The organism is Devosia sp. Soil_C_22, from assembly GCF_057657195.1.
Genome location: NZ_JBDGIY010000002.1, coordinates 616127 through 657444 on the forward strand (window position 1 = coordinate 616127; position 41318 = coordinate 657444).

General features: G+C 64.8%; 36 protein-coding genes (1 of these 36 cut by a window edge). 19 read left to right on the top strand and 17 right to left on the bottom strand.

Annotated features, from left to right (window positions below; all coding sequences use genetic code 11):
• Positions 1–1321 carry the 3' portion of a primosomal protein N' gene (locus tag AC3A6I_RS20070; RefSeq protein ID WP_487545640.1) on the top strand. 848 nt of this gene lie to the left of the window's left edge, so 1321 of the gene's 2169 nt are visible here — the last part of the coding sequence; its start codon lies off the left edge, out of view; it ends in the stop codon at positions 1319–1321.
• On the opposite strand, the gene AC3A6I_RS20075 is transcribed toward AC3A6I_RS20070, so the two are convergent.
• Entirely contained in the window at positions 1318–1632 is a 315-nt protein-coding gene (locus AC3A6I_RS20075; protein ID WP_487545641.1) for a hypothetical protein, read from the bottom strand. The genes AC3A6I_RS20070 and AC3A6I_RS20075 overlap by 4 nt on opposite strands.
• A 400-nt stretch (positions 1633–2032) precedes the next feature.
• Here AC3A6I_RS20075 and AC3A6I_RS20080 point away from each other — a divergent pair, with 400 nt between their 5' ends.
• The 7 genes from AC3A6I_RS20080 to AC3A6I_RS20110 all read left to right on the top strand — a co-directional run bounded on the left by AC3A6I_RS20080 (position 2033) and on the right by AC3A6I_RS20110 (position 11492).
• Positions 2033–2593 (top strand): F0F1 ATP synthase subunit delta, encoded by a 561-nt coding sequence (locus tag AC3A6I_RS20080; RefSeq protein WP_487545642.1) that lies wholly within the window; start codon positions 2033–2035, stop codon positions 2591–2593.
• Complete coding sequence (gene atpA / locus AC3A6I_RS20085; RefSeq protein ID WP_487545643.1) at positions 2593–4125, top strand: F0F1 ATP synthase subunit alpha; 1533 nt, start codon at positions 2593–2595, stop codon at positions 4123–4125. The genes AC3A6I_RS20080 and atpA overlap by 1 nt, the downstream gene beginning before the upstream one ends.
• A 70-nt stretch (positions 4126–4195) precedes the next feature.
• Positions 4196–5074 (top strand): F0F1 ATP synthase subunit gamma, encoded by an 879-nt coding sequence (locus tag AC3A6I_RS20090; protein ID WP_487545644.1) that lies wholly within the window; start codon positions 4196–4198, stop codon positions 5072–5074.
• 18 nt (positions 5075–5092) lie between these two features.
• On the top strand, positions 5093–6637 hold the full coding sequence (gene atpD / locus AC3A6I_RS20095; RefSeq protein WP_487545645.1) for a F0F1 ATP synthase subunit beta: 1545 nt from the start codon (positions 5093–5095) through the stop codon (positions 6635–6637).
• 99 nt (positions 6638–6736) lie between these two features.
• The gene (locus AC3A6I_RS20100; protein ID WP_487545646.1) at positions 6737–7156 is read left to right on the top strand and encodes a F0F1 ATP synthase subunit epsilon; all 420 of its coding nucleotides are present in this window, start codon (positions 6737–6739) and stop codon (positions 7154–7156) included.
• Positions 7157–7467: 311 nt separating this feature from the next.
• Positions 7468–9477, top strand: coding sequence for a methyl-accepting chemotaxis protein (locus AC3A6I_RS20105; RefSeq protein ID WP_487545647.1), 2010 nt, complete (start codon positions 7468–7470; stop codon positions 9475–9477).
• Between the two features lie 209 nt (positions 9478–9686).
• On the top strand, positions 9687–11492 hold the full coding sequence (locus AC3A6I_RS20110) for a methyl-accepting chemotaxis protein (protein WP_487545648.1): 1806 nt from the start codon (positions 9687–9689) through the stop codon (positions 11490–11492).
• Positions 11493–11534: 42 nt separating this feature from the next.
• On the opposite strand, the gene AC3A6I_RS20115 is transcribed toward AC3A6I_RS20110, so the two are convergent.
• The 10 genes from AC3A6I_RS20115 to AC3A6I_RS20160 all read right to left on the bottom strand — a co-directional run bounded on the left by AC3A6I_RS20115 (position 11535) and on the right by AC3A6I_RS20160 (position 21607).
• Entirely contained in the window at positions 11535–12221 is a 687-nt protein-coding gene (locus tag AC3A6I_RS20115) for an aspartate/glutamate racemase family protein (protein ID WP_487545649.1), read from the bottom strand.
• Between the two features lie 145 nt (positions 12222–12366).
• A complete protein-coding gene (locus AC3A6I_RS20120; RefSeq protein ID WP_487545650.1) occupies positions 12367–14028 on the bottom strand; it encodes an ABC transporter ATP-binding protein in 1662 nt (553 codons plus the stop codon).
• Positions 14021–14893 (bottom strand): ABC transporter permease, encoded by an 873-nt coding sequence (locus AC3A6I_RS20125; protein WP_487545651.1) that lies wholly within the window; start codon positions 14891–14893, stop codon positions 14021–14023. The genes AC3A6I_RS20120 and AC3A6I_RS20125 overlap by 8 nt, the downstream gene beginning before the upstream one ends.
• An 8-nt stretch (positions 14894–14901) precedes the next feature.
• On the bottom strand, positions 14902–15819 hold the full coding sequence (locus AC3A6I_RS20130; RefSeq protein ID WP_487545652.1) for an ABC transporter permease: 918 nt from the start codon (positions 15817–15819) through the stop codon (positions 14902–14904).
• A 60-nt stretch (positions 15820–15879) separates the two neighbouring features.
• Positions 15880–17385 (bottom strand): ABC transporter substrate-binding protein, encoded by a 1506-nt coding sequence (locus AC3A6I_RS20135; protein ID WP_487545653.1) that lies wholly within the window; start codon positions 17383–17385, stop codon positions 15880–15882.
• Between the two features lie 55 nt (positions 17386–17440).
• Positions 17441–17854 carry a Rieske (2Fe-2S) protein gene (locus AC3A6I_RS20140; protein WP_487545654.1) on the bottom strand — a complete coding sequence of 138 codons (414 nt, stop codon included), beginning with the start codon at positions 17852–17854 and terminating at the stop codon, positions 17441–17443.
• Positions 17855–18961, bottom strand: coding sequence for an amidohydrolase family protein (locus tag AC3A6I_RS20145; protein WP_487545655.1), 1107 nt, complete (start codon positions 18959–18961; stop codon positions 17855–17857).
• 5 nt (positions 18962–18966) lie between these two features.
• Entirely contained in the window at positions 18967–20025 is a 1059-nt protein-coding gene (locus tag AC3A6I_RS20150; protein ID WP_487545656.1) for an amidohydrolase family protein, read from the bottom strand.
• Positions 20022–21284 carry an NAD(P)/FAD-dependent oxidoreductase gene (locus AC3A6I_RS20155; RefSeq protein ID WP_487545657.1) on the bottom strand — a complete coding sequence of 421 codons (1263 nt, stop codon included), beginning with the start codon at positions 21282–21284 and terminating at the stop codon, positions 20022–20024. Before AC3A6I_RS20155 ends, AC3A6I_RS20150 begins: the two co-directional genes overlap by 4 nt.
• Entirely contained in the window at positions 21284–21607 is a 324-nt protein-coding gene (locus tag AC3A6I_RS20160) for a 2Fe-2S iron-sulfur cluster-binding protein (protein WP_487545658.1), read from the bottom strand. The genes AC3A6I_RS20155 and AC3A6I_RS20160 overlap by 1 nt, the downstream gene beginning before the upstream one ends.
• Positions 21608–21870: 263 nt before the next feature.
• On the opposite strand from AC3A6I_RS20160, the gene AC3A6I_RS20165 reads away from it, so the two are divergent.
• The 8 genes from AC3A6I_RS20165 (at position 21871) to AC3A6I_RS20200 (ending at position 31338) form a co-directional block, all read left to right on the top strand.
• Positions 21871–22671 (top strand): IclR family transcriptional regulator, encoded by an 801-nt coding sequence (locus AC3A6I_RS20165; RefSeq protein ID WP_487545659.1) that lies wholly within the window; start codon positions 21871–21873, stop codon positions 22669–22671.
• 126 nt (positions 22672–22797) lie between these two features.
• Entirely contained in the window at positions 22798–23589 is a 792-nt protein-coding gene (locus AC3A6I_RS20170) for an IclR family transcriptional regulator (RefSeq protein WP_487545660.1), read from the top strand.
• A gap of 931 nt (positions 23590–24520) precedes the next feature.
• Positions 24521–24943, top strand: a complete 423-nt coding sequence (locus tag AC3A6I_RS20175) for a Rid family hydrolase (RefSeq protein ID WP_487545661.1) — start codon at positions 24521–24523, stop codon at positions 24941–24943.
• 22 nt (positions 24944–24965) lie between these two features.
• Complete coding sequence (locus tag AC3A6I_RS20180; protein ID WP_487545662.1) at positions 24966–26135, top strand: NAD(P)/FAD-dependent oxidoreductase; 1170 nt, start codon at positions 24966–24968, stop codon at positions 26133–26135.
• Positions 26136–26175: 40 nt separating this feature from the next.
• Positions 26176–27726 (top strand): ABC transporter substrate-binding protein, encoded by a 1551-nt coding sequence (locus tag AC3A6I_RS20185; protein WP_487545663.1) that lies wholly within the window; start codon positions 26176–26178, stop codon positions 27724–27726.
• Positions 27726–28667, top strand: coding sequence for an ABC transporter permease (locus tag AC3A6I_RS20190; RefSeq protein WP_487545664.1), 942 nt, complete (start codon positions 27726–27728; stop codon positions 28665–28667). The genes AC3A6I_RS20185 and AC3A6I_RS20190 overlap by 1 nt, the downstream gene beginning before the upstream one ends.
• The gene (locus AC3A6I_RS20195) at positions 28664–29566 is read left to right on the top strand and encodes an ABC transporter permease (protein WP_487545665.1); all 903 of its coding nucleotides are present in this window, start codon (positions 28664–28666) and stop codon (positions 29564–29566) included. The genes AC3A6I_RS20190 and AC3A6I_RS20195 overlap by 4 nt, the downstream gene beginning before the upstream one ends.
• Positions 29563–31338 (top strand): ABC transporter ATP-binding protein, encoded by a 1776-nt coding sequence (locus tag AC3A6I_RS20200; RefSeq protein ID WP_487545666.1) that lies wholly within the window; start codon positions 29563–29565, stop codon positions 31336–31338. The genes AC3A6I_RS20195 and AC3A6I_RS20200 overlap by 4 nt, the downstream gene beginning before the upstream one ends.
• Before the next feature lie 62 nt (positions 31339–31400).
• Here the strand turns inward: AC3A6I_RS20200 and AC3A6I_RS20205 are convergent, their stop codons facing one another.
• Positions 31401–32567 carry an NAD(P)/FAD-dependent oxidoreductase gene (locus AC3A6I_RS20205; protein WP_487545667.1) on the bottom strand — a complete coding sequence of 389 codons (1167 nt, stop codon included), beginning with the start codon at positions 32565–32567 and terminating at the stop codon, positions 31401–31403.
• A 102-nt stretch (positions 32568–32669) separates the two neighbouring features.
• On the opposite strand from AC3A6I_RS20205, the gene AC3A6I_RS20210 reads away from it, so the two are divergent.
• On the top strand, positions 32670–33422 hold the full coding sequence (locus tag AC3A6I_RS20210; protein ID WP_487545668.1) for an IclR family transcriptional regulator: 753 nt from the start codon (positions 32670–32672) through the stop codon (positions 33420–33422).
• Positions 33423–33500: 78 nt separating this feature from the next.
• On the opposite strand, the gene AC3A6I_RS20215 is transcribed toward AC3A6I_RS20210, so the two are convergent.
• The 4 genes from AC3A6I_RS20215 to AC3A6I_RS20230 form a co-directional block, all read right to left on the bottom strand.
• Entirely contained in the window at positions 33501–34379 is an 879-nt protein-coding gene (locus AC3A6I_RS20215) for a carbohydrate ABC transporter permease (RefSeq protein WP_487545669.1), read from the bottom strand.
• Positions 34379–35287, bottom strand: coding sequence for a carbohydrate ABC transporter permease (locus tag AC3A6I_RS20220; protein WP_487545670.1), 909 nt, complete (start codon positions 35285–35287; stop codon positions 34379–34381). Before AC3A6I_RS20220 ends, AC3A6I_RS20215 begins: the two co-directional genes overlap by 1 nt.
• A gap of 14 nt (positions 35288–35301) precedes the next feature.
• Entirely contained in the window at positions 35302–36579 is a 1278-nt protein-coding gene (locus AC3A6I_RS20225; RefSeq protein WP_487545671.1) for an ABC transporter substrate-binding protein, read from the bottom strand.
• 104 nt (positions 36580–36683) lie between these two features.
• Complete coding sequence (locus tag AC3A6I_RS20230; protein WP_487545672.1) at positions 36684–37901, bottom strand: AGE family epimerase/isomerase; 1218 nt, start codon at positions 37899–37901, stop codon at positions 36684–36686.
• 363 nt (positions 37902–38264) lie between these two features.
• Between AC3A6I_RS20230 and AC3A6I_RS20235 the strand changes: the two genes are divergently transcribed.
• A complete protein-coding gene (locus tag AC3A6I_RS20235; protein ID WP_487545673.1) occupies positions 38265–38969 on the top strand; it encodes a FadR/GntR family transcriptional regulator in 705 nt (234 codons plus the stop codon).
• A gap of 30 nt (positions 38970–38999) precedes the next feature.
• Here AC3A6I_RS20235 and AC3A6I_RS20240 read toward each other — a convergent pair whose 3' ends face one another.
• Positions 39000–39998, bottom strand: a complete 999-nt coding sequence (locus AC3A6I_RS20240; RefSeq protein WP_487545674.1) for an aldo/keto reductase — start codon at positions 39996–39998, stop codon at positions 39000–39002.
• A gap of 190 nt (positions 39999–40188) precedes the next feature.
• Here AC3A6I_RS20240 and AC3A6I_RS20245 point away from each other — a divergent pair, with 190 nt between their 5' ends.
• Positions 40189–41091, top strand: coding sequence for an NAD-dependent epimerase/dehydratase family protein (locus AC3A6I_RS20245; RefSeq protein WP_487545675.1), 903 nt, complete (start codon positions 40189–40191; stop codon positions 41089–41091).
• Positions 41092–41318 lie beyond the last annotated feature (227 nt).

The following is a 41318-nucleotide window of genomic DNA, read 5'->3' on the forward strand; positions in this document are numbered from 1 at the left end:
CGGGGTGCTGAACGGCGATGTGCGCGTGGTGCTGGGGGCGCGCTCGGCGCTGTTCCTGCCGTTCCGCGAGCTGGGGCTGATCGTGCTCGACGAGGAGCATGACGGGGCGTTCAAGCAATCGGACGGGGTGAATTACCACGCGCGCGACATGGCGGTGGTGCGAGCGAAATTCGCCGAGGCGCGGGTGATCCTGTCGTCGGCGACGCCGTCGGTGGAAAGCCGGAACAATGCCAATACCGGGCGCTACAAGCATATCGTCCTGACCTCGCGCTATTCCGAGATGGCGATGCCCGACATCACGGCACTCGACATGCGCGAGGACCCGCCCGAGAAGGGGCAGTGGATCGCGCCGCAACTGGCGCGCGAGGTGTTCGCCACCATCGACCGGGGCGAGCAGGCGCTGCTGTTTCTCAACCGGCGGGGCTATGCGCCGCTGACGCTGTGCAAGGCGTGCGGGCACCAGTACCAGTGCCCGGATTGCTCTGCCTGGCTGGTGGAGCATCGCTTCCGCGGCGTGCTGATGTGCCACCATTGCGGCCACGAAATGCGCACGCCGAAGGTGTGCACCGAATGCGGTGTCGACGATTCGCTGACCCCGATCGGGCCCGGGATCGAGCGTGTCGCCGAAGAGGCGGCTGAACGGTTCCCGGGCGTGCGGACGGCCGTGCTGTCGTCCGACATGGGCTCGAACCTGCAACTCAAGGAGCGCTTCGCCGAGATCGAGCGTGGCGAATACGACCTGATCATCGGCACGCAGCTGGTGGCCAAGGGGCACCATTTCGAAAAGCTGACGCTGGTCGGCGTGCTCGATGCCGATCTCGGGCTCGATCGCGGCGATCCGCGCGCGGCGGAGCGGACATTCCAGATCCTGACGCAGGTGACGGGGCGGGCCGGGCGCGCCAACAAGGCGGGCAAGGCGTATCTGCAGACCTATCATCCGGATCATCCGGTAATGAAGGCGATGGTGAAGGGCGACCGCGAGGCGTTCTACAAGCACGAGCTCTTGGCGCGCGAGGCGGGCGGGCTGCCGCCATTCGGGCGACTCGCAGCGCTGGTGGTTTCGGCCAACGAGCACGACCCGGCCTTCGAGTTCGCCAAGCAGCTTTTGCGCGCAGCACCGATGGCGGAGGGCCTAAAGCTGTTCGGGCCGGCTGACGCGCCAATCTCGATGATCCGCGGCCGCCACCGGGTGCGGCTCCTGGCGCAATCGGGCAAGGATTTTGATCTCAGCGGCTATGTGCGCTTCTGGCTCGAGCAGGGGCCGAAGTTGAGCGGCAACCTGCGCGTGCAGGTAGATATCGATCCCCAGAGTTTCCTCTAGCGGACGATGATCCGGGTGCCGTCGTAGTCAATCGTTCGCCGGGTCGATGCTGCGTCCTGCGGACTGGGGTGGAACACGATCTGCCCGAACCTGGCACTGGGAATGGTCTTGAAGGCATGCAGGTTGGATTGCGAAACCCAGCCCAAGGCATAATGGGCCGGCAATGGCTTCGGGGGCTGGCCACTCGCTTCGGCCGTACCACCCAACGCCCACATGAGTGACGGCGTGTCGTTAGAGCCCATGCCAACCTGTTCGACCAATGCTGCGATAAAGTCCTCAACCTTCGCGGTCAGTTTCCAAGTCTCGGTCACTTGATCCCCTCGATATCTCACATAGCCATCTGGGCATTTGTCGGCGGCGGTTGCTGAATCATAATTCTACCTGACGAGCGGGTCTGGAGAAGATCCGACCCGAGCGCACGTGCGGCTGAAGAGGCATCTCAGGATGGGCCCCGGCCTTCGCCGGGGTGACCCTGTGCTGGGGTTGGACGGTGCCGGATAGTGCGATAAGCGCCGCCCCTTTCCCCCTGCGACAAAACTCCCCCAAAGACTCGTGGCCCGGTGCCTTGCGGTGCCCTAGGTCGCATGGTAGAGGGGGCGCGAAATCCGGGGGCGGGCCACGCTCATTCCGGGCAATAATCATAAGCGTCAGCAGCCACCGGCCCTCCATCGACCGCCGGTTCCGGTTGCTCAGCACGAGGGTGACGGGCCGTTGGCAGCTCAGGATTCAGTCCTTTCCCAGATCGCGCGACCCTATGCGTCGGCGCTCTTCGATCTCGCCAAGGCCGACAACTCCGTCGCCGCAGTCGAGCAGGGGCTGGACAAGCTTCTCGCTCTTGCCAGCGAAAGCCCCGATTTCGCGCGGTTCCTGCGTTCTCCGGTGATCAATACCGAGGAGAAGGCGGTAGCGATGCATGCCTTGCTCGACAAAGCCAAGGCACACACCACGGTCGGCAATTTCGTGAAGGTCGTGGCGCGCAACGGGCGGCTGTTCGCGCTGCCCGCGATCGTCGCTGCCTTCAAGGCGCTGGCGGCCGGGCATCGCGGTGAAGTGGCCGCCGACGTTACCTCAGCCGCGCCGCTGACGGCTGCGCAGGCCAAGGCATTGGCCGATACGCTCAAGGCGAAGATCGGCAAGGCCGTCACGCTCAATCAACATGTCGATCCCAGCCTGATCGGTGGCCTTGTGGTCAAGGTCGGCAGCCAGATGATCGACAGCTCACTCAAAACCAAGCTCACGGCGATGAAGATCGCGATGAAAGAGGTCGGATAATGGATATCAAAGCCGCGGAAATCTCTGCGATCCTCAAGGAGCAGATTCAGAATTTCGGCCAGGAAGCCGAGGTGTCCGAAGTCGGCCAGGTGCTGTCCGTTGGTGACGGTATTGCTCGCGTCTACGGCCTCGACAACGTGCAGGCCGGTGAGCTCGTCGAGTTCCCGGGCGGCATCAAGGGCATGGCGCTGAACCTCGAAAGCGACAATGTCGGCGTGGTGCTGTTCGGCAATGACCGCGGCATCAAGGAAGGCGACGTCGCCAAGCGGACCGGCTCGATCGTGGATACCCCGGTCGGCAAGGGCCTGCTCGGCCGCGTGGTCGATGCGCTCGGCAACCCGATCGACGGCAAGGGTCCGCTGCAGTTCACCGAGCGTCGCCGCGTCGACGTGAAGGCTCCGGGCATCCTGCCGCGCAAGTCGGTGCATGAGCCGATGTCGACCGGCATCAAGGCCATCGACGCACTGATCCCGATCGGCCGCGGCCAGCGCGAGCTGATCATCGGCGACCGCCAGACCGGCAAGACCGCCGTGATCCTCGACACCTTCCTCAACCAGAAGCCGGCTCACGAGGCCAAGGCGTCGGAACAGGAAAAGCTCTATTGCATCTACGTCGCCGTCGGCCAGAAGCGTTCGACCGTGGCGCAGTTCGTCAAGGTGCTGGAAGATGCCGGCGCCCTCGAGTACTCGATCGTCATCGCCGCCACCGCCTCGGACCCGGCGCCGATGCAGTTCCTCGCGCCGATGACCGGCGCCGCGATCGGCGAGTATTTCCGCGACAACGGCATGCACGCCGTGATCGCCTATGACGACCTGACCAAGCAGGCCGTCGCCTACCGCCAGATGTCGCTGCTGCTGCGTCGCCCGCCGGGCCGTGAAGCTTACCCGGGCGACGTGTTCTACCTGCACTCGCGCCTGCTCGAGCGCGCCGCCAAGCTGAACGAAGACCACGGCCTTGGTTCGCTGACCGCGCTGCCCGTGATCGAGACGCAGGCCAACGACGTGTCGGCCTATATCCCGACCAACGTGATTTCGATCACCGACGGCCAGATCTTCCTCGAGACCAACCTGTTCTTCCAGGGCATCCGCCCGGCGGTGAACGTCGGTATCTCGGTGAGCCGCGTGGGTGGTAACGCCCAGATCAAGGCGATGAAGCAGGTGGCCGGCTCGCTCAAGGGCGAACTCTCGCAGTATCGCGAGATGGCCGCCTTCGCCCAGTTCGGTTCGGACCTCGACGCTGCAACGCAGCGCCTGCTCAACCGCGGCGCCCGCCTCACGGAACTCCTGAAGCAGCCCCAGTTCGCGCCGCTGAAGCCGGAAGAGGAAGTGGCGGTGATCTTTGCTGGTGGCCAGGGCTACCTCGACGATCTCGCGGTGACCAAGGTCGGTGAGTTCGAGAAGGGCCTGCTCGGGTTCCTCCGCACCAAGCACGCCGATGTGCTGACCGCGATCGCCACCGAGAAGTCGCTGTCGGACGATCTGCGCGGCAAGCTCAAGGCCGCCATCGACGCCTTCAAGAAGACGTTCTCGTAAGCCTGTCGTCGGCGGGGTCACAAGCCCCGCCTCCCGACGTGCTTTGAAGACCTGGGAGTAGAGCGGCCCGATGCCCTCGCTAAAGGACCTAAAAAACCGGATCGCCTCGGTCAAATCGACCCAGAAGATCACCAAGGCCATGCAGATGGTCGCGGCGGCCAAGCTCCGTCGTGCCCAGGATGCGGCCGAGGCGGCGCGCCCCTATGCCGAGCGTATCGGCAAGGTGCTGTCGGCGCTGGGTGCGGCTTATGCTGGCCAGACCGATGCTCCGGCGCTGCTGGGCGGCAATGGCCGCGACCAGGTGCACCTGCTCGTCGTGGCGACGGGTGAGCGCGGCCTTGCCGGCGGCTTCAACTCGTCGATTGCGCGCCTTGCCCGCGATACGGCCCAGAAGCTGATCGGCGAAGGCAAGACGGTGAAGATCCTCACCGTCGGTCGCAAGGGCAACGACATCCTCAAGCGCACGCATGGCAGCAATATCGTCGATGCGATCTCGTTCCGCGAAGTCCGCAATGTCGGCTTTGCGCAGGCAGACATGGTGGGCAAGAAGGTGCTCGACATGTATGCGGCGGGTGAGTTCGACGTCGCGACGCTGTTCTACGCGCAGTTCAAATCGGTGATCAGCCAGGTGCCGACGGCGCAGCAGCTGATCCCGGCGCAGCTCGCGACCACCGAAGCGCCGACCGGCGAGACGCTGATCTACGAATACGAGCCGAGCGAAGAGGCGATCCTCGAGGATCTGCTGCCGCGCAACATCTCGGTGCAAGTGTTGCGGGCGCTGCTCGAAAACAGCGCGTCGTTCTACGGGGCGCAGATGAGCGCCATGGACAACGCCACGCGCAATGCCGGCGACATGATCAAGCGGCTGACGCTCAGCTACAACCGCCAGCGCCAGGCCCAGATCACCAAAGAACTCATCGAAATCATTTCGGGCGCGGAAGCGCTCTAGCAGGAACGAGGTAACAACATGGCCCGCGCAGCAACTGCAGCAAAAGCCCCGGCGACCGACAAGGCTCCCGCCACCCGCCGTGCCCCGGCCCGCAAGGCCGCTTCGACCACGCCGTCGGCCCTCGCCACCGAAGGCAAGCCGACCGGGCGCATCAGCCAGGTGATCGGCGCCGTGGTGGACGTGACCTTCGACGGCCACCTGCCCGCCATCCTGAACGCGCTCGAGACCGAGAATAACGGCAACCGCCTGGTGCTCGAAGTCGCCCAGCACCTGGGTGAGAACTCGGTGCGCGCTATCGCCATGGACACCACCGAAGGCCTCGTGCGCGGCAACCCCGTGGTCGACACCGGTGCGGCCATCTCGGTGCCGGTCGGCGACGAGACGCTGGGCCGCATCATGAACGTGATCGGCGAGCCGATCGACGAAGCCGGCCCGGTCGTCACCTCGGCCCGCCGCGCCATCCACCAGGATGCGCCGAGCTTCACCGAGCAGGCTTCGGAAGCCCAGATCCTCGTCACCGGCATCAAGGTGGTGGACCTGATCGCTCCGTATGCGCGCGGTGGCAAGATCGGCCTGTTCGGCGGCGCCGGCGTGGGCAAGACCGTGCTGATCCAGGAACTGATCAACAACGTGGCCAAGGCCCACGGTGGTTACTCGGTGTTCGCCGGCGTGGGTGAGCGTACCCGCGAGGGCAACGACCTCTACCACGAGATGATCGAGTCCGGTGTGAACAAGGACCCGAAAGAAAACAACGGCTCGACCGAAGGCTCCAAGTGCGCCCTGGTGTTCGGCCAGATGAACGAGCCCCCGGGGGCTCGTGCCCGCGTCGCGCTCTCCGGCCTCACCGTCGCCGAGCACTTCCGCGACCAGGGTCAGGACGTGCTGTTCTTCGTGGACAACATCTTCCGCTTCACCCAGGCGGGCGCCGAAATGTCGGCTCTGCTCGGCCGTATTCCTTCGGCGGTGGGTTATCAGCCGACGCTCGCGACCGACATGGGCGCGCTGCAGGAGCGCATCACCACCACCAACAAGGGCTCGATCACCTCGGTGCAGGCCATCTACGTGCCCGCCGACGACCTGACCGACCCGGCGCCGGCGACCTCGTTCGCCCACCTCGACTCGACGACGACGCTGAACCGCGCCATCTCCGAGAAGGGCATCTACCCGGCCGTGGATCCGCTGGACTCGACCTCGCGCATGCTATCGGCCAACATCGTCGGCGAAGAGCACTACAACGTCGCCCGTTCGGTGCAGGCGATCCTGCAGCGCTACAAGGCGCTCCAGGACATCATCGCCATCCTGGGCATGGACGAGCTGTCGGAAGAAGACAAGCTGACCGTGGCGCGTGCCCGTAAGGTCGAGCGCTTCATGAGCCAGCCGTTCCACGTGGCCGAGGCCTTCACCGGCGCTCCGGGCGTGTTCGTGCAGCTCGAAGACACCATCAAGGGCTTTGCCGGCCTCGTGAAGGGTGACTATGACCACCTGCCGGAAGCGGCATTCTACATGGTCGGCACGATCGAAGACGCGGTGAAGAAGGCCCAGAAGCTGGCTGCTGCGGCGTAAAACGAAGAAGCGAATAGCGAATAGGGAGTAGCGAATAGGGATAGATCAGGGCTGGCGGACTACTCGCTACTCGCTATTCGCTATTCGCTATGTGAAGCCATGTCCGTCAAACTCGAGATCGTCTCGCCCGAGCGGCTGCTCCTGTCGGAGACCGTCAACTCGGTCACCGTGCCGGGCGCCGAGGGTTATTTCACCGTGCTGGGCGACCATGCGCCGTTCATGACCACGATGCGTCCGGGCTTCGTCACCGTGACGAACAGCTCCAACGTCGCTCACGTCTACTATGTGCGCGGCGGGTTTGCCGACGTGTCGCCCGAGGGGCTGACCATCCTCGCCGAAGAGGCGCAGGATATCGCGCAGTTCGACCGCTCCAAGATCGAGGCGCTGATCGCGGCCGGGCTCACCGCCCAGCAGGCGGCGACCACTGCCGACGAAGAGATGCGGCTGCAGAGCGAGATCGACAGCTGGCGCAACCTGTTGCTCGAGCAGACCGCCACGGCGGGCGCCACCGCGCACTGACCGTCCCACAGTTCGAGACTGCCAAAGGCGCCCTTCGGGGCGCCTTTTTCGTTGCCGGAGCACGGCTGTGGTGATTGGTGATAACGTCACCATCCAGAACCAATTCACCGAACCTTAAGGACGACGCCCTAATCGTCCATCTCGGGAATGCAGTCATAGAAGTCTTGTTCGGGGCCAGGACAGCCGCGGGCAAGTCATGAACCTGCGCCCGGTAAATCCTCCGCCAGTCGCAGCCCGAACCACGGCAAGCATCGGCTTATGCCGCCGCTTGTCCATGCGCCAACTCCAGAATCAAGAGTCGTGCCGGCCAAATGAAGATCAGAACCAGACTTCTCCTCATCGTCAGCCTGATGGGGCTTATCGTCGCCGCCGTCGGTGGCCTTGCCACCTATGTGACGCTTTCGCTGTCCGAGCGCACGGACCAGATGGAGGCGGCCTCGGCTCGCGCCTATAATGGCGAGCGGCTGAACCGGCTGGTGACCGCCGTGGTGATGGATGCGCGCGGCATCTATGCCTCGGATACGGTCGAGGCGGCGAAGCCCTTCGGCGAAGGCATCCTCGCCTCGCTCGACAGGATCGATGCGTTGCTCGCCGACTGGCGCGCCATCGTGCCGGTCGAGCGGATGGAGGCGTTCGAGGCGGTGGTGACGCGTACGGCCGAGTTCCGGACCTTCCGCGCCGAGACGGCACGGTTGGGGACGATCGATCCGGCCGAAGCCAATGCGCAGGGCAATAACGAGGCCAACCGCGCCAACCGCAAGGCCTACCAGGCCGAGATCGACGCGGTGGTGGCCGACGACATCGCCCACTACACAGCGATCCGGGCCGAAACCGACAGCTTCCAGGCGCTGGTGACACCGCTGATGGGTGGCGTGACGCTGCTCGGGCTGATCGCGGGTGTGCTCGCCGCTGCCTATGTCGGCACGCGCTACGTGTCGCGGCCGCTGAGCCGGGTCACCGAGACGATGGCGCGGCTGGCCGGCGGCGACCTCACGGTCGAAGTGCCCTATGCCGGCGAAAAGAACGAGATCGGCCAGATGGCCGCAGCGGTGCAGGTGTTCAAGGAGAACGGCATCCGCGTCGCCGAGATGAACGAGGACGAGCGCACCCGGCATCAGAAGGCGGCCGAGCGTGCCGCTGTGATGGAGCGCTTTCAGGCCGCGTTCGACGGCGTGGTAGCGGCGACGCGGCGGGGCGACCTGACGCAGCGCATCGACGTGGACTTCGCCGACGCCGACATTGCGCGCATCGCGCAGGAGTTCAACGCGCTGATGGATACGCTGAGCCAGGGGCTGGGCGATTGCGGCGACGTGCTCGCGGCGCTGGCCGAGGCCGACCTCAGCAAGCGCATGGAAGGCGACTACGAGGGCGAGTTCGCGCGGCTGAAGAACAGCACCAACACGGTGGCCGACAAGCTGGCGGAGATCGTGACGCAGCTCAAGAAGACCTCGTTTGACCTCAAGACCGCAACGGGAGAAATCCTCTCGGGCGCCAACGATCTCAGCGAGCGCACCACCAAGCAGGCGGCGACGATCGAGGAGACCTCGGCGGCCATGGAGCAGCTGGCGGCAACCGTGAATGCCAATGCCAAGCGCGCCGCGGGTGCCTCGAACAGCGCCGGCGAAGTGACGGCGGCGGCCGAAGAGGGCGGGGCGGTGATGCTCAGCGCCAATGCGGCGATGGGGCGGATCACCGACAGCTCGGCCAAGATCAGCAACATCATCGGGTTGATCGACGACATCGCCTTCCAGACGAACCTGCTGGCGCTGAACGCCTCGGTGGAAGCCGCGCGCGCCGGCGATGCCGGCAAGGGCTTTGCCGTGGTGGCGGTGGAAGTGCGCCGGCTGGCGCAGTCGGCGGCCGAGGCCTCGAGCCAGGTAAAGGTGCTGATCGAGCAATCGGGCAGCGAGGTGCAGACCGGTTCCAAGCTCGTGGCCGAGGCGGCGCACAAGCTCGAGGCCATGCTGGTGGCGGTGCGCTCCAACCGCGAGCTGCTCGAGGGGATCGCCCGCGATAGTCGCGAGCAGGCCTCCGCCATCGAGGAAGTGAACACCGCGGTGCGGCAGCTCGACGAGATGACGCAGCACAACGCGGCCCTGGTCGAGGAAACCAACGCGGCGATCGAGCAGACCGAGGGGCAGGCCAACGACCTCGACCGGATCGTCGCGGTGTTCACTCTCGATGCGGCCGAGATCGCGCCGGCGGCCGTACCGCTCGCGGGCGGAGTGAAGGGTTTGCAGGCAAAGGTCAAAGCGGCGGCCAAGACCTATCTCAGCCGCGGCAATGCCGCGCTCAAGGCCGACGACTGGGCCGAATTCTAGTGGGCGACAACGGGTGAGCGCAGTCGCTCGGACGCACAGGAAGGGGCGCCGCAGGGCGCCTCTTTTCGTTGTGGCAGCGGTGAGCAAGAGGGAAACCGGCACGAACTGCGCATAAGTGCGGATGCTCTTTTTGCAGCTTAGGTAAGCACAGGCAGGTCAGATCGGGCCGGGCTGATTTCCGCAGGATGCGGGGTATTTCGGGGCACAGGATGGCGCAGTCTTTTTTTGCCGGGTTCGGCAAATCTTCTTCCGAAGATCGCAGCAAGGTGGAGGCGATCAACCGCAGCCAGGCGGTGATCGAGTTCACGCTCGACGGCACGATTCTCGATGCGAACGAGAATTTTCTCCGAGCGGTCGGCTATTCGCTCGATGAGATCAAGGGTCAGCATCATCGGATGTTCGTCGAGCCTGCCCATGCGGCGGGTGGTGAATATGCGGAGTTCTGGCGCGCGCTGGCGGCAGGAAAATTTCAGGCCGGCGAGTATCGACGCTTCGCCAAGGGCGAACGCGAGATCTGGCTGCAGGCGACCTATAGCCCGATCTTCGACAAGGCCGGGAAGCCGAGCAAGGTGATCAAGTTCGCCGCCGATATCACGGCGGCCAAGAACCATGCCGCCGACATGGCCGGGCAGGTGGCGGCGATCGGGCGCTCGCAGGCAGTGATCGAGTTCAAGCTCGACGGCACCATCGTTTCGGCCAACGACAACTTCCTCGGCACCATGGGCTACGAGCTCGACGAGATTGCCGGACGGCACCACCGCATCTTCGTCGAGCCGGGTTATGCGGCGAGCGCCGAATACGAGCAATTCTGGCAGCAACTGCAGGCGGGCGAGTTCATCGCCGCCGAGTTCAAGCGCATCGGCAAGGGCGGCAAGGAGGTCTGGATCATGGCCTCGTACAACCCGGTGCTGGATGCAGCGGGACGACCGGTGAAGGTGGTGAAGTTCGCCACGGACATCACCGAGCGCAAGCGCGGCGAGGCGATCATAGAGCTGCTCAAGACCTCGTTGGCGCGCATGGCGGAGGGCGACCTCGGCGGCCATGTGGATACGGCATTCACCGGCCAGTATGAGGGGCTGCGAGTGGCGTTCAACGCCTCGCTGGAGCGGATCGCCAAGATCGTCACCTCGCTGCAATCGACGTCGCGCTCGCTGAAGACGGCGACGGGCGAGATCCTGTCTGGCGCCAACGATCTTTCCGAGCGCACGACGCGGCAGGCGGCGACGATCGAGGAGACATCGGCCTCGATGGAGGAACTGGCCGCGACGGTATCCGAGAATGCCAGGCGCGCTGCGGACGCCTCGCGCCAGGCGAGCGAGGTGAGCCAGACGGCGACCGAAGGCGGCGAGGTGATGACTAAGGCCACCGCCGCGATGGAACGGATCACCAACTCGTCGGCCAAGATCTCCAGCATCATCGGCATGATCGACGACATCGCCTTCCAGACGAACCTGCTGGCCCTCAACGCCTCGGTGGAAGCGGCGCGTGCCGGCGACGCCGGCAAGGGCTTTGCGGTAGTCGCCGTGGAAGTGCGGCGGCTGGCGCAATCGGCCGCCAGCGCCTCATCGGAGGTGAAGGCGCTGATCGAACAGTCTGGTGCGGAGGTGGCCGGGGGCTCCAAGCTCGTCTCAGAGGCGGCGCACAAGCTCAACGCCATGCTCGAGACGGCGCGCGACAGCTCGAACCTGATCGAGGCTATCGCCGATGCCAGCAAGGAGCAGGCGGCGGCGATCGAAGAGGTGAGCGCGGCCGTACGCACGCTCGACGAGATGACGCAGCAGAACGCCGCGCTGGTGGAAGAGACCAACGCGGCCATCGAGCAGACCGAGGCGCAGGCCAGCGAGCTCGACAGGATCGTCGACGTGTTCTCGATCGATGCCGCGGGCGTGGCGACGCCTGCGGCCGAGACGCCCAAGACGGGTAGCGTGAAGGCGCTGCAGCAGCGGGTGAAGAGTGCGGCGCGCACCTATCTCCACGGCAACGCCGCGGTGAAGGACGACTGGGCGGAGTTTTGAGCGGGCGAGGAGCTTGCGGCCACGCTCAACCAGGCACTCCGCTCAGGCGAGCGCGGCCGCGACCAACGCCTTGGCGTGCAGGTCCGTGGTGTCGTAGGTCGGCAGCGGGCTGACGCTGTCGTCGATCAGCATGCCGATCTCGGTGCAGCCCAGGATCACCGCCTCGGCGCCGCGGCCCTGCAGGCGCGTGATGGCATCGACATAGGTGCGGCGCGACTCGTCGCGGACGATGCCGAGGCAGAGCTCCTCGTAGATGATGCCGTTGAGGTTGGTGATGCCGACATCGGGGACGATTACCTCGAGCCCGCGCTGCTCCAACACCTCGATATAGAAGCGCTTTTCCATGGTGAAGCGGGTGCCGAGCAGGCCGACCTTGCCGATCCCGTCGGCCAGCAGTGCATCAGCGGTCGGTGCGGCGATGTGGACGAAGGGCACGTTCAGCGCGGCGACGATCTGCGGGGTGCAGATGTGCATGGTGTTGGTGGCCAGGCCGATGACGCCGGCCCCCTGGGCTTCGAGCGCGCTCGCGATATCGGCAAGAATCCAGCCGGCCGCCTCCCAGTTGCCCTCGCGCTGCAGGGCTTCGATGGGGGCGAAATCGACGGAATGGAGGATAACCGGGGCGGAGTGCAGGCCGCCCAGGCGCGCCGCCGTCTCGCGGTTGAGGATGGCATAGTAGTGGGCAGTGGATTCCCAGCTCATGCCGCCGATGAGGCCGATGGTCTTCATGGGTCACAGATGGCGCTGAATCAGAGCGCGGGCAAGACTTATCCGCCGCATGCGAGGAGCGCGGCTACCATAGATCGAGAAAGGAAGGCCCAAGCCTGGAGGGAGGCTTGGGCCAAGGGCGGCGGGGGAGGACCGCTGCCCGAGACTAGACGCTTGCCGGCGCCCTGCGGGCTTGTTTCTCACCGTTGGTCGAGAGCTCGCGGAAGGCGGCGCGGCGCTCTTTCTGGACGTCCGGGTCCTGAGCCGGGCTCGCCGCCATCAGCATGCGTGTATAGAGATGCTGCGGAGCGTCGAACACCTGGGCGGTCGGTCCTGCTTCGACGACCTTCCCGTCCTTCATGACGACCACGCGGTCGGCAAAGTCGCGCACGAGGCCGAGATCGTGGGTGATGAACAGCAGCGCTACGCCGGTTCTGGCCCGCAGGGAGCGCAGCAAGTCCACGATCTGTCGCTGAACCGACATATCCAGAGCGGAGACCGCCTCGTCGCAGACGATCAACTCGGACTGCAGGGCCAGGGCCCGTGCGATGGCGATACGCTGCCGCTGGCCGCCCGAGAACTCGGTGGGAAAACGGTCGAGGTCGGAGGCGGGCAGTTCGACCTGCCTGAGCAGGTCGGCCGCGCGAGCTCGCCATTCGGATTTGGGGAAGTCGCTGCCCTGGATCACCCATGGCTCGGACAGGATGTCGAAGATCGACAGCCGGGGATTGAGCGACCCGAACGGGTCCTGGAACACCGCCTGCACGGCCTTGCGGTAGTCATTGAGCTGACGGGCCTTGAGCTTGACGATGTCCTGTCCCTGGAAACGGATGCTGCCTTCCGCGATCGTTCGAAGACGCAACGCCGCTCCTGCGAGCGTAGATTTGCCTGAACCGCTTTCACCGACCACGCAGACGATCTCGCCCTTGCGAACCTGCAGGTTTACGTGATCGACGGCACGCAACTCGCCATAGTCGACGCAGAGACCTTCCACTTCGAGGATGACCCCGGACTCGATCGGCGCAGCGGACTGCCTGCTGCCGGCCCGCGCATTGAGCAGTTGGCGCGTGTAGTCATGCTGCGGGTTGCGGAACACCTCGGCCAGCGGACCGCTTTCGACGATCCGGCCTGAGCGCATAACCGACGCATTCTGCGCGATGTCGGCGGCAACGCCGAGGTCATGCGTGATCATCAGCAGCGCCATGCCGGTCTCCTCCTGCAGCTCGCGCAGCAGTTGCAGGATGCGGGCCTGGACGGTGACATCGAGCGCTGTCGTCGGCTCGTCAGCGATGACCAGTTTGGGGCGCATGGCGATCGCCATGGCGATCATGATGCGCTGCCGCTGCCCACCCGAGAACTGGTGCGGGAACTGGTGAAAGCGCTCCCGTGAGCGGGGGATGCCGACGCGCGCCAGAAGCTCGTGCGCTCGTTCCCTGGCCTCGTTCCTCGCGACGCCATGGATGATGCAGACCTCGGCAATCTGCTGGCCCACCGTATAGGCCGGGTTGAGGTGCACCGACGGGTCCTGGAACACCACGGCGATGTCGCGGCCGTAGAGCTGCCGCCGCCTGCCGGGCGGCATGGTCAGGATGTTCTCGCCACAGAACAGGATCTCACCGGAGCGCAGATGACCGGGCGGCATGTCGATGAGATCGAGGATAGCGGCGGCCGTCACGCTCTTGCCCGATCCGCTTTCGCCCAGCAGGGCGTGGGTCTCACCGGGAAAGAGCTTGAGGTCGATGCCATCGACCGCCGTCAGCCGGCGCGTCTCGGTATCGAAATCCACCGCCAGGTTCCTGATCTCGAGGACAGGTTTGCGTTCAAGCATGGGCTTTGACTTTCTTGCCGTGCCGGGCCCGCAGGGTCGGATCGGCGGCCACCTGGTACCAGTTGCCGATGATCGTTGCGCTGAGCGCCATCGTGGTGATGAGCAGGCCCGGCCACAGCGAGCTCCACCAGGCAACGCGCAGGTAATCGCGGCCCTCGGCGATGATGAGGCCCCAGGTCACATCCGGTGGCTGGATGCCGATGCCGAGGAAGGTCAGCGTCGATTCCGCCAGCATGGTGCCGGCGAAGCCCAGCGCGAGGAAGGGCAGCATTGTCGGGATGACGTTCGGTGCCACATGCCGGAGGACCAGATGGATAGGAGAGGCGCCCATGACTCGCGAGGCCGCCACAAATGGCCGTTCGCGGATCTCCAGCGTCTGCCCGCGGGCGACGCGCGCGGTGTCGGGAATGCCGCCGATGATCAGCACCGAGACCATGATCACCGGGTGGGCCCCCAGCGTGTAGAGGATGACCATGGCGAGGAGGAGCGAGGGAATGCTCATCATCACGTCTAAAACTCGCATGATGAGCGTGCTCCACCAGGCGTTGCTCATGCCCGCGATGATGCCGATGGTGGTGCTGATCGTCACCCCGATCGCCACGGCGCTGCCGGCGATGGCGAGCGTGGTCGAGCCGCCGACGATCAGGCGGGCCAGCAGGCTCCGGCCCAGGGCATCGCCGCCCAGGATCATCCAGAAACCGTGGTCGAGCTGGAACGGCGCGAGGTTGCGCGCGCGCAGGTTGGAACGGAGGACGTCGGGATCGACGAACACCGGGCCCACTATGACCACCAAGGCGATGGCGATCATGTAGATCGCGGCGGCGAAGGCGAGCTTGTCGTTCGCGATGGCGAGAAATCTACGCATCAGCGGACCTATTTGAGCTGAACCCGCGGATCGAGCCAGGAATACAGCACGTCGATCAGCACGTTGATGATGAAGATGGCGACCGCCGCCAAGAGGATGCACGAAATGGTCAGCGTGAAGTCGCGGACGCGGATCGACTCGATCATGGCCCAGCCGATGCCGGGAAAGCCGAACACGCCTTCCACCACCACCGCGCCGTTGACGAGGCCCGTGGCCACAAGGCCACCCACGGTGGTCAGCGGAACCAGCGAGTTGCGCAGCGCGTGGACCACCACGACGCGCCGGGTGGTGGCGCCCTTGGCCTTGGCGGTCTTGGCGTAGGGGGCGTTCAGGTTGACCACCATGCTAGACCGCACGACCTGCGTGAGGATGCCGAGGGGGCCGATGGTCAGGATCAGGATCGGCAGGATCCAGTGCCGCCAGCTGTCCATGCCGGACGTCGGCAGCAGCCGCAACTGCATGGCGAACAGGTAGATGGCGACGATAGCCAGCCAGAATTGGGGGACCGACGAGGACGTGACCGTGAGGATGCTGACGAAGCGATCGGCAAGGCCATTGGGGCGCATCGCGGCGATGCTGCCGAGCAGGATCGAGATCGGAATGGTCAGCGCGAGCGTAAAGAAGGCCAGCCGCAGAGTCACAGGGAACGCACCGAGCGCCACTTCCATCGCCGGGCGGTGGTTGAAGAGCGACATGCCGAAGTCGCCGCGCACCACATCCTGCAGGTAACGGAACAGCTGGATGTAAAGCGGGTCGTTGAAGCCGTTGGCCTGCGCAAAGTCGAGGCGGGCCTGCTCGGAAGCAGCCTTGGGCAGATAGAAATTGGTCGGGTCGCCGGTCAGCCTGGTCATCAGGAAGATGATCAGGACCAGCAGCACGAGGCCCACTGCACTCTGTAGCACCCGCTTAAGCAGATATTTGGCCATTGCCTCCCCCTAAGTCCGAAGGCGGCGCAACTTGTGCGCCGCCCTGTCATGTCTGCACCCTCAGTTGAAGGTGATGTCGCTGAGCTCGATCGTGGTGTTGGTCGCCGTGCTCGGCTCGTAGTGGATGCGGTCGCTGATGCGGATGATCGCGGTCTGGTGGACCAGGATGGCGTCGTAGGCCGCGTCGTGCACGCGGGCGAACACGTCCTCGAAAATCTGCTTGCGCTCCGGATTGTCGGCAGCGAGTCCCTTCTGGACGAGTGCGTCCAGCTCTGGGTCGGCAACCTTCGAGGAGCCGCCCTCCGAGGTGTACTTGCCGATCAGCGTGATGCCGGCATCGCCCGAGTTGTTGTCGTGGATGTCGTTGTAGATGTTGGCAGGCTGGCCTTCGGGGAAGGGCTTGTAGTAGCCGAGATTGTCGCCGGCCAGGATCATCTTCACGTTGAGCCCGACGCCGTTCATCATCTCGGTCAGGACCGTCGGCAGTTCGAGATTGGTCCCGCCATAGTTCTGGATATGGTACTCGATCTCGCTGTCGACGGGCACGCCGTCGGCGCGGGCTTCCTCGATCAACGCCTTGGCCTTCTCGGGGTCATAGGGATAGGGCTGCACGTTGGCGTTGTAGCCATTGATCGTCGACATCACGAAGTTGGCGGCGATCTGGTAGGTGTCCGGATAGACGGTGCCGATCAGACCTTCACGATCGATGGCATAGTTGATCGCCTGACGGACACGCACGTCATCCAGTGGGGGCTTGTAGATGTCGAAACGCAGGCGCTCGGTCTCGGAGTTCAGGTAGGTGAAATCCGTGGCCGGGTTGTCGGCGTCGATGACCGAGATGCGGTAGCCGATATCGGCCTCGCCGGTCGCCACCATCGCGGCGCGAACGGCGGTCTCGAGGCGGAACACGTAGGTGGCGCCGGTGACGGGGCCGGTCTCGCCCCAGTAGCCGTCATACTTGCCGATGACGATGCTGGTGCCGGGTGTCCAAGAGACGAACTTGTACGGCCCGGTGCCGACCGGCTCGCGCGAAAGCTGGCTCGGATCCGCCGGGGCCTTGCCGACACCCAGGTAGCTCATCAGCGTGGGCAGCAGCGGCACGGCGATCGAGGTCTTCACCTCGACGGTCGTGGGGTCGATGACGTTCACTTCGGTCTCGAAGCCGGCGAAGTAGAGCAGGCGGGTCGTGCAATCGAGCGCCGGATCGAGCGTCCGCTTGAAGCTGTCGGCGAAGGCGGCGGCATCGAGTGGCGTGCCGTCATGGAAGGTCACGCCCTGGCGGATCTTGAAACGCCAGGTCAGGTCGTCGATGCGTTCCCACGATTCCGCGAGGCGCGGTCGCAGCTCGCCCGTTGCCGGATCGATCTCGGTGACGGTCTCGTAGATATTGTTCTTGGCGATGACGCCGATCGGGTTCTCGCTCAGGCGGCAGACATCCATGTCGGACGGCTCCGACACCACGGCGAGCGTGATGTTCTGATCCTGTGCGTAGGCGGCGGGCGCCCAGCCCAGGGCGAGCCCGGCGGATAGACCAAGCAGCACGTGCCTGGACGATAGTTTACTCATATTCTCCTCCAAATATTCTCATGGTCGCAGGGGACAGTTGCCCCCGCGCGTAGGGCTAGGCGTCGACGAGGATGTATTCCCCGTCGACTTTGATCGGGAAGGTCTCGGCCACGTATGGCCCCTTCACCAATTCTCCTCCGGACTTCACATCGGTGGCGAAGGACCGCACCTTGATGCGGCTGGGCTCGCACCAGGACTGACCGGTGCGAATGTCGAACTCCCACCCGTGCCAGGGGCAGCGGACGATCTTGAGCGCGCAATCGATGCTGTACTCGCCCGGCGTCGTTGACGTGATCGGGCTGCCGATATGCCCGTAGCTGATCTGCGCGCCCTGGTGGGGGCACCGGTTCAGCAGGGCGAAGTACTCGCCGTCCACGTTGAACACGACGATGCTCCGGCCGCGGATATCCACGACCTTGCGACCGCCGGCTTCGATCTCCGACGCCTGGGCGACAACCTGGAACGCCATCTACAGCCCGTACAATTCTTGCGCGTTGCCGAAGAGGATCTTCTGGCGTTGCTCGGCGGTAAGGGCGGCCGGAAGGCCCAGCTTCGGGTCGTCGAAATCCCAGTGCGGATAGTCGCTGGCATACATGATCCGGTCCCAGCCGATATCCTCGTAGACCGAGATCACGTCATGCGGGCGCGGCGACTCGTCGAGCGGCTGGGTGGTGATCCAGACGCGCTCGCGAATATGCTCGGACGGTGGGCGCTTCACGTGCGGAACCTCGTCACGCATGCGGTGCCACAGCTTGTCGAGCCGCCAGGCGAGGGCGGGTAGCCAGGCCACGCCGGACTCGACGATCACGAATCTGAAGTTGGGCAACTCGTCGAACACGCCCTCGAAGATCAGGCTGGCGAGGCCCGCCTGGCAGGCAGCCGTGTGGGCAGCGCCTTCCTCGACATAGTAGGAAGGCCAGCCCGAGCTGGTGGACGGGTGGCCGCTATAGCCGAAGACGTGGATAGCGACCGGGATGTTGCATTCGGCGGCAGCACGGTAGATCGGCCAGTAGCGCTTCTTGCCGAGGGGCTCGACGGTGCGGCTGAGCATCAGGGCCTGGACGAAATGGCCCGAGCCGGCGTGCTTGCGGATTTCGTCGGCCGATGCCTCGGCATTCTCGTAGGGCAGGACGATCGCGCCCTTGAGGCGCGGCTCGGGCCGGACCCACTTCTCGACGATCCATTCATTGGTGGCCGCGCACAGATGCGGGGAAAAGGCATCGTTGATCTCGCCGCCATTGGGCTGCAGCACGTTGATGACCGCAGTCGAGATGTTGTGGAAGTCGAGATGCTGGGTCCGCAACAGTTCGGGATCGGTACCGGGGGCCCCGCCATTCTTGGGCCAGGCGTCGCGGCGCGAGGCTCCCGGAGTGACCTTGGGATAGAGCGACCCCTTCGAGAAGCCCTGGTGCTGGCGGTAGCCGTAGGTCTGCCAGTAGTCGTACCAGCGGCTCGGCATGAACGGCTTGAGCTCGTCATTCGAGGCCAGGATCGGGTGGATGTCGCAGTCAATCACCTGCGGCTTGACCTTGATCGGGGCCTGAGGACGCGCGTCACTGTCACTGGCGATCGTCATCGACGTCATCCTTTCAGGTTGGGATAAGTCTTGACCGCGTTGTCGACGGTCATCTGTGCGAACGCGGCGGCCGGGAAACCTTCGGGCACCACGTCCTCTTCGAACTGCCAATGCGGGTAGTCGGTCGAGAACAGCAGCATCTCGTCGGACTCGAGGTGATCGACGATACGGGCCACCGTGCTCGGGTCCGCCGGGGCATCGAAGGGGTGGATGGTCATGCGGAAATGCTCGCGCGCCACCTCAACCGGCGGGCGGTCGACCCACGGAATCTCGAGACGCGTACCGCGCCAGAACTTGTTCAGACGCCAGATATAGGGCGACCACCACGAAACGCCGGATTCCATCAAGACGATCTTGAGGCCCGGAAACTTGCCGAAGGTGCCCTCGCACAGGAGGCTCGCGACCTGCGCCTGGAAGTGCAGCGTGTTGGCGGCGTAGTCCTCGACGTAGTAGGTCGGCCAGCCGACGGGCGTAACCGGGAAGCGGTAGCTGCTGCCCGCGTGGATGCCGACCGGCAGGCCATGGCGCTCCGCCGCGGCAAAGAGCGGCCAGAAGTGCCGGCGGCCATAGGGGGCTTCGGCCGCCGCCGGCAGCAGCACCTGCACGAAGCGCTTGTCGCCGGCGCGGCGATCGATCTCCTCGGCCGCCAACTGCGGGTTCTGCCACGGTACGACGATCGAAGCCCGCATCCGGCTGTCCCTGGACAGCCAGGTATCAATCATCCAGTCGTTGATGGCGGTCGAGAACGCGGCCGCCATGTCCTCGCTCATCATGACGGGGACGCCGTAGAGCACGTTTGCGATGGCGTACTGCACGTTCCACGGATCGAGTACGTTGTCGCGATAGCTCTCGAACGAGAAGGCCGGCAGGCCATTGTCGCCGCGCCATTCCGGCCGCCCGGAGAGCGGAGCGCGTGGCGGATAGGCGATCGACTCGAAGCTGCCAAGTCCACGCGCCCGCGCGGCCTCCTGCCATTGCGGGCTGAGATACGGAATGAGGTCGTTCGCATTCGGAACGAGCGGATGCATGTCGCAGTCGATGACGGGGGCGCCGTTCAGGTTCATGTCGTCTCTTTCATGGCTTGCGCACCGGCAGGTTGCGGATTGGTCAGCTTCTCGCGTTCGATCAGGCTGAAGCCGGGTCTGGCGACCTCATCGACTGTCAGGCTCTGTTCCGAGGCCAGCAGACGGCGCGCGGCCATATGCTCGCGCGGCTGGTTGACGGTCTCGACGCCGACCAAGGCGTCGCGCTCGAAGCAGAAGACCGAGAAGCGGCCCGTCGCCGGGTCGCCGACGATCCGGGTGAAATCGGCGGCGCTGGTTATTCCAGCGATCTGGAGCTTGAAGCCGTACTGGTCGCTCCAGAACCAGGGCACGGCATTGTAGGGCTGCGTATCGCCCATGATCGCGCCGGCGACGTGCCTGGCCTGGTCCGTGGCGTTCTGGACTGACTCGAGGCGCACCATCGGGCCGTGTGGTTGGGTCGGAAAGACGGCGCAGTCCCCCACTGCGAAAATGTCCGGGTCGGATGTGCACAACTGCGAGTCCACAACGATCCCGCCGGCGACCTCGAGGCCGGCCGCGACGGCGAGTTCGGCGTTGGCGATGGCGCCGACCGCGAGGAGTGCAAGGTCGCAGTCGATCGTCCGCCCACGGTTCGTCACAAGGCGCTGCACGCGGCCCTCGCCCTCGAGGCGAGCGACGGTCTCGCCCATCACCAGCGTGACACCATGATGCTCGTGCTCGGCGCGCAGGATATTGGCCATCGTGCTCGAGGCTGCCCGGCCGAGCAGCCGCGTCGTCGCCTCAATCACGGTCACGGCCTTGCCGGTGGCTGTTGCCACTGCCGCGAACTCGAGGCCGATCATACCGGCGCCGATCGCGGCTGGAGCGACACAGCCATCGAGATCGGCCGCGATGCGCGACGCGTCCTCGTGGGTACGCAGCACATGCACGCCGCCAAGGTGCGCCCCGGGAATATCGAGGCGGCGTGGCCGGCTGCCAGTGGCGAGGACTAGCCTGTCGTAGCCGATAGCGGCACCATTGGCGGTCGTCACCGTGTGGCGCGCGGGATCGATCGCGGTCACCCGCGTGCCGCGCCGCAGGTCCACCGCCTGCTGGTCGTAGAAGCCCAGCGCCCGCAGCGGCAGTAGATCGCCCGGCAGCCCGTTCCTCATATGCTTGGAGAGCGGCGGCCGGTGGTACGGCGCCTCGCTCTCGTCGGCGATGAGGATCACCCGGCCGTCATAACCGCGCTGCCGCAGCGAGGCGGCAACCTGCACCCCGGCGTGACCGGCCCCGACGATGACTGTCGTACGGGCCATCAGTATTGGGTCTCCGGCACCGTGACCCGCAGGCCATCAAGCGCATCGGAAAGCACGATCTGACAGCTGAGCCGGCTGTTCTCGCCGCGTGGGCTGGCCGCCTCCATGAGCATATCGTCCTCGATCGGACCCATCTCGGGCAGACGGTCGAGATCGCGCGGGTCGACATAGACGTGGCAGGTCGCGCAGGTTGCCGAGCCACCGCATTCGGCCACGATCCCCTCGATGCCGGCATTGACCGCCGTCTGCATCAGGGAGGTCCCTGGCTTGCCATCGATTGCGACATCCGTTCCATCGGGACGGACGAAGGTGACTTTCACCATCTGTGTTTCGCTTCGAAGAAGCGACGCTCCCATGACGTCGGCACCGCGGTGGCGACGGGCACCTCGAGGGTGCAACTGCTGTTCTCGTTGGAGCGCGAGGGTAGGTAACGCCCGGATGAAACCAAGCGCGGAGCCCTCCATTTTTCGCATCGTGGCACGAAGGGCAGGCCGCGGGGCTTGCGTCCCGCGCGAGCTTTCGACGTATACTTGCGAGGCTATGCCGGCCCGCCTCGGCGGTGCCGGCGACAAGGTTCTTGCGGACGATGAAGACGAATAACGATGCGGTTCAGGCCGTGGACCGGGCCATGCGGATCCTCTCCGCCTTGGCAAACCCGAATGGTCGTGGCCAGCGCCTCAAGGATCTGGCCAGCCATACCAAGATGCACCCATCGACCGTGCATCGGTTGCTGACGACCATGCAGCAGCGCGAGTTCGTGCACTACGAGCAGGCTGACTCCACCTGGCACGTGGGCCGCAACGCCTATCTGGCAGCGGCCGGATTCCTGGGCGGAATCAACTACGTCACGGTGGCCAAACCCTTCATCAAGAGTTTGCGCGACACCGTGCTGGAAACCTGCAGCCTCGGGGTGATCGAGGGCCGGGAAATTCTCATCGTCAGCCAGTTCCAGGGCCGCGAGATCGAGCGGATCCTTTCCAGGGTTGGGCGTTGCCTGCCCATCGCACGTTCGGCGATGGGACATGCGATGCTCGCCGCATGGTGGGACAGGGACGGCAAGCCCGATGTCATCATCGACGCGATTTCCGGCGTCGACGATGTGGATCGGCCGGCACTTGAGCGTTCGATCGAGGCGGTGAAGCGGACCGGGTTCGCGGTCAGCGAGGCGCGCGCTCTCGACGGCGTCCGCACCATTGCGTCGCCGGTGTGCGGCGTGGGGGGCAAGCCGCTCTGCGCCATTTCGATCGCGGGCACGGTCGACCGTTTGTCGCTGGATCGCATCGACGAAGCAGGACGCAAGATGGCAGAGGTTGCCGCCGATATCTCGGCAGCCATCGTCGTGAAAGAACTCTCCGGGCGTCGTACGGCAGTGCGAGGTACCGTGTAGCGCCGGGCTCCGCTGGTGACGCAACCGTGAGCAGCGCCCGGGGACGAGACGTGTACAACCCCCATCGCCGGAAGGTCGCCCCTCATCGCGATGGACAGGCTTCTTCTGATAGGCAGGAGGTAGACGATGAAAAGTGCTGCGCCTCGGCTGGACCGCGTAATCTCACTTGAGCGTGCTCTGCAACTGCTCGCCGATCTCTCCGCGCATGAAGAGGGCCTGCGGGTCGAGCAACTGATGAAGCTGGCGGAACTGCCGCGCACAACTGTCTATCGGTTGCTGCGTACGCTCAAGGGGCAGAACTTCGTCAGCTTTGAGCCGGCCACCGGGATATGGCGCGTGGGGCGACAGGCCTTCATCGTCGGCGCCGTGCACATTCACGAGGATAGCCTCGCTTCGGCCGCGGCGCCCTACCTGAAGCGCGTGCGGGATCTTTCGCGGGAGACGGCCAATCTCGGGCTGGTGCAAGGCGGCGACGTCGTGATCCTGTCCCAGGTGGCAAGCCGGGAGATCAACCGGGCCAGCACCTCGGTTGGCGGGCGAGTGCCGGTGGTCAACTCCGGGCTCGGGAAGGCCATTCTTTCGACCTATGGCGCCGAAGCAGCCAACGCGACAGCCGACATTCGCGGCTTCAGCCGCTTCACTCCCCGTTCCATCACGCGCATGGGAGAACTGCGCGAGCAACTGGGTCTGGTGGCGGCCAACGGCTTTGCCGTCGATGACGAGGAATTTCGTCCCGGGCTTCGCTGCGTGGCTGCCCCGGTGTTCAACAGCCAGTCGGAGGCCTGTTGTGCAATCTCCGTGTCGGGCCTCGCCACTCGCATCTCGAGCGAACGAATCCGGGCCTTGGGCACAATTGTCGAGCAAGCCGCCCATGACCTAACCTTGAACCTGGGCGGCATAACTCCCCAGCGCCAGTAGCGCTGAGCGCGACCAGTCAACGCGTCTGGAGACAGTCTCCAAGTGCCCGACGACCAACCTGATAGGCGCATCCGGCGCCACCGGCTGCACCGAAGCGCGAACATCATGTTCGACGCCTTCCGATGCGACAACTTAAATATCCAGTAATATCAGCCTGTTAGGCAATGCATCTGCGGCAACGGCGATTGCCGACCCGGCCTGACGCAATGGGCACACCGGCGCTCCTGCCACCAAGCCGGCAGTGCAGACAAAGTGCGGTGCGACGCTGCGAGTTCTATGAGCTGCGGCCCGGCATGTCCTATCGCGAGGTTCGCGACATCGTCGGCCGCGACGGCGAGGTCATCTCCCAAATGGCCACCGTACAGACACCCAGAATACACTTCGGCAGCATGACCGCATCGGGAACGGCACGATGGTGTCGAGGACACACAGCTCAATCTCAAATGGGCGTGCTCAATCAATTGCAGCCACTTTCTGCCTTGTCCGCTTAGCGCCAGCAGCGGACGTCGGGACCAAGCTGCCCGTTGCCTCCGAACACTTCCACATCGTCGAACACTCTCATCCCGTTCCAGCCTGAGCGCTCAGCTGCTTGCCGAAGCTCGCGCAACTGGTTCGCAGGGTCTGCGCGAGATGGTCGTTCCATGGCCAGAAGCCTACCTGTTCGCCAGGCGATTGCTCCCGTGGACGCCCCGCAAACAGAACTCCGGAAACGAATATCACGTTGAGGCAACAGCCCGGTCGGCTAGCTAGAACGCAGATGCAGCTTGCCAGCGGAATCCTCAACGTAAATTCCTATAATCGGTACATTGTAACTTACTGTGTAACAGATATCGGAATATCTGTTGACACAATCGAGATGGCGTTCTCCTATGCCTAGGAAATGGACACCCGTGGTTGGGTGCCCAATTAGACGACTTAAGGTGTAGCGATTATGGTTGCGGTCGAACGTGTGAAGAGTGGCAGCAAGTTCGAGGACCTGTTCAAGTTCTCGCGGCTAGTGAAGGTGGATCGCTGGATCTACTCGTCCAACACGGCCGGCCGAAACTACCAGACCCGCGAAATCTCCTCCGATGTCCGCGAGCAGGCGCATCAGGCGCTCAGCAACCTTGAGGGCGCGCTGGCCGGCGTCGGCGCCAAGCTGTCGGACACCGTCCGCTTCCACATCTCGGTCGGTGCCGTCGAGGATCTCGAGCCGGTGCTCGAGGTCATCGCCGAGCGTGTCGGTGGCAACGATCCGGGCCACACGATTGCGATCGGGCCGCTGCCCAACGCCGAAATGAAGCTCGAACTGGCGCTCATCGCATACATCCGCGACCCGGAGACCCCGGACGTCGTGACCAAGGTGACTGTGTGAGGCGCAAGTGGGGAGCACGGCCATGGCCGACGTTGTAATCATCGGTGCCGGCATTTCCGGCTCCTCGAGCGCCTACGAACTGGCCAAGGAAGGCCTTGACGTCGTGCTGGTCGATCGGTTCGGGCCGGCCGCCATGGCCTCGGGCTGGACGCTGGCTGGCGTACGGCAGTCCGGCCGCCACCCGGCCGAGCTGCCGCTGGCCAAGGCCGCGGTGGAGATCTGGTCGACCCTGGCCGACGAACTCGACAGCCCGACGCATTACAGCCGGGGCGGCAATCTCCGCCTCGCCCGCAATGCCGAGGAAATGCCGGTCATCGAGGGCATCGTGCGCGAACAAGCCGCGCTCGGGCTCGACCTGACTCTGCTGAAGAGCAACAAGGAAATCCGCGAGATCGCGCCGGCCATCGCCGAGCACGTGCTCACCGCTTCCTTCTGCCCGACCGACGGCAGCGCCGATCCCTCGAGCACCGTTCTCGGCTTCGTCCGCGCTGCTGAACGGCTCGGCGTCACCACCCGCTTCGGCGAGCGCGTGCTGGAGATCGAGGTCGAGGATGGCAAGGTCGCCGCCGTGGTCACCGATAAAGGCCGCATTCCGACAAAGAAGGTGGTGGTCGCCGCCGGCATTTTCGGTAACGAGGTGCTGCGGCCGCTCGGCATCGAGGTGCCGCTGCAGGTGCCGATGGTAACCGTGCTGCGCTCCGCCCCGATCGACGCCGTGCTCAGCCAAGTGATCGGCGTCGCCAATGCCGATTGCGCCGGCCGGCAGGAATACCACGGTCGCTTCCGCGTTACGAGCGGGCTGCAGGACTGGCATGGCGGCCTGCTCGAGCGGCAGACCGAGGCCGGCATTCGCCCGAAGGTGCTGCCGACCGGCCATAGCATGGCCGAGGTGGTCGAGCTGTTCGGCAATGTCGTGCCGGCCTTCGCGACGGCGCAGGTCGAGGACTACTGGGCCGGTCTCATCGACCTGACCCCCGACGCCCTGCCGGTGATCGACCCCAATCTCGGCATCGAGGGCCTGGTGGTCACCATGGGCTTTTCCGGCCACGGCTTCTGCCTCGGCCCGATCACCGGCAAGCTGGTGAGCGACCTGGTGCAGGAGCGCGCCCCGCGGCTCCCCATCGAGCCGTTCCAGTACAGCCGGTTCCACAACAGCCGCACGTTCACCGAAGGCGCGACGCTGCACGGCTGACACGTAGTTCCACGAGTTTCTCAGTGAGGGAGCAAAGCTCATGTCTATGAATGGAGTGAAGTTGGGTACGGCAGCGGTGGCGCTGCTGGTCGGTCTCGGCGCCACCGCCAGCCTGGCGCAGACGCTGAACGTGGCCGTGCCGGGCAACGACATGGCGACGCTCGATCCGCATCGCGCCAGTGCGACGCTCGACAAGAACGTCATCAACTGGATGTTCAACGGCCTCGTCCGCACCGCCCCCGGCCAGTACGCGCTCGACACCATCGAACCAGACCTTGCCGAGAGCTGGATCACATCGGATGACGGCCTGACCTGGACCTTCAAGCTGCGCCAGGACGTGAACTGCCAGAGCGACTACGGCCAGCTCACCGCCAAGGACGTGGTGTACTCGCTGCAGCGTGCCGCCAACCCCGAGACCTCGAGCTATGCCGGCGACTACGCGGCATTCGAGCAGATCACCGCGGTCGACGACTACACGGTCGAGATCAAGCTCGCGAATGTCATCCCGAGCGTGCTCGGCCTGCTGGTGCCGTTCAATGGCGGCTCGATCATCTGCGAGGCGGCCGGCACCGCGCTGGGCGAGAACTTCGGCCGCAATCCGGTCGGCACCGGTCCCTTCGCCTTTGGCGAGTACCAGTCGCAGCAGTATGTCCGTCTCGTCGCCAACGAGAACTATTTCCGTGGCGCGCCGCAGATCAAGGAGATCATGTTCCGCTATCTCGGCTCCGACTCGAGCCGCGACCTCGCCTTCCAGTCCGGCGAAGTCGACCTAGTGAACGGCCGCTTCGAGGAGTCGTGGCTGACCCGCACCGCTGAGCTGCCCGACACCACCGTACAGGTGCTCGGCCCCTACGAGTTGCACCAGCTGCACCTTAACATGAACCAGCCGCCGCTCGACGACATCCGCGTCCGCCAGGCGATCGCGCATGCCATCGATCGCGCCGGACTCGTTGCGTTCCGTGGCGCCACGCTGACGCGCGAAGCCACTTCGGTGATCCCTTCGGGCTATCTCGGTTACGAGGCGCAGGCCCTGCCCGAGTACAATCCCGACCGGGCCCGCGAACTGCTGGCCGAAGCGGGCTACCCGGACGGCATCGACTTGAAGACCGTGCAGACCACCTTGCCCGCTATGCTGACCACGATGGAAGTCGTGCAGGCGCAGCTGGCCGAGGTCGGCATCCGCCTCAACTTCGAACTTGTCGATCATCCGACCTTCCACGAACAGATCCGCCAGGACCTGTCGCAAGTGGTGTACTACGGTGCGGCTCGCCTGCCGGTAGCCGACATCTTCCTGACCCAGTTCTTCGACTCGAAATCCATTGTTCAGACCGAAGGCGCGGTGACCAACTTCTCGCACTGCAACGTCGCGGACGCTGAAATCACGGCCGCCCGCACCGAGACCGATCCGGAAAAGCAGAAGCAACTCTGGGTCGACGCACAGCGCAAGATCGTCGAAGCCGTCTGCGCCGTCCCGATGTACGAGATGGGTCAGCCTTACGCCTGGAACAACAAGGTTCAGTTTGCCTACCCGCTGGCCGGCTCGCTGAACCTGTCGCCCACTATCGACGAAACGACGCGACTGGCTGACTGATGCTCGGCTTTGTTCTGCGCAGACTGGGATTCGCCGTCATCACGCTGTTTGCGGTGCTGACCCTGGTGTTCTTCGTCATCAGGGTGCTGCCCGGCGATCCAACGGTGGTCATTCTCGGCGACCAGGCCAGCGCGCAGAGCATCGCCCTCCTTCGGGAGCGCATGGGGCTCGACCAGCCCATCTGGCTGCAATATCTGCAGTTCCTGGGAGGTGCCTTGCAAGGCAACTGGGGCACCTCCCTCGTTTCCGGACGTCCGGTGATCGGCGAGATTCTGAACGTCCTGCCGCACACGCTGGAGCTCACCGCCGTGGCGCTGGTGCTGGGCGTCACGCTCGGGCTGCCCGCTGGCATCTGGGCGGCGGTCAACCGCAACCGCATCCCCGACTTCGTAACCCGCATCGTCTCGCTGCTCGGGCTGTCGGCTCCGGCGTTCGTGTCGGGCATCGTGCTGCTTTTGCTCTTTGCGATCATGCTGCGATGGTTTCCGGTGATCAGCAGCGGGCGCAGCACCGACTTGTGGGGAAAGCTGCGTGAACTGGCACTCCCCGCGCTCAACCTCGCGCTGATCATGGCGGCCTACGTGACCCGCGTCACCCGCTCGTCCATGCTCGAAGTGCTCAGCCAGGACTACGTTCGCACCGCCATGGCGAAGGGCGCCTCCGGCACGGCCGTGGTCTGGCGGCATGCGCTACGCAACTGCCTGATCCCGGTCGTCACTGTGGTCGGGCTCTATCTCGGAATCCTGATCGGGAACTCGGTGCTGACCGAGATCGTCTTCAACCGCCCGGGACTCGGCAAGCTGATCGTCGGCGCGCTGAACCAGCGCGACTACACGATGCTGCAGGGCATGATGGTGATCTACACCCTCATCGTCGTGCTGGTGAACCTACTCACCGACCTCGTCTACGGCGTCATCGACCCACGGGTGCAGTACAAATGACCAAGGCCACCACGGTTGCCCCGCAGCGCCGCAACGAGTTCCTGCTGTTGGTGGGCAACGCCCTCCGCTTCACCGGCAAGGCGCTCACCAGCAACCCGACCACGCTGGTCGGCACGATCGTCTTCGCCGCCATCGTAATCCTTGCCATCCTCGCGCCGGTGATTGCGCCGCACGACCCGATCGCGCAGCGCATCTCGATCCGTCTGCAGGGCCCGAGCTGGGAGCATTGGCTCGGCACCGACTATTATGGGCGCGACATTCTCTCGCGCCTGCTGCACGGCGCCCGCTACTCGCTGCTGATCGGCATCGCCTCGATCACGCTGGCAGTGCTGATCGGCTCGTTGATCGGGCTCATCGCCGGCTATTTCGGCGGTCGCATCGACATCGTCATCATGCAGATCATGGACGTGGTGCTGGCGTTTCCGGCGCTGATCCTCGGCATCATCCTCGTTGCCGTGCTGGGGGCAAGCGTCACCAACATCATCGTCGCCATTGCCTTTACTGCGGTGCCGGCTTTCGCGCGCATCGCCCGCGCACCGGTGATGGCGCTGCGCGAGCGCGAGTTCGTGCAGGCCGGGCGAGCGCTCGGCTTCTCCGACCTGCGCATCATGTTCAGGCACATCCTGCCCAATATCGTGCCCGAGATTATCGTCATGACTTCGCTGTGGATGGCGACCGCCGTGCGCACCGAGGCATCGCTGGCCTTCATCGGCCTCGGCATCGCACCGCCGACCCCCACATGGGGCGGCATGGTGCGCGAGGGCTTCGAAAACATCCTCGACAGCTACGCCGTGGCGCTGTTCCCGAGCCTTGCGGTGCTGGTGCTGGTGCTGTCGCTCAACCTGATCGGCGACGGCCTGCGCGACGCCATCGACCCCAAACTGGCGAACAACTCATGACCTCACCCGTTATTCGCGTCGACAACCTGCGCGTCGGTTTCGGCAAGGCCGACGTGGTGAAGGGCATCTCATTCTCGCTCGAGGCCGGCAAGACGCTAGCGCTGGTCGGCGAGTCAGGCTCGGGCAAGAGCGTCACGGCGCTCTCGATCATGCGGCTCTTGCCCGAGAAGGCCCGCGTCTCGGGCTCGATCCGGCTCGGTGACACCGAGATGCTCTCGCTGGGCAAGGAGCAGCTACGCAAGGCACGCGGCAGCCTTGCCGGCATGATCTTCCAGGAGCCGATGACCAGCCTCAACCCGGTGATGCGGGTCGGCGACCAGGTGGTGGAAGCGCTGCGCTATCACACGGACCTGTCCGCCGACGCGGCGAAGAAGGAAACGCTGCGGTTGTTCGAGCGCGTCCGCATCCCGGACGCCGAGCGTCGCTTCTCCGAATACCCGCACACCTTCTCAGGCGGCATGCGGCAACGCGTGATGATCGCCATGGCACTGGCCTGCAAGCCGCGCCTCTTGATCGCCGACGAGCCGACCACGGCGCTCGACGTCACCATCCAAGCCGAAATCCTCGGGCTACTCGCCGAGCTGCAGCGTGACACTGGCACCAGCGTGCTGTTCATCACCCACGACATGGGCGTGGTGGCCGAGATTGCTGACGACGTATTGGTGATGCGACACGGCGAACTGCTGGAGCACGGCCCGGTGCATCAGATCTTCAGCGCGCCGCAGAACGCCTACACCCACCACCTGCTGGCGGCAGTGCCCAAGCTTGGCGATATGGCGCAGCACGAGGGCCCGAAGCGCTTTCGTGAGCGGCCCGCAGCCGAGGCGAAGGCTTCTGCGCCACTTGCCGACGGCAACATTCTTGAGGTCAGCAATCTCGTCACCCGCTTCCCGGTTCGGCGCGGCATGCTGGGCCGGCACGTAGCCAACGTCCACGCCGTCGAGGACGTGTCATTCAGCCTGAAGCGCGGCGAGACGCTGGCACTGGTCGGCGAATCCGGCTGCGGCAAGTCCACCACCGGGCGGTCGATCCTGCGGCTCACGGAGCCGCAGTCGGGCGAGGTCCGCTTCGACGGCAGGAACGTCCTGAAGAGCGACGGGGAGGACCTGCGCCGCATCCGTCAACAGATCCAGATGATCTTCCAGGACCCGTACGGCTCGCTCGATCCGCGTCAGACGGTGGGCTCCGCCATCGCCGAACCGATGAGGGTGCATGGCATCGTCGCCGCCGACGAGGTCGACGACCGCGTGGCCGAGCTGCTACGCCGCGTCGAGCTCGATCCGGCGGCGGCGGTACGCTTCCCGCACGAGTTCTCGGGTGGTCAACGGCAACGCATCTGCATCGCCCGCGCCCTGGCACTCGACCCGCAACTAGTCATCGCTGACGAGGCGGTCTCGGCGCTCGACGTGTCGATCAAGGCACAGGTCACCGACCTGATGCTGGACCTGCAGCAGGACCTCGGCCTCTCCTACCTGTTCATATCGCACGACATGGCGGTGGTGGAGCGGATAAGTCACCGCATCGCTGTGATGTATCTCGGGCAGATCGTCGAGATTGGGCCGCGCGCCGCGGTGATCGGCTCGCCAACCCACCCGTACACGCAGCGGCTGCTGGCGGCCGTGCCGGTGGCCGATCCGTCGGCGCGCCGCGAACGCCGGACCGATCAGGTGTCGGAGGAGCTGCGCAGCCCGCTGCGGCCGCTCGACTACCAGCCGGCGCCCGGCACCTACCGCGAGGTGAGCCCTGGGCATTTCGTCATGCAGGCGGCCTGAGCGGCGGCCCAGCTGACCAGATGCGCTCTAAAAGAAGCCCGGCCATGCCGGGCTTCTCGCGTTCAGCCATGCAACTCGACAGTGCTGCCCGCCGCCTGGTTCTTGAACCGGGAAATCCGGAACGCCTCGATCGGGTGCGACGACGGCTTTCCTTCGGCGAGGTCGGCGAGGATCTGCCCTGTCACCGGACCCAGGCAGAAGCCATGCCCGGAGAATCCGGTGGCGAGCACCACACCGCCGGAATCGGGGAGAACGTCGAGCACCGGCAGCGCGTCGACGGTCTGGTCGATCAACCCGCACCACAGCCGATCAAGCTTCACATCGGCCAGCGACGGCAGGAGCGCCGTGTAGCGCTCAATCAGTTCGCCTACGCTGCGTGCCGGCGGCCGCACCTGCGGCAGCGGGTCGAGCTCGAGCTGCCCGTCCCATACTTCATGGCCGCCGCCGATGCGGAACTGTCCACCCACTTCCTGGCGCAGCGTGGTGTCGCCGTTGGCGACGCCGATCACCGGCATCTGCGGCGCCTGCATCGGCACCGAACGCATCATCGTGGCGCTCATCACCTCATAGGGAACGCGGTAGCCGAACGGCTCGACCAGCGTGTTGCCGTAGATGCCGGTGGCGACCACCACCTGTCCCGCGGCGATGACGCCCGAGGCGGTAGCGACGCCCGTGGCCTTGCCGTTTTCGACCTTCAGCGCCGTGACCACCTCGCCGAACCGCGTCGCGACGCCAAGCCGCCGACCGGCCTCGACGAAGCTCTTGACGGTCGCATGCGGGTCTGCATGCCCGTCGGTGGGGCAGAACGAGGCGCAAATGACGCTGTCCGACACCAGCGGCGCGATCTCGCGCACCTCGTCGCCGCGCACCAGCCGCATCTCGAGCCCGAGCCGCCCGTGCTCGGCGACAATGCCCTCGATGCGCTTTACCTCACCCTCGTCGCGGGCACAGCGCAGGTTGCCGACCTGCCGGTAATGCGTCTCGCCATCGAGTTGCGCCGCAAGGTCCTGCCAGATCGCCACAGCGGCCTGAGCCAGCGGCAGTTCGGCAGGATGCCGGCCCGACTGGCGCACGCCCGCCAGGGTCCAGCCAGAGGCCATTGACGCCGGGCCGTATTGATCTATCAGAACCACAGAGTGGCCCCGCTTGGCCAACTCGTAAGCTGTCGCCGAACCGCTGATCCCTGCCCCTACTACTGCGAAGTCGAACATTGCGTTGCCGTACCCCATCCTGTGTTGACTATCCGAAATGGAGGATAGTGCAATAATCGGTTTTCAACTATAGCGGGAGTTCCGATAATCGGTTCTGATGCATGTTGGCGGAGATTTTCCATGGCCAGTGAAAGCTCGAGCAATGCTGAGCGGGCTGGTGAAATCCTGATCCATCTCGGCAATGCCGGGACCGAAGGCCTGTCGCTGCAGGCGTTGTCGCTGAAGCTCGACGAGGCGAAGTCCGCCACGCGCCGCGCCCTCGTCGCACTTTCAAAGCGAGGCTTCGTCGAGGCCGCAGGAAAGTACGGTCACTATCGGCTGGGCCCGGCGATTTTCGGCCTCGCGAACCGCACCACCTCGGTGAGCGAAATGGTTCGCCGTTTTCGCCCCGCCGTCACCGAGGTCGCCGCGGTGACGCAGCAGTCGAGTTACCTGATGGTCCGCGCCGGCTTCGACGCCATCTGCGTCGACATGCACGAGGGCACCGCCTTCGTGCAGACGCTGACTGGTGGCATCGGCGGCCGCGTGCCGCTCGGCATCGGCCCGGGAACGGTCAGCATCCTTACACTGCTCGAGCCGACGGCGGTGGACGGTATCCTCGAACAGAACCAGCCGCGCTTCGGCCTCTACAACCACGCCAACATGGCCAAGGTGCAGCGCGAACTCGGGCGCGCTCGCGAACTCGGCTACAGCTACGACATCGGCGAGACCTACCCCGACGCCGGCGGTGTCGCGGTTCCCATCCGCTCCAGCCACGGCATCACTGCAGCGGCGGTCTCCATTGCCATACCGGCTTCTCTCCTGACACCCGCACGCGCCGCGGAAATTGCCGACATCATCGGCAAGGCCGTGCAACGGTGCGAGTCAACTTAAGGCCTACGCCAGTGTCCGCTCAGGGCCAGTGGCGGACATCGCCGCAGGTCGGGACCGCGGGCCCTGGGGGCGGCAAAATCACCCACGAACGGCGCCTGTCACGAGGCCCTTGACCAGCAGGCCCTGCGCGAACCACACGAAGATCAGGGTCGGGATGATCATCAGCACGCCCGCCGCCGACATGGCGCCCCAGTCGATGCCGTATTGCGACACGAAGCTGGTGAGCCCCACCGGCAGGGTCTGGGCTGCCTTGCTCGAGGTCAGGGTCAAGGCCAGCAACAGGTCGTTCCAGGTGAAAAGGAACGTGATCACTGCGCTGGCGCCGATGCCGGGCAGGATCAGCGGCGTGACGATGGTGACCAGCGTGCGTAGCGTCCCTGCCCCATCGACCTGGGCCGACTCCTCGATTTCCTTCGGCACGTCCTGGATGAAACCCATGAGCAGCCAGATCGCGACGGGGAGTTTTGAGGCAGTGTGGGCGAGGATCAGGGCCCAGACCGAGTCGAGCAACCCGAACTGGGCAAACACCGCGAACATCGGAATGGCGAAGGCGATGACCGGGATCATGCGCATGATCAGCAGCAGCGTGATCACGATCTTGAAGCCCGGCAGGCGGAAGCGCGATATCGCATAGGCGCACGGCACCGCGAACAGGATGACGAACACTACCGTCATCAGCGACACGAACACGGTGTTCCACAGGTAGCTGAGCGTGTCGTACTCGGCGAACACCCGGACGTACTGGATCCAGGTCATCTGCTCGGGGATGATCTTCACCGGCACCGAGAACAGCTCGTTGGAGCTGCGGATCGAGGTGAGGATCAGCCACACCAGCGGGAAGACGGTCAGCAGCACCGTGAACAGCAACGCGGCATAGCGCGCCACCAATCCGATGCTGATACCCTTGCGGCGGCGCGGCGCGGCGACAGCCGCAGTGCTGAAAGTTTGCTCGGCCATCAATTGCCCCTCACTTTGTTCCAGACCCAGGGCGTGATGTAGAGCAGCGCCAAGAAGATGAACGACAGGAACAGCGCGATGTAGGACACGGCCGAAGCGTGGCCGAAATCAACGCTCTGGAACGCCATCTGGTAGGCGTAGACGGTGAGCGTCGTGGTTGCGCCGCCCGGTCCGCCCTGCGTCATCAGCCAGATGATGTCGAAGCTGCGGAAGGTGTCGATGATGCGCAGCATCAGCGCGATCATGATGACCGGCCGCAACAGCGGCAGGATGATCAGCCAGAACGTGTCCCACGCCGAGGCGCCATCCACCGAAGCGGCCTCGAGCGGCTCCTGCGGCATGGATTGGAGACCGGCGAGGAACAGCAGCACCATGAGCGGCGTGCTCTGCCAGACATCGGCGATGATCACCGAGGCCAGCGCCCAGCCCGGATCGGTGAGCCAGGGCGCTTCGGGCAGGCCGACCATGCGCAGCAGCGCATCGACCAGGCCGAACTGCGTATTGAACAGCCAGCGGAAATTGAGGCCGACAACGGCCGGCGCGATCATCGGCGGGATCAGTAGCAGCGTTGTCGCCAGCCGCAGCCCGCGCATCTTGGTATTGATCAGCAGCGCAATGGCCATGCCCGCCACCAGCTCAACTCCGATGGAGATCGAGCTGAAGATCATCTGGTTGCGGAAGGCCTGCTGGAAATGGCGGCCGCCGATCTCGTCCGTATAGTTCCTGAGGCCGAGGAACGGCGCCTCGCCGCTGAGATCCCAGCGGAAAAAGCTCATCACGAAGGAATAGATCAGAGGGTAGAGCAGGACCGCGGCCATCAACAGGAACGCGGGGCCCGCCAGCATGTAGCCCTTCTGCCACGAGTAGGTCAGCGGCGCTCTGCGCCGCCGACCCTTGCTAGCTTGCATAGCGATAGACGCCATTAGTCATAGGCCCCGGCGCGCGACAGGATCTCATCGGCATCGGCTGCCGCGGCGTTCAGCGCATCGGTGGGGCTGGCCTGCTGGCTCAGCGCCGACTCGATGGTCGAGTACATCAGCGTACTGACCTTGGAGAAGCCTGGGAGCTTGGGCCATTCACGGCCGGTCGCGATTGTGCCTTCCAGCTGGCCCAGCCATTCCGCCCGTGCTCCCGTCGCCTCGGACACGACCTGCTTGGCCATCGAGGTGAGGCTGGGGAAGTTGGTGAACTCGTCGAACTGCACCTTCTGGACGTCCGGACCGACAGCGAACTTGATGAACTCGACCGCCGGTTCCTTGCGCTGCGAATAGCTGTTCAGCGCCAGTGCGTGCGAGACCACGCAGGAGATCGCCTCCTTGTCCTTCACGTGCGGCGCTGTCGCCCACTTGCCGACCACCTGCGACTCCGCCGGATCGTCGAACTGGGCGAACGAGCCTGGCCAGTTGATCGTGTTGTAGCAGGCGCCCGAGGTGAAGTTGGACGAGTTCTCGTTCCACTGGAACGTCACGGCGTTGGGCGGCACGACCTTATGCTTGTGGATGAGGTCGTGGTAATAGGTCAGCGCCTTGATGCCGGCCTCGGAGTTGAAGGCCGGACGGTTATTCTCGTCGACCCATTCGCCACCGGCCTGCCACAGGAAGTCCGAGAACGTGCGCTGGGCGGGGTCGCCCTGGCCCGGCACGACGAGGCCATAATGGCCGTTGCCGGTGATCTTCTGGCTGACATTGACCAGGTCGTCCCAGGTGACCGCGGCGCTGAGGCCGTTCTCCTCGTAAATATCCTTGCGGTAGAACTGGTTGCGGGCATCCACGTTGCGCGGAATGGCCGCCAGTTCGTCCGTCTTGGGATTCTTGAGGTATTGCAGCGTGACGGGGAAGAAGTCGGCGAGCTCGGCGTCCGTGAAGTAGCTGTTCAGCGGATCGAAGGTGTTGAAGTACGATTCAATCAGCGCGGTATGCGTGCTGTAGACATCATACTGGTTGCTCCTGGCGGCGCCGAGCGTCACCACCTTGGACGAGAGCGGAGTGAATTCGAGCAGGTCGTAGTTGACCTTGATGCCGGTCTTGGCGGTGAAGTCGCCGACGACCTTGGCCCAGAATTCCGGATAGCTGCCGCCGCTGGTGATCAGCAGGGCGCTGATCTCGGTGGCCTGGGCCTTGGCGACCCATGGGGTAGCGAGCGTGCCCGCGGCAGCGGCCGAGCCCACCATGAAGCTGCGTCTAGACAGTTTTAGGGACATCACAGGTTCCTCCTCATTGTGACAAGTCCAGCATCGCCAGAACGGCGCGATGATTGTTCACCGGGCACAGGGCGGTCTCCTCAGGCCGCCGCGGTGCCGCAGGGCTATTCGACCTCCTGTGTGAGAAGACCGATGCTGCGGATTGCCTCGAGGCATGCACCGCAAGGGTGATAGTCGGGATCGAAGCTGTCGCCCTTGCGGGTATCGGTCCGATCCTGCTTGAGCGCGGGGACCTTGAACCAGCCGCCATGCTCGTGATCGATGAGCTGCGTCTGGGCGTAGTTCCACGCCGTCTCGTAGTCGGTCCAGTACGACTCTTCGCCGGTCGCGGCGCCGAGTACGGCGGCCGCGCCGATCGCTTCCGACGTCGACCAATAGCTCGGGCGCGCATCGGCGATGGTGAAGTTGCGGTTGAGCCCGGTGTAGAAGCCGCCCTTGGCGCGGTCCCAGCCATAGTCCCAGCCGAGGCTGTAGAGATGGCGCGCCTGCGGCATCAGCCAGTCCGTGGGACGGTAGCGCGCGAGAATGCCGAGCAGCTTCGCCCATTCGAGCTGATGGCCGGGCATCATGCCCGTGGCCGACTCGAGGCTCGCCCGGTCGCGCTCACGCTTTTCCCAGTCGGGGCGCCAGTCGGCGTCGTAGTTCTCCCAGACATAGCCGCCACAGGCCGTCGCGAGTTCGTAGGCCAGCCGCTCGGCGATGCGGTAGGCCCGATCGAGGTGGCTCTTGTCGCCGGTCGCCTCGTAGGCGGCGATGAAAGCCTCGCAGAAATGCATGTTGGGGTTCTGCCCGCGATAGGGCGTGACCTCGGAGAAATCCTCGCTCGCCGTGTTGATGGCGAGCGTATCGCCGCGGAACATCTGGGTGACTGCGACATCGACCGCGTCATCGAGCAGCTCGCGTGCGCCCGGTACGCCGGCACGTAGCGCCATGGCGCCGGCCAGTACCACAAAGGCGTGGCCATAAGCCTGCTTCCGCCGATCGGTCGGCTGGTCGCCCTGGACCATCCAGAAATAGCCGCCATGCACAGTGTCGCGGTGGACGCGCGTCAGGAAGTCGATGCCTTCGGCCGCGGCCGCCTCGCACCAGGCGAGCCCGGTTTCGGCAATGATGCCCATCGAGAACAGCACGACGAAGCGGGAGCTGGCGACGAGATGTTTCTGGTCGCCATCGAGCACCGAGCCGTCGCCATCGAGCATGTTGAGGTAGCCGCCGCGACGCTCGTCGCGGGCAGCCGGGTACCAGAAGTTCAGAATGGACGAAATCTGTCCGCGCAACCATGACGGGTTCAGGCACTCTGCGTGCTTGCTCAGCGCATCCATGTTTCCCCTCCTCCGACGCGCCGGCTTTTGCCGGTCACGTCACCTCCGCGTCATTTTCCGCTATTCACGGCCTACCTGTGTGCTTATCAGACAAGTGGACGATAATGAGAGCGGCTATGCGTGTCAATCGCTCGACAGGATGAACCGGACGCGGTGCAGAAGAGGTAGGTGGGGATCAGGCGGCCGCGCGCTTAGTTTTCGCTGGAGTTCCGCGGCTGTCGGCAGTACCGGCGGACATGGGCTATAAAAGATGTCATATGATCGCATGAGTCAGACGACGATGCGGCCCTGGTCGCTCCGCGACGGTAGCGCCACGATCGGCTTTTGGACTACTGCCGTGCAACCAGGTGGGGACAAGTCGTCATGGCGATGAAAGTTCGGCTTCACACATTGCCCAATCAGGTGGCGGGCATCCTTGCGCGCCGTATCGCCTTGCGGGAGCTGAAGGACGGGCTGGTGCCCTCCGAGCAGGAGGTCTCGCAAGAGTTCACCGTCTCCCGGGCGGTGGCGCGGGAATCGCTGAAGATCCTCGCCGCGCTCGACATGGTCGAGATCGCGCAGGGCCGACGCGTCGCCGTACGCCCCGAGGCCGAGTGGGATTACCTGAGCCCGGCGCTGATCGACTGGCTGCCGCACGAGCACATACGACAGCTGTTCCATGAACTGCACGAGGCGCGGCTGATCTTCGAGCCGCCGATCGCGGCACAGGCGGCGCAGAACCTGACAGCGGAGAACCTGTCGCAGCTCGGCCGGCTGGTCGACGAAATGCCCAAGCGGCACCACGACACCGACGGCTATCTCGAGCTCGATCTCGAATTTCATATGGAAATCTGCCGGGCGACACGCAACCGCATCCTCGACCGGTTCATGTATTCGTCGCGCTGGTGGCAATCGGCCAGCCGCCGCATCAGCAACCAGGCGCCGGACGCGCTGACCATCGCCACCGAGCAGCACCGTGCCATCTACGAAGCGCTGGTCACCCGCGATCCGGCCAAGTCCGAGGCCGCGATGCGTGCGCATCTGCTGGAAAACACCATACTGAAGATGGTCGACGAACAGGCCGTCTGAGACCTGCCATCGACCACCCCAGGGGGAGCCTTATGCCTTGACGGTTGCCGTTGCGGCCTCCGCCTCGCGGCGGCGGGCGGCCCAGTAGCCGAACATGTCGCCCTTGTCGGCAAGCTCGGCCCAGATCGGCTTGGTCAGCGCATCGAGGCGGGCGACATCATCGTCCGAGATGCTCCAGCCGACGGCGCCGACGTTTTCCTCGAGTTCGCTGACTGTACGCGCACCCAGCAGCGGCGAGGTGATGCCGGGCCGGCTGGTGAGCCACTGGATCGCCAACTGCGGCACGGACTTTCCGTACTTGGCAGCGATCTCGCGAAGAGCGTCGACGGCGTCGAGTGCCTTCTCGTAGATGCCGGGCTGGAACAGCACCGTAGTGCGCCGCTGGTCGCCTTCGACGAACTGGGTCTGGCGCGAAAGCGTGCCGGTCAGCAGGCCCTGCGCCAGCCCGCTATAGGGCATGACGCCGATATCGTGCTCGCGGCAATAGGGCAGCAGCTCAGCTTCGACTTCGCGCCAAAGCATATTGTAGGGCGGCTGCACCACGTCGATCTTGCTGTAGCGGCCGGCTTCCTCGATGCCCTGTGGGGTGAAGTTCGAAACGCCGACGGACTTGATCGTGCCCTTCTCGCGCAGCTTCTGCAGCGCTTCCATGGTCGGCCCGATCGGGAATTTCGGGTTGGGCCAGTGCACGAAGTAGACGTCGACGTAGTCGGTCTTCATGCGCCGCATCGAGCCCTCGAGCGCCGGTACCAGCGCTTCCGGATCGAGATTGGCAGGCGAGACCTTTGAGGCGATGACGGCCTTGTCGCGCAGCCCCACCAGGGCGCGGCCGACGACTTCCTCGGCGTGACCAGCGCCATACACCTCGGCTGTGTCGATCAGAGTGACGCCCAGCTCAAGCGCGCGTCGGATGACGCGGATCGACTCTTCGTCGTCCGCCGCGCCCCAGAAGGCGCCCGACATGCCCCAGGTCCCCAGGCCGATCTGCGAGACCGTGACCGGCGACGAGCCTAGTTGACGATATTCCATAACCCCTCCTCCTCTAACGACGACGATCCTTCCTCTGGCGCCGTCCAGCGAACTATGTTTAGACGGTGAACTGCTTATCTGACAAGTTGGAACGTTGTTCCTCTTAAGGAGGGCATGTGGGTAGAAAGTCCACCGCCGTCGGCGCTCGATTCCGGACTTGCCGGACGGCTGATCGCGTTGAGGGAGAACAATGGGTAAGCGGATCGTCTTCACCGGCGGCAGTGGCCGGATCGGCCGTCACGTCGTGCCGTACCTGCTGGAGCGTGGCCATCAGGTGCTGAACCTCGATCTGGCCCCGCTCGATATACCGGGAGTGACCACGATCAATACCAACCTTGCCGATAGCGGCGAGGCATTCAACGCGCTGAGTTCCAGCTTCGGCTTCGGCGAGTATTTCGCCGGCACGGGCGGTGCGCCGGTCGACGCCGTCATCCACTTCGCCGCCATCCCGCGGATCTTCCTCCGGCCGGACAACGCGATGTTCGCGGCCAATGTGCTCGGGACCTACAACGTGCTCGAGGCGGCGACCAAGCTGGGCATCCGCAAGGTGATCGTGGCGTCGAGCGAGACCGTCTACGGCATCTGCTTTGCCGAGGGCGAGCGTGCCTTCACCTCGTTCCCGATCGATGAGGACTACCCGCTCGATCCCACCGACAGCTACGGGCTGTCCAAGGTCGTAGGCGAGAACATCGCACGCTCGTTTGCCTCGCGCAGCGGCGCCGATATCTACTGCCTGAGGATCGGCGGGGTGATCGAGCCGCAGGACTATGCCGAGCGCTTTCCGGGTTTCCTCGCCAATCCACGGGCGAAGCGGCGCGATGCCTGGACCTATATCGATGTCCGCGACCTCGGCCAGATCGTCGAACTCTGCCTCGAAAAGGACGGGCTCGGCTTCCAGGTCTTCAATGCCGTGAACAACGACATCATCGCCCGAGAGCCGACTGCGCAGTTCCTCGCGACGCAAGAGCCCGGCGTGCCAATCACCCGCGAGATCGGCCAGTTCGAAGGTCCTATTTCCAACCGCAAGGCCCGCGAGCTTCTGGGCTTTCAGGAGCAACACAACTGGAAGCAGTATGCAAAGGGCTGGCTCTGATCACCCGTAACACCTGCATGCGGCGTGACTTCGGCCAACGAGGCCGGATGCCCACGTCCCTTTAACTCGTCCCGTACAAGCCATCTTGACGTCACTCAACTTGTCCGACAATCATATTAGCAGACCGCATTCATTGGCTGGTTTGGAGGAACTTGGAACGTGAAGATCACGTCTGTGAAGACGGCCGCCTCGACCGGCCATTGCATGCATCTGTGGGTGAAGATCAC

Excerpts from the sequence above, each read along its gene's own strand:
- atpA (WP_487545643.1), top strand. The coding sequence starts at position 2,593 with ATGGATATCAAAGCCGCGGAAATCTCTGCGATCCTCAAGGAGCAGATT.
- AC3A6I_RS20090 (WP_487545644.1), top strand. The coding sequence starts at position 4,196 with ATGCCCTCGCTAAAGGACCTAAAAAACCGGATCGCCTCGGTCAAATCG.
- atpD (WP_487545645.1), top strand. The coding sequence starts at position 5,093 with ATGGCCCGCGCAGCAACTGCAGCAAAAGCCCCGGCGACCGACAAGGCT.
- AC3A6I_RS20100 (WP_487545646.1), top strand. The coding sequence starts at position 6,737 with ATGTCCGTCAAACTCGAGATCGTCTCGCCCGAGCGGCTGCTCCTGTCG.
- AC3A6I_RS20105 (WP_487545647.1), top strand. The coding sequence starts at position 7,468 with ATGAAGATCAGAACCAGACTTCTCCTCATCGTCAGCCTGATGGGGCTT.
- AC3A6I_RS20110 (WP_487545648.1), top strand. The coding sequence starts at position 9,687 with ATGGCGCAGTCTTTTTTTGCCGGGTTCGGCAAATCTTCTTCCGAAGAT.
- AC3A6I_RS20115 (WP_487545649.1), bottom strand. The coding sequence starts at position 12,221 with ATGAAGACCATCGGCCTCATCGGCGGCATGAGCTGGGAATCCACTGCC.
- AC3A6I_RS20120 (WP_487545650.1), bottom strand. The coding sequence starts at position 14,028 with ATGCTTGAACGCAAACCTGTCCTCGAGATCAGGAACCTGGCGGTGGAT.
- AC3A6I_RS20125 (WP_487545651.1), bottom strand. The coding sequence starts at position 14,893 with ATGCGTAGATTTCTCGCCATCGCGAACGACAAGCTCGCCTTCGCCGCC.
- AC3A6I_RS20130 (WP_487545652.1), bottom strand. The coding sequence starts at position 15,819 with ATGGCCAAATATCTGCTTAAGCGGGTGCTACAGAGTGCAGTGGGCCTC.
- AC3A6I_RS20135 (WP_487545653.1), bottom strand. The coding sequence starts at position 17,385 with ATGAGTAAACTATCGTCCAGGCACGTGCTGCTTGGTCTATCCGCCGGG.
- AC3A6I_RS20140 (WP_487545654.1), bottom strand. The coding sequence starts at position 17,854 with ATGGCGTTCCAGGTTGTCGCCCAGGCGTCGGAGATCGAAGCCGGCGGT.
- AC3A6I_RS20145 (WP_487545655.1), bottom strand. The coding sequence starts at position 18,961 with ATGACGATCGCCAGTGACAGTGACGCGCGTCCTCAGGCCCCGATCAAG.
- AC3A6I_RS20150 (WP_487545656.1), bottom strand. The coding sequence starts at position 20,025 with ATGAACCTGAACGGCGCCCCCGTCATCGACTGCGACATGCATCCGCTC.
- AC3A6I_RS20155 (WP_487545657.1), bottom strand. The coding sequence starts at position 21,284 with ATGGCCCGTACGACAGTCATCGTCGGGGCCGGTCACGCCGGGGTGCAG.
- AC3A6I_RS20160 (WP_487545658.1), bottom strand. The coding sequence starts at position 21,607 with ATGGTGAAAGTCACCTTCGTCCGTCCCGATGGAACGGATGTCGCAATC.
- AC3A6I_RS20165 (WP_487545659.1), top strand. The coding sequence starts at position 21,871 with ATGAAGACGAATAACGATGCGGTTCAGGCCGTGGACCGGGCCATGCGG.
- AC3A6I_RS20170 (WP_487545660.1), top strand. The coding sequence starts at position 22,798 with ATGAAAAGTGCTGCGCCTCGGCTGGACCGCGTAATCTCACTTGAGCGT.
- AC3A6I_RS20175 (WP_487545661.1), top strand. The coding sequence starts at position 24,521 with ATGGTTGCGGTCGAACGTGTGAAGAGTGGCAGCAAGTTCGAGGACCTG.
- AC3A6I_RS20180 (WP_487545662.1), top strand. The coding sequence starts at position 24,966 with ATGGCCGACGTTGTAATCATCGGTGCCGGCATTTCCGGCTCCTCGAGC.
- AC3A6I_RS20185 (WP_487545663.1), top strand. The coding sequence starts at position 26,176 with ATGTCTATGAATGGAGTGAAGTTGGGTACGGCAGCGGTGGCGCTGCTG.
- AC3A6I_RS20190 (WP_487545664.1), top strand. The coding sequence starts at position 27,726 with ATGCTCGGCTTTGTTCTGCGCAGACTGGGATTCGCCGTCATCACGCTG.
- AC3A6I_RS20195 (WP_487545665.1), top strand. The coding sequence starts at position 28,664 with ATGACCAAGGCCACCACGGTTGCCCCGCAGCGCCGCAACGAGTTCCTG.
- AC3A6I_RS20200 (WP_487545666.1), top strand. The coding sequence starts at position 29,563 with ATGACCTCACCCGTTATTCGCGTCGACAACCTGCGCGTCGGTTTCGGC.
- AC3A6I_RS20205 (WP_487545667.1), bottom strand. The coding sequence starts at position 32,567 with ATGGGGTACGGCAACGCAATGTTCGACTTCGCAGTAGTAGGGGCAGGG.
- AC3A6I_RS20210 (WP_487545668.1), top strand. The coding sequence starts at position 32,670 with ATGGCCAGTGAAAGCTCGAGCAATGCTGAGCGGGCTGGTGAAATCCTG.
- AC3A6I_RS20215 (WP_487545669.1), bottom strand. The coding sequence starts at position 34,379 with ATGGCCGAGCAAACTTTCAGCACTGCGGCTGTCGCCGCGCCGCGCCGC.
- AC3A6I_RS20220 (WP_487545670.1), bottom strand. The coding sequence starts at position 35,287 with ATGCAAGCTAGCAAGGGTCGGCGGCGCAGAGCGCCGCTGACCTACTCG.
- AC3A6I_RS20225 (WP_487545671.1), bottom strand. The coding sequence starts at position 36,579 with ATGTCCCTAAAACTGTCTAGACGCAGCTTCATGGTGGGCTCGGCCGCT.
- AC3A6I_RS20230 (WP_487545672.1), bottom strand. The coding sequence starts at position 37,901 with ATGGATGCGCTGAGCAAGCACGCAGAGTGCCTGAACCCGTCATGGTTG.
- AC3A6I_RS20235 (WP_487545673.1), top strand. The coding sequence starts at position 38,265 with ATGGCGATGAAAGTTCGGCTTCACACATTGCCCAATCAGGTGGCGGGC.
- AC3A6I_RS20240 (WP_487545674.1), bottom strand. The coding sequence starts at position 39,998 with ATGGAATATCGTCAACTAGGCTCGTCGCCGGTCACGGTCTCGCAGATC.
- AC3A6I_RS20245 (WP_487545675.1), top strand. The coding sequence starts at position 40,189 with ATGGGTAAGCGGATCGTCTTCACCGGCGGCAGTGGCCGGATCGGCCGT.